Source organism: Streptomyces sp. SD31 (assembly GCF_052068475.1).
Taxonomy (GTDB): Bacteria; Actinomycetota; Actinomycetes; order Streptomycetales; family Streptomycetaceae; genus Streptomyces.
On the sequence record NZ_JBQHCX010000022.1, the window covers coordinates 55,399 to 113,069 of the forward strand.

Genomic DNA, 57,671 nt, shown 5'->3' on the forward strand with positions numbered 1-57,671 from the left:
GATCGACGCCGTCCGCGCGCGCAACGCGACCCCGGTCTCCCCCGAGGACCTCGACGCTCTGCTCGGCATCGTGACCCGGACGCCCGAACAGTGGGCACTGGCCGACGAGGCGGCATCGCGGATACGGGCCGCGGTGGCCGGCCTACCGCGCCAGCAGGCGCGTGCCGTGGTCATGGCCGGGATCTACGGGATGACCGCACGGCAGATCTCCGAGTTCGAAGGGATCCCCCTGGGCACGGCGAAGACACGGATCAGGACGGCGATGGGGAAACTGCGGACGGTTCTGGGACCCGAGCGAGCCGATCATGACTGACAGGGACTGCGAGCGGCTGAGGGCCGTCGCCGACGAGCTGGCGCTGGGTATCCTCCCCGGTCAGGAGCGCGCCGAGGCCATCGCCCACCTGGACCGCTGCCCCACCTGCCGGGAACACGTCGAGCAGCTGACGCTCGTCGCGGACGGGCTGCTCTCTCTCGTCCCGGGCAGCGAGCCGCCCGCCGGCTTCGAGACACGAGTGACGGACGGGCTGCGCCCGAACCGGCCGCCACGGCGACGGCGCCGACCACGGGCCGGCGTAGCAGTCGCGGCCGCCGCCGCGATCGCCCTCGGGTTCGGCTTCGGTGGCTGGGCCGTCGGTACGGCCATCGAGGGGGTGCCGGCTCCCCCCTCGCAGAGTTCGGAGCCCCCCGGCTCGAAGCACAGCCTGCGCGCAGCGTCTTTGCTGGCCCCCGACCACCGTCCGGTGGGCCGGATCTTCGCCTATACCGGATCTCCGGGCTGGCTCTACATGTCGGTCCACCTCGGCCGGGAAGGGTCCGGATCCGATTCCCGGGCCGCAGAGGAGTCCGAGGCCGCAGTCTCGCGCGACGGATACCCGGAAGCCGGAAGGGTCAGCTGCCGACTGGAACGTACGGACGGCACGTCGGTCCACATCGGGGATTTCGCCCTCGACGACGCCGGCCGGGGTTACTGGGGAGCCCCCACGCGGGTCGACCCGGACACGGTGTCCGGTGCCCGGCTGCTGGCCGCGGACGGCTCCGTCCTGGCCACGGCCCACTTCGACGCACGGCAGAACCGGTGACCGCAGTTCACCGCTCGTGTGAATCGATGCGCCCTGGAGCAGGCGAGTGTCTTGCGCCCACTCCCGCCAGTAGCGCCCGGCAATGCGCCTTGCTCCCCAACCGGCCCCTCGACCACGGATTCGCGGCATGGGATCGTGGTCGAACGGGCGTACGCGGAGGTGGGCCGCATGACCGATGCCGATCCGGGACTGTTCGGTCCCTCCTCGGTCACCTGGCAGATGCATGGCGACCCCATGATGTGGGTCGCCGGAGTCCGCGCGCTCTACCTCCAGGCCCTGCATCCGCGCGCCGTGCGCGGCGTCATGCAGAACTCCGACTTCCGGCGCGACGCCTGGGGCCGACTCCTGCGCACGGCCAACTTCGTCGGGACGATCACGTACGGCATTACCGAGGCCGCCGAGAAGGCCGGGGCCCGAGTCCGGAAGATCCACGGCATGCTGAGTGCCACCGACCCGGACACGGGGGAGCGGTACGGCGTCGAGGAACCCGAACTGCTGCTGTGGGTGCACTGCGCGGAGATCGACTCCTATCTGCAGGTCGGCCGCCGCTCCGGCTTTCACCTCACCGACGCGCAGGTCGACCGCTACATCGCCGAACAGCGCGTCAGTGCCCGCCTGGTGGGCCTGGACCCCGACGCCGTACCGGCGAACCAGCAGGAGATGGCGGCGTACTTCGAGAAGGTGCGCCCCGAGCTCGCGTGCGGACCCGAGGCACGCGCCGTGGACGACTTCCTGCTCCGCCCGCCGACGCATCCCCTTCTCATCCCGGCGCGCGAGGTGCTGTGGCGGCGCGTGGCGCAACTGGCGTACGCCGCCCTGCCGCCGTACGCCCACGAGTTGTACGGCAGACCGGCCCCGAAACCCGCCACCGTCACCCGCCAGTTGCGTGCCACGGGCACCCTGCTGCGCTGTATTCCCGCACGTCTGCGCTGGCAACTCCCGCCGAAACACATCCTGCGCGCCATGGCCCGGCTCGGTCCCGACTCGCGCCCGGCACCGTACAAACTCGGACGATAGCTCGCCATACTGGACGAGCCGGGGGAGGGTGGGGCGGACCGTGACGGGGGGCGATCGCGGGAGATGGGGGACAGCAGGCTGATCCAGGGCCGGTACCGGCTGCTCGATCTGATCGGGCGCGGCGGTATGGGCGAGGTGTGGCGTGCGCGCGACGAGTCGCTGGGCCGGCATGTCGCCGTGAAGTGCCTCAAGCCGCTGGGACCGCACCACGACCAGTCCTTCACCCGTGTCCTGCGGGAGCGGTTTCGGCGGGAGGCCCGGGTGGCCGCCGCACTTCAGCACCGCGGGGTGACCGTCGTCCACGACTTCGGCGAGTCCGACGGCATCCTCTTCCTGGTCATGGAGTTGCTTCAGGGCCGCAACCTCAGCCAGCTCCTGGAGGACAACAAGCACCACCCGCTGCCCGTCCCGGACGTCGTCGAGATCGCCGACCAGGTCGCCGCCGCCCTCGCCTACACCCACCAACAGGGCATCGTGCACCGCGACCTGAAGCCCGCGAACATCATGCGGCTCGCCGACGGCACGGTGAAGATCTGCGACTTCGGCATAGCACGTCTCGGCCACGACATCGGCTTCACCTCCCGGCTGACCGGAACCGGCATCGCGATGGGCACCCCGCACTACATGTCGCCGGAGCAGATCAGCGGAAGCGAGGTGGACCAGCGCAGCGACCTGTACTCGCTGGGGTGCGTACTGTACGAAATCGCCACCGGGGTACCGCCGTTCGACCTCGACGACCCGTGGGCGATCCTCGTCGGCCACCGCGACACCCCGCCCCGGCCGCCGCGCGACCACCGCGCCGAGCTGCCCGAGTACCTGGAGAAGGTCATCCTGGACCTGCTCGCCAAACGCCCCGAGGAACGCCCACACGACGGACGCGAGTTGGGGCGGAGGATCGGTCTGGGCCGTACGACGCCGACGTACGTGCCCACCGTGGTGACCCCGCAGCCGGACCACAGGCCCCCGGCGCCCCTGGCCCGCGAACCCCGCCTGCCGTCCTGGACCCGTGGCATGACCACCGGCCACAAGGCCACCGGCGCCGGACTGCGCACCACACCCCCCGATGCCGGGGCCGGCCTCACCGGCGAGTGGGTGCCGCGGCCGGCCACCGGCCGCCCTGAGGAGACCGCCGTGCCGGACGGGCCCGACGCCCCTTCCGCGGCGACGCTCGCGGCGCTGTCCGGACGGCACAACGCCGGGCTCAGCCTGGGCCGGCTCGGCCGCTGGACCGAGGCGGGCGAGGTGCACCGGGCCGTCGCCGCCGAGCGCGAGCACCTCCTCGGCCCGGACCACCCGGACACCCTCGCCAGCCGCTACGAGGTCGCCTTCACGCTCAGCCGCACCGGCCGCGCCGCCGACGCCCTGCGCGAGTACAAGCACGTCGCCCGCGCCCGCAGCCTCGCCCTGGGGCCGGACCACCCGGAGACGCTCGCTGCCCGGCAGGAAATGGCTTACGTGCTCGGCCAGTTGGGCCGTCACTTCGACGCGCACCAGGTCTACGCGTCGGTGCTGACGGCACGGGAACGCGCCATGGGCGCCGATCATCCCGACACCCTGCGCTGCCGCCACAACCTCGCCTTCAACCTCAGCAGGCTGGGCCGTCTGGAGGACTCGTACCGCATGGCCGAGGAGGTCGCCGTGGCCCGCGCCCGCGTCCTCGGCCCGCAGCACCCCGACACCCTGGTCACCCGCTACGAAGTCGCGTATGCGCTGGGCCAGTTGGGACGCTGGCCGGAGGCCCTGCAGACCTATCGCGAGGTCGCCGAGGCGCGCGGGAAGGCACTCGGCCCGGACCACCCCGACACCCTCGCCGCCCGCTACGAGGTCGGCATCAGCCTCGGCCGCCTCGGCCGCAGCGCGGAGGCGCTCCAGCTCTACCGCGACCTGATCGACGACCGCACCCGCGTCCACGGCCCCGCCCACCCCGAGACCCTCCGCGCCCGGCACGGCCTCGGCGTCAACCTCGGCCGGCTCGGCCGCTGGGAGGAGGCCCTCGCCGAATCGCGAGACGTGTGCGCGATCCGCGAGCGCGTGCTGGGCCCGGACCACCCCGACACCTTGGTCAGCCGGCGCGAGGTCGCCGTGAGCCTCGGCTGGCTGGGCCGCTGGCCGGACGCGCTCACGGAGTACCGCAGGGTGGCCGCCGCCCGCGAACGCGTCCTCGGCGCCGGCCACCCCGACACCCTCGCCAGCCGCAACGACGAGGCCCACTGCCTGGAGCAGCTCGGGCGGGGCGCGGAGGCCGTCGAGCTCTACCGGAGGGTGGCGGTGCTGCGGCAACAGCAGGGGTCCGGTGGCTCGTGAGGCCGGAAGTCTCCCTGGCCGGTGACTCCTGCGCGGCCGACCTATGGCCGACCTAGATCATCACGTGTTACGAAGAACCATGCCTGCACACGAGGGACACCCGGGACACCGTACATACGACACGGTCATCGTCGGCGGAGGCCACAACGGCCTGGTCGCCGCCGCCTACCTCGCCCGGGCCGGACGGTCCGTGCTGGTGCTGGAGCGGCTGGAGCAGACGGGGGGCGCCGCCGTGTCCACGCGGCCGTTCGCCGGCGTCGACGCACGGCTGTCGCGCTACTCGTACCTGGTCAGCCTGCTGCCGAAGAAGATCGTGCGGGACCTCGCCCTGGACTTCCGCGTCCGCACGCGCAACGTCTCCTCGTACACGCCCGTGGAACGGGACGGACGGCCGACCGGACTGCTGGTCGGGGGCGGTGAGCGGCGCACCCGGGAGGCGTTCGCCCGGCTGACCGGCGGCGATGCCGAGTACGCGGCCTGGCAGCGGTTCTACGGCATGACCGGCGAGGTCGCCAAGCGGGTGTTCCCCACACTCACCGAACCCCTGCCGAGCCGCGAGGAACTGCGCCGCCGGGTGGACGACGAGGAGGCCTGGCGCATCCTCTTCGAGGAACCGATCGGTGTCACGATCGAGGACCGCTTCACGGACGACCTCGTGCGGGGCGTGGTCCTGACGGACGCGCTGATCGGCACCTTCGCCGACGCCCATGACGCCTCACTGAAGCAGAACCGCTGCTTCCTGTACCACGTGATCGGCGGCGGCACCGGCGCCTGGGACGTCCCCGTCGGCGGCATGGGCGCCCTCACCGACGCCCTGGCCGCGGCGGCTCGTCAGGCGGGCGCGGCCGTCGTCACCGGGCACGAGGCGGTACGGATCGACACGGACGGCCGTACGGCGGAGATCACGTATCGGACGGCGGACGGCGAGGGCGTCGCCGCCGCCCGGCACGTCCTGGTGAACGCCTCCCCGCAGGAGCTGGCCGCCCTCACCGGCGACACGCCCCCGGCCCCCGCCGAGGGTGCCCAGCTCAAGGTGAACATGCTGCTCAAGCGCCTGCCCCGGCTGCGCGACAGCTCCGTCGACCCCCGCGAGGCCTTCGCCGGCACCTTCCACATCGCCGAGAACTACGGCCAACTGGCCACTGCCCACGCACAGGCCGCCGCCGGGGAACTCCCCACCGCGCCGCCGTCCGAGATCTACTGCCACTCCCTGACCGACCCGACGATCCTCGGCCGCGACCTCGTCGAACGGGGCTACCAGACCCTCACCCTGTTCGGACTGCACACGCCGGCCCGGCTCTTCGAACGCGACAACGAGGCCGTACGCGAGGAACTGCTGAAGTCGACGCTCGCCCAGCTCGACGCCCACCTCGCCGAGCCGCTCGCCGACTGTCTGGCGACGGATGCGGACGGACGGCCCTGCATCGAGGCGAAGACCCCGCTGGACCTGGAACGCGACCTGCGCCTGCCCGGCGGCAACATCTTCCACCGCGAGCTGGCCTGGCCGTACACCCAGGAGGGCACGGGCCGCTGGGGCGTGGAGACGCGGCACCCGAACGTGCTGCTGTGCGGGGCGGGCGCCGTGCGTGGGGGCGGGGTGAGCGGGGTGCCGGGGCACAACGCGGCGATGGCGGTCCTGGAGGCCGGCGACGGTTGAAGGCCTAACCGCCTTCCGGTGCGCCGTAGGAGAACTTGTACCCGGTGAAGTCCGCGACGCGGACGTATCCGATGCGCTGATAGAGGGCGTTGCTGGTGGCGTTGGTCGGGTCCGCGAACAGGACGACGTCCGTCGCGCCCGCCGTCAGCGCGGCCCTGGTCACCTCGACCGTCACGGCGCCCGCATAGCCGCGGCCCCGGAGGTGGGCCGGGGTGTAGACGGGGTCCACCCGGATCATGCCGCCGACCATCGACGTCGAGCCCGCCATGGATACGGGAGTGCCGTCCGGGGCCTCCCAGAACGTGAAGTGCTTGTCGGCGAAGCGGGTGTCGGCCCAGGAGCCGGCGTCAATGGCGTCCATGGAGGCGTTCTCTCCCACGTCGACGCAGAACTCATGGCACCAGCGCACGACTTGCTCATGGTCCTTCTCGTCCGCGACGCGGCCCAGGCCCGCCGCGAACGGCTCCGGTGGGCTGAGTGTGCCGAGACGGTACAGATGAGTCCGCCAGAAGGGTACCGGCGCCGCGCCCGTGTGCCGCTGCCATGTTTCGGCGAAAGCGGTGGCGCTGTCGTGGTCCGCGATGACGCCGGAGGGGGAGTGGCCGAGGCCGGCCAGGTGAGCGGCGAGGGCGCCGGCCTGTTCGGCAGACAGGGGGGTGAGGCTCAGGTGGCCGAGCCCCGTGCGATAAAGGACAGCGCGGACCTCGCCTCCTGACTTCAGTCGGCCGAAGACGGTGGCGGCGGGACCGTGTGCGTCCGCCCGGCGTGTGCGCAGTTTCTCGAGGTCCGTCAGCGGTGTGTTGTGCAGGGCGGGGCGCGAGCGCAGGAAGTCTCCGGCTCGGGCGAGAAAGTCGTCGATGTCTTCGGTGAGGTGCCAGTCGTCCGAGCGCATGCCTCATGGTCCCTGGAGTCGTCGCGTGTGTTGCGGCGAAGTGGCTGAGCGGTCAGTCAGTGGCGGCCGACCAGCCCGTCGCCTCGATCCGCGCCGCGTCCGCCGGGCGGGCCTCGTCGAAGAGGACGGTGTCCGCCGCCTCGACCCGCAGGCCGTCGACGTACACGCCGCGGCCAACGTACAGCCGGTCGGTCGCGTACCGCCAGCGGAGCTTCAGCTGCCGGTGCGAGGGGACTTGTGCCGTCAGCCGGTGCCAGACTCGCCCCGACCAGCCGGTGACCGTGCCGGCAGGGTGATCCTGCGGTCGCTCGCCGGGGCGTGTCGTCGTGAAGGGAAGCCGCTGCCAGGTGGTGCCCCCGTCGGTGGTCGCCTCGAGGGCGAGGACGTCCGACTGGGGTTCGGTGTCCCACCACAGGGCGCAGCACAGCCGTGCGTCGCCGGGGAACGTGTCGAGCGCGGGGAGAGCCAGGGTCGCGGTCGTGGCGCTCGCCATTCCCGAGAACCATGCGGTACGACCATGCCGGGGCCGGACCGGCACGGCGCGGGCCAGGTTGTCGGCGGCGGCGACCCGGGGCGCGGAACCGGAACGCCAACTGCGCACCGGATGGACCGAGTTGCCGAGGACGACGAGGAAGGAGTCGGTCGTCGGGTCGAGGACCAGCGAGGTGCCGGTGAAGCCGGTGTGCCCCGCGGTACGCGGCGTGGCCATCGCGCCCATGTACCAGTGCTGGTAGAGCTCGAAGCCCAGGCCGTGCTCGTCGCCGGGAAAGGCGGTGTTGAAGTCGGTGAACATCAGCTCCACCGACTCCGGTTCCAGGATGCGTGACTTGCCGTAGGAGCCGCCGTTGAGCAGCGTCCGGCCGAGCACCGCGAGGTCCCAGGCGTTCGAGAACACGCCCGCGTGGCCCGCGACCCCGCCCAGGCTGAAGGCGTTCTCGTCGTGCACCTCGCCCCACACGAGCCCACGGTCCAGGCCGGACCAGGGCTTGCGGGCGTCCTCGGTGGCCGCGATCTTCGGCTTCCAGGCCGCGGGCGGGTTGTAGCGGGTGCGGCGCATGCCGAGCGGGGCGGTGATCTCATCGTGGAGGAGGGTGTCGAGCGTGCGTCCGGTGATCTTCTCCAGGACCAGTTGGAGGGAGATCAGGTTCAGGTCCGAGTAGAGGTACTTGGTGCCCGGTGGGTTCAGCGGCGCCTCGTTCCAGATGAGTTGGAGCTTCTCCTCGTACGTCGGCACGCTGTACAGCGGTATCCAGGCGCGGAATCCCGAGGTGTGGGTGAGGAGCTGACGGATCGTCATGTCTTGCTTGCCCGCACGGGCGAAGTCGGGGAGGTAGGAGGCGACCGTCGACTCCAGAACGAGGGCACCCCGCTCGACCTGCTGCACGGCGAGGATCGAGGTGAACAGCTTGGACACCGAGGCCAGATCGAAGACGGTGTCCTCGGTCATCGGGATCTGCTGGTCGGCCGGGAACTCGACGCCCCTGTCGGTCTTCTCGTCGTACGCCCGGTAGCGCAGCGCCATGCCGATGGGCTGGTGCAGGGCTACGGTCCCGCCGCGCCCGGCGAGCAGGACGGCGCCCGCGTACCAGGGGTGCTTGGGGGAGGGGTCGAGGAACGCCTCGGCGTCGGTGACGAGCCGGCGGAGGTGGGCGGGGAGGAGACCGGCACGCTCGGGGGAGCCGTGGCGGAGGGTGGGGTGAGCGGACGCGGGGAAAGCTGCGGCCGGGTCGGCGGGTAAGGGGGCGAAGGCCAGGGCACCACCCAAGGCCACAGCGCCCAGTTGGCGGCGGGTAAGTCTGGGGGCCTCATCGGTCATCGTGAAACCTTCCTGTCGGGTGCCGGTCGTGTCAATGAGGCGTGCGCGTTCCACGAGGTGTGCCCAGGAGGCGAAGGGAAAACTGACGGGTCATCAGGAAACCCCTTCCGTCCTCCGGAGGACTCCGGCATCCTGCGCCCATGCAGACGGAGCTGAGCAAGAAACTGGGAGTCGAGCACGCCATCTTCGGCTTCACGCCGTTCCCCGCCGTCGCCGCGGCCATCAGCCGGGCCGGCGGCTTCGGAGTGCTCGGCGCGGTCCGCTACACGGCCCCCGACGACCTCAAACGCGACCTCGACTGGATCGAGGCCCATGTCGACGGCAGGCCCTACGGCCTGGACGTCGTCATGCCCGCGAAGAAGGTGGAAGCCCCGAACGGTCACACGCTGACCGAGGCCGACGTCGAGGCGATGATCCCCGAGGGGCACCGGCAGTTCGTCAAGGACACCCTCGCCAAGTACGGCGTGCCCGAACTGGCCGAGGGGGAGGCGTCCGGCTGGCGTATCACCGGGTGGATGGAGCAGGTCGCCCGCACCCAGCTCGACGTCGCCTTCGACTACCCGATCAAGCTGCTCGCCAACGCCCTGGGCTCACCGCCCGCGGACGTCGTGCAGCGTGCCCATGACCGGGGTGTCCTGGTCGCCGCGCTCGCGGGCAGCGCCCGGCATGCCGTCAAGCACAAGGAGGGCGGCATCGACATCGTGGTCGCCCAGGGCTACGAGGCGGGCGGCCACACCGGCGAGATCGCCTCCATGGTGCTCACGCCGGAAGTGGTGGAAGCGGTCGACCCGCTGCCCGTACTGGCGGCCGGAGGGATCGGCAGCGGCCAACAGGTGGCTGCCGCACTAAGCCTCGGCGCCCAGGGTGTGTGGCTCGGCTCCATATGGCTGACGACCACAGAGGCCGAACTCCCCTCACCCAAGCTCATCGAGAAGTTGCTGGCCGCCGGCTCGGGCGACACCGTGCGCTCCCGCGCCCTGACCGGCAAGCCCGCACGTCAGCTGCGCACCGAGTGGACCGACGCCTGGGACGACACGAACGGGCCCGGCACCCTCCCCATGCCCCTGCAGGGCCTGCTCGTCGCCGAGGCCGTCTCCCGCATCCAGAAGTACGAGGTCGAGCCGCTGCTCGGCACGCCCGTCGGCCAGATCGTGGGCCGGATGAACAGCGAACGCAGCGTCCAGGCCGTCGTCGACGACCTCACCCGCGGCTTCGAGCGAGCCGTCGATCGCATCAACCGCATCGCCGGAAGGAGCGGCCAGTGACGAGCACGAGCACACCCCCGGCAGGCTTCTGGGCCCAGGCAGCGGCCGACCCCGACCGCACGGTCCTCGTCGCCCCCGACGGCGAGGAGTGGACCGCCGGCCGACTGCACGCCGCCGCCAACCGCCTCGTCCACGGCCTGCGCGCGGCCGGCCTGGAACGCGGCGACGCCTTCGCCGTCGTGCTGCCCAACAGCGCCGAGTTCTTCACCGCGTACCTCGCCGCCAGCCAGGCCGGGTTCTACCTGGTCCCCATCAACCACCACTTCGTCGGCCCCGAGATCGCCTGGATCGTCGCCGACTCCGGCGCCAAGGTGCTCCTCGCCCACGAACGCTTCGCCGCCCCCGCGCGCCACGCCGCCGACGAGGCCGGCCTTCCCGGCACCCACCGGTACGCCATCGGCACGGTCGAGGGATTCCGGCCGTACGCCGAACTCCTCGACGGACAGCCGGAGTCGGCGCCGGCGGATCGCGAGCTGGGCTGGGTCATGAACTACACCTCGGGCACCACCGGCCGCCCGCGCGGCATCCGGCGGCCACTGCCGGGCAAGGTCCCCGAGGAGGCGTACCTGGGCGGCTTCCTCGGCATCTTCGGCATCCGCCCGTTCGGTGACAACGTGCACCTGGTCTGCTCGCCGCTCTACCACACGGCCGTCCTCCAGTTCGCGGGCGCGTCCCTGCACATCGGCCACCGCCTCGTGCTGATGGACAAGTGGACGCCCGAGGAGATGCTCCGGCTGATCGACCGTGAGAAGTGCACCCACACCCACATGGTCCCGACCCAGTTCCACCGCCTGCTCGCCCTGCCCGAGGAGGTGCGGGCCCGCTATGACGTCTCCTCCATGCGGCACGCCATCCACGGCGCAGCCCCCTGCCCCGACCACGTGAAGCGGGCGATGCTCGACTGGTGGGGTCCGTGCGTGGAGGAGTACTACGCGGCCAGCGAGGGCGGCGGCGCCTTCGCCACCGCGGAGGACTGGCTGAAGAAGCCCGGCACGGTCGGCAAGGCCTGGCCCATCAGCGAACTGGCCATCTTCGACGACGACGGCAACCGGCTCCCGCCCGGCGAACTCGGCACCGTCTACCTGAAGATGAACACCGGCGGCTTCGCCTACCACAAGGACGAGGCCAAGACCAGGAAGAACCGCATCGGTGACTTCTTCACCGTCGGCGACCTCGGCTGTCTCGACGAGGACGGCTACCTCTTCCTCCGCGACCGCAAGATCGACATGATCATCTCGGGTGGGGTGAACATCTATCCCGCCGAGATCGAGTCCGTGCTGCTCCAACACCCCGCCGTCGCGGACGCCGCCGCCTTCGGCATCCCGCACGACGACTGGGGCGAGGAGGTCAAGGCCGTCGTCGAGCCCGCCCCCGGTCACGAACCGGGCCCTGCCCTCGCCGCGGCGATCCTCGACCACTGTGCCCAGCAACTCGCCGGCTACAAGCGGCCCAAGAGCGTCGACTTCATCACCGAGATGCCGCGCGATCCCAACGGCAAGCTGTACAAGCGGCGGTTGCGGGACCCGTACTGGGAGGGGCGGGCGCGACCCGTATGACCGCAGCCGACAGGGCCCGGGACAGGCGGCTTCAAGGCCGAGGGCGGGGCACGGACTCCAGGCACAGCGGGAGGCCGGTGGCGTCGGTGCCGATCTTGCGGTAGACGGAGGACAGCAAGTGCCGCACGCCCTGCTCGGTGAGGCGCAGTTCCTTGGCGACGACCGCCACCGGCTGGCCCTGGACGGTCAGTTCGGCGGTACGGCGTTCCTGGGAGGTCAAGGTGTCGGCTTGCGCGTACCGCAGTGGCAGCGGGCGCAGGCCGGCTGCGGACAGCTCCTCCCTGGCTCGGGCGGCGAGCGCCTCGGCCCCGCAGTGGACGGCACCTTCCAGACCTTGGTAGAGCCGATCGGCGGCCTCCTGGAGTCGCCCGTTGCGGGACAGCGCGCCGCCGTGGCCGACCAGGGCGCGGGCGAGTTCGTACGCTGACGGTGACTGCTCCAGGTGCTCGACGGCCTCCGCATACAGGTCGAGCGCCGCGGGACCGCCGGTCACCTCGGCGAGAGTGTGGAGGGCCTGGCCGATGGTGGAGGCAGCGCCGAAGTCCCGGGCGCGTTTGACGGCGTCCTGGGCGTGGGCGATCGCCTGGTCCGGTGCGGTCGGGGCCAGCGCGGACGCCAGCCGCAGCTGCCACGGGCACCAGGCGGGGTTGCGCCAGGCTCGCTGGTCCAGCCATTCCCCGACCGAGGACAGCAGCGCCGCTGCTTCGGCGTGCCGCTCCTCCGCCAGGAGCAGTTCCGCGTAGACGGTGCGAGGGTCTGGGTAGATGACGGCGTTCGGAGTCGTCTCACCGAAGTGATGCTCGTCGGCCAGTGCGCGAGCCTCAGTGACGCGCCCACGGGCCAGCAGGGTCTGGATCAGAATGCCGACGGCGAACCACTGGGCGGGCACGGCCCCTTCCACCTTGTCGGCGATGCGCAGACCCTCCCGTACGCGGTCCTCGGCCTCGGCCAGGCAGCCGCGACGGTAGCGGATGTAGCCGGCGAGGGTCTGGCCGAAGGCCAGGTGAGAACCGCGCCAGCCCTTGCGCGCGCACTCCTCGATGCCCTTGTTGAACAACTCCTCGGCCCGCCGGGGCTGGTCGCCGTACATGAACACCAGGGCGACCGAAACGGGCACCTCGAAGCCCCGGTTCTCGTCGGTCCAGCTCATGCCATCGCGCAGGGCCTTGTCGGCAAAGGTGAGGGCCGTCTGCCTGGGTTCGCCTCGCTTCACCGCGTCCCAGGCCCGCAGCCCCAGGATGTAGCGCTCCTCCAGTCTGCGACCGGGCAACTGCTCGGCCAGACGCGTCAGCGTTCGAGAGCGGGCGGGTGAGTCCGGGTCGTCGGTTCGGACCATGCTCCACACGAAGTGATCGGCCTGCATACGTAGTTTGACGCGCGGATTTGTGGCCTTGCGCGCCTCCTGGGCGGCCACGTCCACGGCCTCGGCCAGCTGGTCGGTGTGGGCCAGGGCCTGCGTCAGCCGATAGACGATGGAGGCGCGCAGATCGGGGTCGACGTCGGGTTCCGCCAGCGCCTGGCGCAGATGCCGCACCGTGGCCGTGGGCTCGATCAGGAACGTGGAGCACGCGAGCTCGTGAAGGACCGCGGCACGCTCCTCGGGAAGGGGCGGCTCCTGCAAGGCGCGGGTCAACAGACGCCGAGCGGCCTCGGTGGCCCCGGCGCGAAGGTATTCACGAGCGGCCTCGCGCAGACACGCGACCGCCTCGGGGTTGCCTTCGCATGGGACCTCCAGCAGATGCCGGGCGGCGGCGGTGGGGCCGTACCCCGCGGCCAGGACGGCCTCCGCGGCGGCGTTGTGGAGACCGACCCGGAAGGCTGAGCGGATGGACCGGTAGATCGTGGTGGCGATCAGTGGGTGGACGAACTCGATTTCACCCCCGGGACCGTGACCGCCGGCCAGGATCCGGGCGGCGCGCAACTGCTGGATCGCCTCGGCGACGGCCTCGTCGCCGAGCACCGCGATCGTCGCGGCGAGCTGTGGGGAGAAGGGCGAACCCAGTACGGCCGCGATGTGCGCGAAGCGGATGGTCGTCGTGTCGAGTCCTTCAAGACGCTCGATCAGTCCCGGACCCTTGACAGCCGCAGCGAGTTCACGCATCGCGGGCAGGTCGTCCTCGGTGCCCCTCAGGTTCCGTTCGCCGAGTCCGATGGCGAGCTCCACCGCTTCGAAGGGGCTGCCGCCGGTGGCCGACCAGCACTCCTTGCAGAACCGGTCCACGGCTCCCTCCCCGACTTCCTGCCTGACGATCCGCGCCACGCCGTCGGCGCTGAGCCGGTCCAGGGCGTGGGGGCGGCCCCCGTGGCGTCCGACGAGTGTGCGGAGTTCCTCCGCCTCGGGCGGCAGTTCGTCGGGGCGATAGGCGAGCACGATCAGCAGCGGAAGGTCCTCCACCCGTGGCGCGAAGGAGGAGAGCCAGGTGAGGGACTCGGCGTCCGCCCAGTGCAGGTCGTCCAGGAGCAGGACGACGGGCGGCTTCCTCACCGTGAGGCGCGTCATGACCCAGTCGAGACCTTCGCGGACCCCGGTCGGGTCCGGCGGGGGGACGGGGCCGCGTGCCTCGAGACCGAGCGCGGCGGCGACGATGTCGTACCAACTGCCCATGAAGGTACGGAGTTCCGCCCTGTCCATCGTCGCCAGGGAAGGCTGCATGAGCTGGCGTACCACGCGGAACGCCAGCCCCTGCTCCTTCTCGCCGCCCCGGCCCGAGAGCACGGTGAACCCGTGCTCCGCAGCCCGGGAGCGGGCTGCCCTGACGAGTGCTGTCTTGCCCAGTCCGGCCGACCCTGTGAAGGCGAGCAGCCCCCTGCGCCGTGCTCGCGAAACCCCGTCCGTGGTGCTCCGCAGCTCCTTGAAAGCGGCGTCGAGGGCATGAAGTTCCCCCTGCCGTTCGATCAACATCCGGTGCTCGGCGAGCGGGGGCCGCGGCTCCTTCGCCATGTGCCGTACCGCCTTAAGTAGTTCGGCCTCGGAGCAGCCGAGATTACGCCTCCTGGGGGTGCGGCAGGCCGGATTGTGCACCAACGGATGAATCATCGATCGAGGGGAATGAGAAGGCCCGTTTTACGGGTAGGAAATTCGGATGGGCCTGTTCCGGAGGGTCTCTCACCGAAGCGTGACGGGGCCGTCACGGGAGCGCCGGCACGCACGCCGCGTCCGCGTAGCGCGGCACGGTTCGGGACCAGTAGTAACAGCCCCGGATCCAGCCGATCATGCCCTCCACGTAGCCGACGCCCGCGGGGCTCAACTCCGGTTCGACCTGCGCGTAGAGCATCTGGAACTCCTTGATCGTGGCGTTGATCTGCTGGATGGCCAGCATGACGGCCGCCGGTAGCGAGCAGCGCTGTTCGCGCTGGTACGCGAGGGCCAAGTTGATCATTCCGCCTGTGCGTTGTTCCTTCACCGCGGAGAACAGGTCGGGTATCCACACCGCCGCGTCGGCGGACAACCGGCCCAGCCGGCGTACGACGGGGTCGTGGAGTTCGGCGAGGGTCAGCTCGTGCGGCTGAGCGGCCTCGCACAGCGGATAGAACGGCTCGACGCCCGCGGTCAGCGACCGTATCGACGTGCAGTGCCCGGTCCGCAGGGGGAGGGGGTCGGCCTGCGCGACCGCCTCGTACAACAGGCCGTGCACGTACTCACGGCTCTTCCACGCCCACCGCGCGGCCTGGGCCGGTGTGCACCGCTCCCGGACCTGCCGGTGGAGATCGGCCAGGGCCGCGCCGAGCGGAGTGCTGGGCGGCCGGCCGTCCCGCAGAATCGCGATGCTCTCGAACAGCATGGGCAGCAGCAGCCCCGGAGAGTGCCGACCGATTTCCTCCGCCCGGTCGTCGAAGACGAATTGATAGGCGATCTGATTGGCCACGATCTGCAGGAGACCGGAATCCATGGTGGGGCTGTTGTAGGAGGCGAGCTCGGCGGGGCGCGTGCGAGTGATCATCTCCGCTACCTCCGGTTCGTCGGTCAGTCCCCACGCGGCCAGCCACGCGTCTACGCCGGCCGTGGCTGCGGCTTCGTGGCGGTTCCGCATGAACGGGAAGGGCATGTGGAGGTGAGTGTCGATCAGTTCCTTGAGATTGGGTACCGGAGTTCCGTCCGGTACACCGACCGCGATTTCCTCATGCGTGGTCGACACCGCTGTCACCTGCCGTCCGGGAATCCGATACACGATGTGTGGCCGTGGGTTCGCAGGCCATGACCAGGGAACGCGGTCCCAGAGTGATCGCGGGGCGCGGTTTGGGTTCGACATGCCCGGGCAGATGACGCAGCCGCCAGCGGCCGGCGATGGTCGCGAGCGCCAGCGTGGCCTCCACCATGGAGAACTCGTCCCCGAGGCATTTGCGACTGCCCGCGGAGAACGGCATCATCGCGCGGCGCTGTACGGCGGTGACCTGCCCCGGCAACCAGCGGTCGGGGAGGAAACGGTCGGGGTCGGTGAACGACGAGGGGTCGTGGTGCAGGAGGTAGGGGCTGTACAGGACGGTGGCGCCTCGCGGCAGGCGACACCCTGCGAGTTCCGTCTCCTTGGTGGTGAGGCGGGTGAAGAGCCAGCCGGGCGAGGTGTGGCGCAGCGTCTCGGAGACGACGCACCGGGTGTAGACGAGGTGCTGCAGATCGTCGGGGCCGGGCCGCCGGCCTCCGGGGAGAACGGCGTCGAGCTCGGCGCGCAGACGGCGTTCCGCCACCGGATGGCGGGCCAACAGGCTGAAGGCGTCGGCCAGGCACAACGCGGGGGCCTCGACACCGGTGAGCAGGAGCGTGATGAGGTGATCGTGGACTTCCTGGTCGGTGATCGCCGCGGTTCCGCTCTCGCCCCGCGTGGCCGCGAACAACGTTCCCAGCACATCGTCGTGGCAGGCACCCCGGCGACGGTCCGCGATGGCGGCGTCGATGATCGCGTGCAGCCGATCGACCGCGCGCCGATAGCGGCGGTTGGCGGGGGTGGGGAGGCGGAACAGGGCGTCGATCGGCACGGCCGTGCGGACGAACAGGCCGCGGACGATGACGGTGAGACAGTCCCGCACCTCGGCGGCCGTCGCGTCGTTGAGTGAGTCGGACAGGAGGACGCGGCTGATCACCCGGGTCGTCAGCGCCGTCATCGCGTCACTGACGCCAACCGCCTGCCCGGCGGACCACGCGCGGCACACCGACTCGGCCTCCTCGCCGACCAGGTTCGCGTAGGTGGCGACGTGGGAAGGGCGAAAACCGGGTTGCAGCAGCCTGCGCTTGTCGCGATGCGCGGGTTGGCGGCAGGTGACGAGACCGTCGCCCATCAGCTTCCCGAGCTTGTCGTAGAGCGGGCCCCCTTTGTCGAAGGTGTGCGGGTCCTTGAGCATCTCGTGGACCAGGTTCGGGTGACACACCATCCAGGCGCGCTGAGGGCCCAGTCGTATCTCGACCAGATCCCCGTAGGAGGGCAAAGAATTCAGAAACGCCAGCGGTTGACGGAACAACGCGATACCGTGACCGAAGATGGGGAATATGCCTGGAGCAGTACCTGTCCGCCATACTCGCTCCTGTTCAGGCGCAGCACGGGTCATAGGAATCCTCCTGTTTGACGCGACACGCAAAAATCGGTGAACGTGCCACGGACTTGACGCTTGAGACAAGTCCTGCCCAGTCCAAGCAGCAATCGCTTTCCGGAAGCCTTTCTCCAAAGGGGCGCACAGGAGCACGGAGAAGCAAAGGAAGCATTCACTCAAGGGCAGTTGGTGCATGGTGCGGCTACGGGTGAATTTCACCTGTCACTTCTATGTGGTCCCGCCCCATGTGGTCCCGCCCCATGTGGTCCCGCCCCATGTGGGACGGGACCACAGTCGCTCAGCGTTCGCGCACGTGGATGACCTTCAGGACGGGTGACGACAGGATGTCCTTCTCGCAGAACCGTGCGGTCACCCACTTCTCACCCGAGAACAACCGGGTCTGGTCGCTGAAGTGGGGCGAGTCCGGGTTCGAGGACTGGGAGTACGTCAGCAGCGTACGTACGACCGGGCAGCGGCCGCCGTCCCAGCCCACCGCCTGGATGTGGCTGGAGCCGGTCGTCACCTCCCGATAGCCGCCGCGCACCTGGTCCCACACCGGCTCGATCTTGTTCCACACACCGAGCCCTTCCGTGCCGCCCGGAACGGGGATGCGCTGACCGTTCCGTACGACGAACTGGTGCTCACCGAGGCGGGAGTCGAGCGCGATGCCCGCCGCTCGGAGTTCGGCCACCGTGTCCGCGAGGGCCACGGCGAAGCCGGGGGCGGCGGTGTTGAGGGTGTTCGGTGTACGCACCGGGTCCGCCGCCGAGAAGGGCACCTTCCAGCGCTGGGCGGCCGGCACCTTCGCCGTCAGCTTTCGCCAGAACCGGTCGAAGAGCAGGGCGCCCCGGCTGCCGGTGTCCATGGCGCGATCCCAGGCCGCGAGCGTCGAACACGCCTCGGTGACGTCAACGGCCTTGCCGTCACTGCCTGTTGCCGTCCCGCCCGGCAGCGCGGCACACGCCGTCGCCGTGTCGGCCGCGGCCAGGTCGGCGGTCGGCACCCGGTTCGCGAACTGCTGCCGCTCCAGATCCCGGACGGTCAGCCCGCCGCGCTCGGCCATCGCCGCGACGTCCTCGATCGCTCCCCGCGTGCGCGGCGAGCGCTGGGTGCCGATGGTGCCGAAGACCCGCTCGTATCCGGTGAGCGGCCGGTCGGCGTTGGCCAGCCACGCACTGTCGTTGGAGTTCTCCGCGTATGGCGCGTCCTTCAGCGTCGGCATGCGCGCGGGCCCGAAGGTACCTGACTGGACGGCGTCGGTGTCGCGCCCCAGGGCGCAGTCACCCCGGGAGCCGTCGAGGACGGCGAGGCCCGCAGCCGGGTAGGTGACCTTGCCGAGGTCCGTGGAACAGCGCGCCGCGACGTCGTCGGTGATCCGGGGCAGCACCTGCGACTGGGTGTACAGGGAGTGTCCCGAGGAGTCCGCGGCGATGGTGTTCACCCACGGGACCCCCTGGTGCCGGGCGAGGGACGCGAGGACGTCGGCGGTGCCGCGCGCCTTGCTGAAGCCGAGCGAGGTGTCGGCGAAGCGCAGGTTGGCGGCGTTGGGATCGTTGAGCGCGTAGGCCGTGGTCGCGGTCCAGGGGAGCGGGAGTTCGCCGTCGGAGGAGGCCACGACCGGGCCGTACCGGGTCCACCACTGGGTGCGGGTCACCGGGGCGCCGTCCTTGACCGCGACGGTCACGGTCCGCTTCTTCATCCGCTCGGGTTTGCCGTCCACCCGATAGACGGTGGGGTCGCCCGGATCCAGCGTCAGCCGGTGCAGATTGAATGGGACTCCGGTCGACACAGTGTGGCTCCACGCCACATGTGCGTTGTAGCCGATGGAGATCGTCGGCGAGCCCAGCAGCGAAGCTCCGGCGACGTCGAGCTCGCCGGGAATCGTCTGCTGCGCCTGCCAGAAGCGGCGTCCGCCGTGCCACGGGTAGTGCGGGTTGCCCAGCAACAGACCGCGCCCGTTGGCTGTGGTGTCACCGTGGAAGGCGACCGCGTTCGACCCCAAGTCCGCGTCGGCCGTCCGCTCGCGCACGGCCCGGATCAGCGCCTCGGCGTCCGGGCCGGCCCCGATGTCCTGGCCACGGGCGGTGGATCCGGTGGGTGGCTGGGCGGAGCTGATGTCGTCCACGGCGCCGCCCTGGCCGCCGAGCACGGCGATGGCGTAGAACCGGGCGGCCACGTCCAGCGAGGTGACCGGCCGCACCCAGGCGGCCCCCTTGCACGCGGGGTCGGTGATCCGGCTCTGCTTCAGCCAGGTGTTGTACCCGGCCGCGAAGCCCCGCATGAGGTCCTTGACCTGACGGCTCGGGCCGCGCGGTGCCGGTTCGGCGAGGAGCTTTTCCACTGTGCGTGTCTGGCGTACGCCTCGGAAGTACAGGTCGCTGGAGAGGTTCTTGGTGGCCGAGGACAGTGAGAAGTCGGTCTCCGCGTCCGGTCCGAAGAAGCGCGAGCGCTCGCCGCGCACGGTCACGAACCCGTCGGCGAGCGTGCACACCTGGTCGGCGGCCTGCGCCCAACCGGTGCCGAAACCGAGGGACGCGTAGTCCTTGGCGAGGATGTGCGGAATGCCGTACTCGGTATAGCGGACGGCGGCGGACAGACCGCCGTGCGAGAGGTGTTCGTGCCGATCCTGCCGGTCGTGCCGGTCCTGCCGCTCGGCCGCGGTCGCGGGCAGCCCGGCCGTGGCGGCGAGCAAGGCGACGGCCGCGACGACGAGGCGTCTGGGACGGGTGCGCATCGTGCCTCCCAACGTCATTGAGGGAAGGAACCGTTGAGCGTACCAACGGGTATGTGCCCCCGGTGAGGTGACGTGCCGTCCTGCTTGACCTGTCTGTGCGGCACACCGAGGATCATGTGTCATGACGCCAGGACACGGCAGCACGGTTGACGGAGTACTGAGCCGCAGCGCCCGACGCACCCCCACGCGCGTCGCGGTCGACCACCGCGGCCGCACCTGGACGTACGAGGAACTCGACGAGGCCGTGTCGCGCGCGGCGAGCGTCCTCCTCGGCCAGGGGCTCACCCCCGGCGACCGGGTCGGCGCCTACGGCCACAACTCGGACGCCTATCTGATCGCCTTCCTCGCCTGCGCCCGCGCGGGCCTCGTCCACGTCCCGGTCAACCACAACCTCACCGGCGACGACCTCGCGTACATCGTCGGCCAGTCCGGCAGCTCCCTGGTCCTCACGGACCCGGACCTGGCGGATCGACTCCCGGACGGCGTCCCTACCTTGCCTTTGCGTGACGCCGACGACTCACTGCTGGCGCGGCAGGCCACGGCGCCCGCCCACGACGGCCCGGAGCCGCGCGGTGAGGACCTGGTGCAACTGCTCTACACCTCGGGCACGACCGCCCTGCCGAAGGGCGCGATGATGACCCACCGCGCCCTGGTCCACGAGTACCTGAGCGCGATCGCCGCCCTCGATCTGAGCGCCGGCGACCGCCCCGTCCACTCGCTGCCGCTGTACCACTCGGCGCAGATGCACGTGTTCCTCCTGCCGTACCTGGCGGTCGGCGCCACGAACATCATCCTGGACGGGCCCGACGGCGATCAGCTCTTCGATCTGATCGAAGCGGGCCGCGCGGACAGCCTGTTCGCCCCGCCCACCGTGTGGATCGGCCTGGCGGGCCGCCCCGACTTCGCGACCCGCGACCTGGACGGCCTGCGCAAGGCGTACTACGGCGCCTCGATCATGCCGGTCCCGGTACTGGAGCGGCTGCGTGAGCGGTGGCCCGAGCTCGCCTTCTACAACTGCTTCGGCCAGAGCGAGATCGGCCCGCTGGCCACGGTGCTGGCCCCCGACGAACACAAGGGCCGCATGGACTCCTGCGGCCGTACCGTCCTCTTCGTCGACGCCCGTGTGGTCGACGACAACGGCGAGGACGTGCCCGACGGCACGCCCGGTGAGATCGTCTACCGCTCCCCGCAGCTGTGCGAGGGCTACTGGGACAAGCCCGAGGAGACCGCCGAGGCCTTCAGGGACGGCTGGTTCCACTCCGGTGACCTCGCGGTGCGCGACGCACACGGCTACTTCACCATCGTCGACCGGGTGAAGGACGTCATCAACTCCGGTGGCGTACTGGTCGCTTCACGCCAGGTCGAGGATGCGCTGTACACGCACGAGGGCGTCGCCGAGGTCGCCGTCATCGGCCTGCCCGACGAGCGGTGGATCGAGGCGGTCACCGCGGTCGTCGTCCCACGCGGCGAGGTGACCGAGGCCGAACTTATCGAGCACGCGCGCGAGAAGCTCGCCCACTTCAAGGCGCCCAAGCGGGTGGTGTTCGTGGACGAGCTGCCACGCAACGCGAGCGGGAAGATCCTCAAGCGGGAGCTGCGGGACCGGTTTGCCGAGGGTTAGCGGGGGCGCAGGTCCTGGATCCGCCGGATCTTGCCCACGGACCTCTCCAGCGACTCCGGTTCGACGATCTCCACGGCGACCGACACCCCGATGCCGTCCTTCACGGCCGCCGCGATGGCCTGCGCGGCGGCGTCCCGCGTCTCGGGTGACGCGTCGCGGCGGGCTTCCGCCCGCACCGTGAGGGCGTCGAGACGGCCCTCCCGGGTGAGACGCAGCTGGAAGTGGGGTGCCACGCCCGGCGTCCGGAGCACGATCTCCTCGATCTGCGTGGGGAAGAGGTTGACCCCGCGCAGGATGACCATGTCGTCACTGCGCCCGGTGATCTTCTCCATCCGCCGGAACGCCCGGGCGGTCCCCGGCAGCAGCCGCGTCAGGTCCCGGGTGCGGTAGCGGATGACGGGCATCGCCTCCTTGGTGAGCGAGGTGAAGACCAGTTCGCCCTCCTCACCGTCGGGCAGCACCTCGCCGCTGATCGGGTCGACGATCTCCGGGAAGAAGTGGTCCTCCCACACATGGAGCCCGTCCTTGGTCTCCACACACTCCTGCGCCACCCCCGGCCCGATCACCTCGGACAGCCCGTATATGTCGACGGCGTCGATCGCGAACCGCTCCTCGATCTCCTGACGCATCTGCTCCGTCCAGGGCTCGGCACCGAAGATGCCCACCTGCAGGGAGGTGGCGCGCGGATCGACGCCCTGCCGCTCGAACTCGTCGAGGAGGGTGAGCATGTAGGAGGGCGTCACCATGATGATCTCGGGCCCGAGGTCCTGGATCAGCTGGACCTGACGGGCCGTCATGCCGCCGGACGCCGGGATGACCGTACAGCCGAGCCGCTCGGCACCATAGTGTGCGCCGAGCCCACCGGTGAACAGCCCATAGCCGTACGCCACATGAACCTTGTCCCCGGGCCGCCCGCCCGCCGCCCGGATGGAGCGGGCCACCATGTCGGACCACAGGGAAAGGTCGGCGTCGGTGTAGCCGACGACCGTGGGGCGCCCGGTGGTGCCGCTGGAGGCATGGATGCGGCGAATACGGTCCTGCGGTACGGCGAACATCCCGTACGGGTAGTTCTCGCGCAGGTCGGCCTTGGTCGTGAACGGGAAGCGGGCCAGATCGGCGAGCGAGCGGCAGTCGTCGGGCCGTACGCCTGCTTTGTCGAAGGACTCCCGGTAGAACGGCACGTTGTCGTACGCGTGCCGCAGCGACGTCCGCAACCGCTCCAGCTGCAACGCCCGCAACGCCTCCGGGCCGAGCCGTTCCCCCGAGTCCAGCAGCTCCGTCGCATCCGCCATGGGGAGTTCTCCCTCGCCAACCGCGTCAATCCGGACGACCGATCATTCGGTCAGGGTGTTCGGGATCAGTAATCCAGGCGGCGAATGATCAGGCAAGGGGGCGGGCCGTACTTTCCGGCAACTCCGTTGCGGTGAAAGCACCTCGACGACCAGGATCGGCGCCATGCCGTTCTTCACCGCGACCGACGGGACCGAGATCGCCTACCACCTGCGGGGCGAGGGCGAACCGCTCGTCGTCCTCCCCGGCGGGCCGATGCGGGCCTCCGGCTACCTGGGTGACCTGGGCGGACTCGCCGCGCACCGACAGCTCGTGCTGCTCGACCTGCGGGGCACCGGGGACTCGGCCGTACCGGCGGATCCGGCGACGTACCGCTGCGACCACCTGGTGGACGACGTGGAGGTGTTGCGCGCCCACATGGGGCTGGCCCACATGGATGTGCTCGGGCACTCGGCGGGCGGCAGCCTCGCCATGCTGTACGCCGCCCGGTACCCGGAGCGGGTGTCGCGGCTGGCCCTGGTGACCGCGAATCCGTGGGCGCTGGGGATGCCGGCCACCGTCGAGGACCGGCTGGCCGCCGCTCGGCTGAGGGAGGGCGAGCCGTGGTTCGCGGAAGCCTTCCCGGCGTACCAGGCCTCGCTGGCGGGAGCCGGCGAGTTCTACCCGGTGTTCGCCCCCTTCTTCTACGGGCGCTGGGACGACGCGGCCAAGGAGCACGACGCGCGGGGCGACGACGAGTTCAACGACGAGGCCGCCGGCATCTACGGCTCCGACGGCGCCTACGACCCGCCCGCCACCCGCTCCGCGCTCTCCCGGCTCGCCGCCCCGGTCCTCGTCCTCGCGGGCGAACTCGACGTCGCCCCCGGCCCCGAGCTCGCCCACCGCACCGCCGACGTCTTCCCGAACGCCGAGGTCGCCGTGCAACCCGGCGCCGGGCACCACCCGTGGCTCGACGACGCGGAGTGGTTCGTACGGCGTCTCGTGACCTTCCTGGACGGGGGAGCGCCTGTCGGCCCGGGCCTCGGCAATGGTTAGGGTTTGGTAAAGACCGGACGCCTGAACGACTACAGGGGACCACGTGAGCGCTCCACGTCTGAGCAGTACGCCATTGCCCGGCATCGGGGTCCGCTACGACCTCACCACGCGCGAACAGCGCCGCCTGTCGGTGGTCGCCCACCGGGACGGATCACGGACGCTGAGCGCGTACCGCAAGGACGATCCGGACGCCTGCGCGCTGTCGGTACGGCTCACCTCGGGTGAGGCGGCCACGCTGATCGACGCGCTGATGCCGGCGCACCACAGCCCCAACCTGCTGTCCACCACCGAGCTGGGCCTGGTCGCCGAGCGGATCGAGCTGTCCGCCACGTCGCACTGGAACGGACGGCTGCTCGGCGAGACCCGGATGCGCACCGAGACCGGCGTGTCCATCGTGGCCGTGCTGCGCCGCGCCGAGGCCATCCCCTCGCCGACACCGGACTTCCGGCTGGCCGGCGGCGACACCCTGATCGTGATCGGCACCCGCGAGGGTGTGGAGACCGCCGCCGCGATACTCGGACGGGAGTGAACCGCGATGCACTCCTCCGCGGTCTTCCTCATCGAGTTCGGCGCGATCATCCTCGGCCTGGGCCTGCTGGGCCGGTTCGCCGGGCGTTTCCAGTTCTCGCCGATCCCCCTGTACCTGCTGGCCGGGCTCGCGTTCGGCGAGGGCGGGCTGCTTCCCCTGGGCACCAGCGAGGACTTCGTCGCCATCGGCGCCGAGATCGGCGTGATCCTGCTGCTGCTCATGCTCGGCCTCGAGTACACGGCCAGCGATCTGGTCTCCAACCTCAAGACCCAGTACCCGGCCGGTCTCGTCGATGCCGCGCTCAACGCCCTGCCGGGTGCCGTCATGGCGCTGCTGCTCGGCTGGGGACCGGTCGCCGCCGTCGTACTGGCCGGCGTCACCTGGATCTCCTCCTCCGGTGTCATCGCGAAGGTCCTCGGCGACCTCGGGCGGCTCGGCAATCGCGAGACACCGGTCGTCCTGAGCATCCTGGTCCTGGAAGACCTCTCCATGGCCGTCTATCTGCCGATCGTCACCGCCCTGCTCGCCGGTGCCGGACTCGCCGCGGGCAGCGTCACGCTCGCCATCGCGCTCGGCGTGGCGGGGCTCGTGCTGCTGCTCGCGGTGCGCTACGGCCGTCACATCTCCCGGTTCGTCTCCAGCGACGACCCCGAGAAGCTGCTGCTCGTCGTGCTCGGCCTGACCCTCGTCGTGGCCGGGCTGGCCCAGCAGCTCCAAGTCTCCGCCGCCGTCGGCGCGTTCCTGGTGGGCATCGCGCTGTCCGGCGAGGTGGCCGAGGGGGCGCACAACCTCCTGGCGCCCCTGCGGGACCTGTTCGCCGCCGTGTTCTTCGTCTTCTTCGGACTGCACACCGACCCCGCGAGCATCCCGCCGGTGCTGTTGCCCGCGCTCGCCCTGGCCGTAGTCACCGCGCTGACGAAGATCGCCACCGGCTACTGGGCCGCGAAACGCGCCGGGATCTCCGCGAAGGGTCGCTGGCGGGCGGGCGGAACGCTGGTGGCTCGCGGCGAGTTCTCCATCGTCATCGCCGGGCTCGCCGTCACCGCCGGCATCGAGCCGTCGCTGGGCCCGCTGGCCACCGCCTACGTGCTGATCCTGGTGATCGTGGGCCCGCTCACCGCCCGTTACACGGAACCCCTGGCGACCCGTCTGACGGCGCGTCTGGGCAGGAGTGCGCCGACGCGGCCGGCGGCCGCCGGGGGCGAGCCCGAGCTCGCCCCGACGGTAGAAGCGCCGCACGACGCGGTGGACGGCCAGGACGTGCTGGGTCGGTCATGAGCCGGGGGCCGGCGGCCTCGGCCGCGGGCCCGAGCCGGGCACTCCCAGGCGCTCCGCGTGGCTCAACTCCGGTCGGCTACCGTGCTCGGCCGGACGCGCCGCTGTGGACCCAACGTCCCGCACCGTCAAGGCAAATGGCATCACTTTGGCCTACCGCGCCTGGGCGCAGCGACCTGGCCCGGCACGGATCCGGGCGCGGGGCGGGAGGTGAACCGGTACGAGGTGATGCGCGACGAATACGAGCCTTTCTCGTCGCCCTCGGCCTCGATCGGTGGGATGCCGTGGGCCACTCGCTCGGCGGCGCGGGGCGCCTACCTCTTCGTGCAGCAGTTGCCCGCGATCGTACGTCGGCTGGTCCCGGAGGACGTACCGGCACCGTTCCCGCTCGACCGCCGCGCCCGCCCGTCGAACGGCCGGACGGGGAGGTGTCGTTCGGCTGGGCCATGGTGTGGGCGACCGACGAGCAGCACAGCGCCTCCGATCCTGTGTGGTGGGACCACATGGGTCGGATCACCATGCCGGTGCTGCTGATCGGGGGCGGCCCCACCAGCCTCATCCTTGCGGGAGCAGATCGCCGTACCAGCCGACCTGATCCCCGAGACCCGACTGGTGACCGTCGACACGGGACATCTGGGCTGGGGCGCGAGGGCGCCCCGCTTCAGCGGCTGAATCGACGCCGGTACACGACATATCCGGCGCCCAGAGCCACCGCACCGACGGCCAGGCCGGCTCCCAGTGCCACCTCGAAGTCCGCCGGCCCCGCGCTACCGCCCAGGCCGCCCCTGACGCCTTGGGTGGGGAGCGGCGTGCGTGTGGGGAGCGGTGTCGGGACGGCCGCGTGGCGGCGGGGCAGGACCTCACAGGCGATGCCGTCGTGCCTTCCCCGGTCCTCGTCCAGGCGATCGTGGTCACGCGGGTCGCGGTTGAACTGCGCCTGCGCATCTTCCTGGAAGGCGAAGTCGTTGCAGTCCATGTCGCTGGTGGCGTGGGCCATGTGTGCCGCCGGGCCGGCGGTGACGAGCACGGTGATCGCGGCTGTGCATATCGCGTGGATGCGTCTCTTCACGGGCGCTCCCTCTCGGTCCTTGCGGTCTCGACGACCGTCATTGCGACCGTAGGGACGCCACCCGCTCACCGGCGCGTCCTGCTACGCCATACGACTGCTCCGCACATCGGCGATGCCCGAACGGCCCAACCCCACGTGCTCAACCCCTCCGCGGCCCGTACGCCGTCATGAAACGGTCACGGAACTTGTCCATGCCCCAGGTCGGCGCGTTCTCCGCGGGCTTGAGGCCGTCGGTCCAGTGCCAGTCGGCGATCCTGTCCAGGACCTTCTGGTCGCGGGCGACGATGGTGACGGGGACGTCCTTGTTCGTGTCGCCCGCGGTGACGGTCGGGACGGGCTGGTGGTCGCCGAGGAAGACGAGGACCGTGTCGTCGGTGCCGTAGCGCTCGACCCATTCGGTGAGGCTGTGGAGCGAGTACTCGATGGCACGGCGGTACTCGGTGCGGACACGCTCGGGGTCCTTCCAGACCTCCTTGGGGTCCGTGCCCTCCTTCTTGATCTGGTGGAAGACCGAGCCGTCGCCGAGGTCGTCCCAGTCGACCATGCGGGCGATGGGGGACCAGGGGTTGTGGCTGGAGGCCAGGATGATCTCCGCCATGATCGGCTCGCGGTCCTTCTTGCCGTGCTCCAGACGCTGGAAGGCCTCCAGGCTGAACTGGTCGGGCACCGGCGTCCAGCTGAAGTAGGGGCCCTGGTAGCCCAGGTGCTCCGAGTCGTAGATGTGGTCGAGGGCGAAGTACTTGCCCTCCGGCCAGGCCCGCCGCACCCCGGGCACGACGCCGACCGTGCGCCACGCACCGGTCTTGCGGAAGTAGCTGTTCAGTGTCGCGCGGTCACTTGTGGTCAGACTCCGGTACCGCTGCTGGTTCTTGATCCAGAGACCGGACAGGAACGTGGAGTGGGCGAGCCAGCTGCCCGCTCCCGTCACCGGGGACTTCAGCCAGGCGCTGCGCGACTGGAACCCGGCCGCCTTGAGCGAGCTCGTCCCCTCCTTGAGCACCGCGTCGATCTGCGGCGCCATCGCCGGGTCGTCGATCGCGACCCGGCCGTAGCTCTCGATGAACGTGAACAGCACGTCCTTCCCGCGCAGCCCCGTCAGCAGCTGGTCCGGCGGTGTCTTCGCGAAGGCGTCCACCGCCGCCTGCTTCTCGAAGACCCGTCCGTCCGCGAGGCCCGCGCGCACCTGCTCGATACGGTTGTTGACGAGGTCGGCGTTGCCCTTCGTCGCGAGCGGAACGCTGGTGATCTGGATGCTCAGCGTCATGCAGGTGATCCACGCGGTGCCGAGGATCAGTGTCGTGCGGGCGGCGACGGCGCGATGGCGGACCATCAGGTTCGTCACCCGGACCATCGCGAGCGTCATGAGGACGAGCACCGCGACGATCAGGACGAGCACCCCGACCACCGCGAGTACCTGGCCGGTACGCCCGAAGGACTCCCGCACGAACTCCGTCGCGTCGTCGAGCAGGATCCAGTCCAGGACCAGGTCGAAGGGGCGCGCCAGGACCTGGTAGAAGCCCATGTCCACGAATTTCAGGACGGTGAGCAGGCCGAGGAGTGCGCCCGAGATCACCGCCGTCAGCCGCCGTGACCGCGTCGGCAGCGCCAGCAACAGGCCCGCGAGCAGGATTCCCTCGGCCGGGAGGCGGAAGAACGCCTCGGGGTTGAGTCGTTCGAGGCGGTTCGGCACGAGGAGCGCGAAGAGCAGCAGCACGCCGGCCAGGACCGTCGTCCCCACGGTGACGCCGTGTGCGGTACGGGGGTAGCGGCGACGCCAGCCGAACGAGCCGGGAGACGGGGAGCCGGACGGCTCCGCAGAGGGGCGCGTCGTTGTCTCGTCGGCCGCCTCGGTTGCCTGGGCCGTCTCGGCTGCGTCACGTGCGTGATGCGCGTCGGCTGCGTCGGTGGCCTCGGCCGCCTCGACTTGCTCTGTCGTCCCCGCTTCTTCCGTCTCCCGCGTTACTGCGTCTGTTGCCTCCTGCGACACCCGGAGGTCCTCCCGTGCGGTCTTGCGATGGCATGGCGAACAGCGCCCGGTGTTCGAGCCTGCCCCCACGAGTACGTCCGCACGTCACCTTAGGTTCAATCGGACCTGCCCGGAATTCACTCGTCCGCCGCTGCCACCGCCGCCACCGCCGTCTCCCGCGCCCACCGGTAGTCCGCCTTGCCGCTGGGCGAACGCCGGATCGAGTCCGTGATCACCAGCTGGCGGGGGATCTTGTAGCCCGCGAGGTGGGAGCGGCAGTGGGTCTGGATGTCCGCCAGCGACGGGCGTGCCGCACCCGCCCGCAACTGCACCACGGCCGCCACATGATGGCCCCACCTCGGGTCCGGTACCCCGGCCACCAGTACGTCGTACACATCGGGATGGGACTTGAGCGCCTGCTCGACCTCCTCCGGGTACACCTTCTCGCCCCCGGTGTTGATGCACTGCGAGCCGCGGCCCAGCACGGTGACGACGCCCTCCTCGTCGACCGTGGCCATGTCGCCGAGCAGCACCCACCGCTCGCCGTCCTGCTCGAAGAAGGTCTCGGCGGTTTTCGCCGGGTCGTTGTAGTACCCGAGCGGCACGTGACCGCACTGCGCGATCCGGCCCACCTCGCCCGCGGCGGCCGGCTCGTGCGTGGCCGGATCGACCACCCGCGTACGGGAGTTGACGCGGATACGGAAGCCGCGGTCGGGCCCGGAGTCCTCGGTGGCGGTGCCGTTGAAGCCGGACTCCGAGGAGCCGAAGTTGTTCAGGAGCAGAACGTTCGGGACCAGGGCCTGGAACTGCCGGCGCACAGTGTCGGACATGATGGCGCCGGACGACGACACGCTGAACATCGACGAGCAGTCCGTGCCCTTCATCGGCCCGCTGAGCGCGTCGACCAGCGGCCGCAGCATCGCGTCGCCGACCAGCGACACGCTGGTGACCTTCTCCTGCTCGATCGTGCGCAGGACTTCCTCGGGCACGAACTTGCGGTGGATCACGACGCGTTGGCCGAAGTTGAAGCCGATGAAGGCGGTCAGCGTGGACGTGCCGTGCATCAGCGGCGCGGTGGGGAAGAAGGTGATCCCGTCGCCGCCCGCCGCCACCCGCTCGGCGAGCTCCTGCGGCTTCTTCACCGGCTCACCGGTCGGCGCGCCGCCGCCCAGCCCCGAGAAGAACAGGTCCTCCTGGCGCCACATCACACCCTTGGGCATCCCGGTGGTGCCGCCGGTGTAGATGATGAACTGGTCGTCCCCCGACCGCGCCGGGAACCCCCGCTCGGGGGACCCGGCGGCCTCGGCGTCCGCGAACGCCACAGCGGGCACGACCGGCGCGGCGGCCGCACCCGGCGCCACCTCGCCGACCCGCACCAGATGCCGTAGCCCGTCCACCCGCGGCAGCGCCGCCGCCACCCGGTCCGTGAACTCCGCCTCGAAGACCAGGGCCACCAGATCGGCGTCCTGGTAGAGGTACACCAACTCCTCTTCCACGTAGCGGTAGTTGACGTTGACCGGGACGATCCGCGCCTTCAGGCAGCCCAGTACCGTCTGCAAGTACTCGATGCCGTTGTAGAGATGGAGCCCGAGGTGCTCGCCGGGGCGTATCCCGCTGTCGATCAGATGGTGCGCGATCCGGTTGGCGGCCGCGTCCAGCTCCGCGTACGTCAGACGGCGCTCCGCGCCCGTGCCCGGGTGGTCGATGTACACGAGCGCCTCGCGGCCCGGAACCGCGTCGACGACCGACTCGAACAGGTCGGCAAGGTTGTACTCCACCGCTCCTCCTGACCTCGCTCTCCACCGGCTGCCGGTCATCAGAGCAAAGGGCGGCACAAGTGGGAAGGGCCCGCGCACAAGAAATCTGACTGTCTGTCAGAAAACCCTTGAAGTGCCCCGGCGCCTCCTGCAACCTGTTCTCGTTCTTTCAGAGGGGAGATGGGCGATGGGTGGGACGGAACACCTCACCGTGCAGCGCGAAGGCGCCACACTGGTGCTCACGCTGAACAGGCCGGAGGCCAAGAACGCGCTCTCACTGGCGATGCTCGTCGGCCTGTACGACGGCTGGCTCGAAGCCGACGCCGACGACTCGGTCCGCTCGATCGTGTTCACCGGTGCGGGCGGCTCGTTCTGTGCGGGCATGGACCTCAAGGCCCTGGCCGGCAAGGGCATGGAAGGAGAGCAGTACCGGGACCGGCTGAAGGCCGACCCCGACCTGCACTGGAAGGCGATGCTGCGCCACCACCGGCCCCGCAAGCCGGTGATCGCCGCCATCGAGGGGTACTGCGTCGCGGGCGGCACGGAGATGCTCCAGGGCACCGACATCCGCGTCGCGGGCGAGTCGGCGACCTTCGGGCTCTTCGAGGTGAAGCGCGGCCTGTTCCCCATCGGCGGCTCCACGGTCCGCCTGCAACGCCAGATCCCACGCACCCACGCCCTGGAGATGCTGCTCACCGGACGCCCGTACAGCGCACAGGAGGCCGCCGACATCGGCCTGGTCGGGCACGTCGTCCCGGACGGCACGGCACTGACCAAGGCCCTGGAGATCGCCGAACGGATCAACGCCTGCGGCCCCTTGGCCGTCGAGGCCGTCAAGGCGTCCGTCTACGAGACCGCCGAGATGACCGAGACCGATGGTCTCGCCGCCGAACTCGCCCGCGGATGGCCGGTCTTCGACACCGCAGACGCCAAGGAGGGGGCCCGCGCCTTCGCGGAGAAACGACCGCCCGTCTACAAACGTGCCTAACGAGGGAGCCACCGTGCCCGAAGTGCTGAAAGCCCCCCTGGTCGTCGAGTTCCCCTTCACCCGCTCCCTCGGCCCCGTCCAGAGCGCCTTCCTCACCGGCCTGCGCGAACGCGTCGTGCTCGGGGTGCGCACCAGCGACGGTCGCACCCTCGTCCCACCCGTCGAGTACGACCCCGTCACCGCCGAGGAGATCCGCGACCTGGTCGAGGTCGCCCCCATCGGCACGGTCACCACCTGGGCCTGGAACCACGCTCCACGCCGCGACCAGCCCCTCGACACCCCCTTCGCCTGGGCCCTGGTCCGCTTCGACGGCGCCGACACCGCCCTCCTGCACGCCCTCGACGCCCCCGGCCCCGACGCCGTGCACACCGGCATGCGCGTCCGCGTCCGCTGGGCCGAGGAACGCACCGGCGCCATCACGGACATCGCCTGCTTCGAGCCGTACGACGACAAGGGCGACCGCGACGGCCACGGCGGCGACGACAGCCAGGCCGAACCGACGAGCCACACCGGCGAGTTCGAGGACCCGATCACCGGCATCGTCGCCCGCGCACGCCTCGACTACACCTACTCACCCGGCCGCGCCCAGACCGCCTACATCAACGCCCTGGCCGACCGTCGGAACGTCGGCGAACGGTGCCCCTCCTGCCGCAAGGTGTACGTCCCCCCGAGGGGTGCGTGCCCCACATGTGGGGTCGCCACATCAGAACAGGTCGAGGTAGGCCCCCGCGGCACAGTCACCACCTTCTGCATCGTCAACATCAAGGCGAAGAACCTCGACATCGAAGTGCCGTACGTCTACGCACACATCGCCCTCGACGGCGCCGACCTCGCCCTGCACGGCCGTATCGGCGGCATCCCGTACGACCAGGTGCGCATGGGTCTGCGCGTGGAACCGGTGTGGACCGAGGGCGCCCGCTACCCCGACCACTACCGGCCGACCGGCGAGCCCGACGCGGACTACGACACGTACAAGGAGCTGGTGTAGATGACCAGGGACCTGCCGGTCAGGGACATCGCCGTCGTCGCCTTCGCCCAGACCGACCACCGGCGCACCAGCGAGGAGCTCTCCGAGGTGGAGATGCTCATGCCGGTCCTGCACGACGTGCTCGCACAGCCCGGCCTCAAGACCTCCGACATCGGCTTCACCTGCTCCGGCTCCAGCGACTACCTCGCCGGCCGCGCCTTCTCCTTCACCCTCGCCCTCGACGGCGTCGGCGCCTGGCCGCCGATCTCCGAGTCACACGTCGAGATGGACGGCGCCTGGGCGCTGTACGAGGCATGGACCAAGCTGTTGACGGGGGACGCCGACACCGCGCTCGTCTACTCCTACGGCAAGTCCTCACCCGGTCCGTTGCGCGACGTCCTGACCCGGCAGCTCGACCCCTACTACGTCGCCCCCCTCTGGCCCGACTCCGTCGCCCTGGCCGCCCTCCAGGCCCAGGCCCTCATCGACGCCGGCGCCACGGACGAACCCGCGCTCGCCGCCGTCGCCACCCGCAGCCGCACCGATGCCACCGCCAACTCCCATGCGCAGCTGCGGGGTTCGGTGCCGCAGGGGGAGTACGTCGTGCGACCGCTGCGTACCGGCGACTGCCCGCCCATCGGGGACGGGGCCGCAGCCGTGATCCTCGCGGCGGGGCAGCGGGTCCGTGAGCTGTGCGCACGGCCCGCCTGGATCCGCGGCGTCGACCACCGCATCGAGGCGCACGGCCTGGGCGTGCGCGACCTGACCGACTCGCCCTCGACCCGACGCGCCGCCGAGCGGGCCGGCGCGTTCGAACGGCCCGTCGACACCGCCGAGTTGCACGCGCCCTTCACCTCCCAGGAGGTCGTCCTGCGCAAGGCGCTGAAGCTCGACGACAGCGTGCGCGTGAACCCGTCCGGCGGGGCGCTCGCCGCCAACCCCGTCATGGCCGCCGGCCTCATCCGCATCGGAGAGGCCGCCGCCCGTATCCACCGGGGCGAGTCCGACCGGGCGCTCGCGCACGCCACGTCCGGCGCCTGTCTGCAACAGAACCTGGTCGCCGTACTCGAAGGGGATCCGCGATGAGCAAGGAGCCCGTGGCCGTCGTAGGCGTCGGTCAGACCAAGCACGTCGCGGCGCGCCGGGACGTGTCCATCGCTGGGCTCGTCCGGGAGGCCGCCCAACGCGCCCTCGCCGACGCCGAGTTGAGCTGGGCCGACATCGATGCCGTCGTCATCGGCAAGGCGCCCGACTTCTTCGAGGGCGTGATGATGCCCGAGCTGTACCTCGCCGACGCGCTCGGTGCGGTGGGCAAGCCCATGCTCCGGGTGCACACGGCCGGTTCGGTCGGCGGATCCACGGCCCTGGTCGCCGCCAACCTGGTCGCCGCCCGCGTGCACGGCACCGTGCTGACGCTCGCCTTCGAGAAGCAGTCCGAGTCGAACGCCATGTGGGGCCTGTCCCTGCCGATTCCCTTCCAGCAGCCCCTGCTGGCCGGGGCGGGCGGGTTCTTCGCGCCGCACGTGCGCGCGTACATGCGGCGCAGCGGCGCGCCCGACACCGTCGGCTCGCTGGTGGCGTACAAGGACCGGCGCAACGCGCTGAAGAACCCCTACGCACACCTCCACGAGCACGACATCACCCTGGAGAAGGTGCAGGCCTCGCCCATGCTCTGGGACCCGATCCGCTACTCGGAGACCTGCCCGTCCTCCGACGGCGCCTGCGCGATGATCGTCACCGATCGCGCCGGAGCCACCCGCGCGCCTCGGCCGCCCGCCTGGATGCTCGGCGGCGCGATGCGCAGCGAGCCCACCATGTTCGCGGGGAAGGACTTCGTCTCCCCCCAGGCGGGCAAGGACTGCGCGGCCGACGTGTACCGGCAGGCCGGGATCGCCGATCCGCGCCGGGACATCGACGCGGTCGAGATGTACGTGCCGTTCTCCTGGTACGAGCCCATGTGGCTGGAGAACCTCGGCTTCGCCGCCGAGGGCGAGGGCTGGAAACTCACCGAGTCCGGGGTGACCGAGCTCGACGGGGACCTGCCCGTCAACATGTCGGGCGGCGTCCTGTCCACCAACCCCATCGGCGCCTCCGGCATGATCCGCTTCGCGGAAGCGGCGCTCCAAGTGCGCGGACAGGCCGGGGAACACCAGGTCGATGGGGCCCGCAAGGCGCTCGGGCACGCCTACGGCGGCGGGTCCCAGTTCTTCTCCATGTGGCTCGTGGGCTCCGAGCCCCCGGACGCCTGAGCGGACTCCCCGGACGGCCGTGGAGACGACTGGGCAAAGGTCCCCCTCGCGTGGCCTGTCGACACTCGGAACCGATCGCTAGGCTGACCCGCGGACGACGCGAATCGGGAGGAGCACGGACGTGGCCGAGAGCATCACCATCCAGCAGCCGCCGCTCACGGGCTGGGACAAGCCGGAGCTCGACCTCAGCAACGCCGACTGGCACTCGAGCAGCCGTGGCCTGGGGGATGTCCAGATCGCCTTTGTCGAGGGGTTCATCGCGATGCGCAACAGCGGCCGGCCGGAGAGCCCTTCCCTGATCTTCACACCCGCCGAGTGGGGTGCCTTCGTGTCGGGCGCGAGGGAGGGCGAGTTCGACCTGACCTGACCTGACCGCGGTCTTCGGGCCGATCCGGGTGTGTTCCGCCCGTTTTTCCGGACACGCGACCCTGAGAACCCCCCTGGGGCCGAGGCCTGAGCCAGGCTGACCCCGGGAGGGGGAAGGTCGTGTCCGGAGGTGAGGAACCCATGAGCACCCTGCCGGTCATCGCGGCGGTCGACGGCTCGGACGACAGCCTGGTCGCGCTGGACTGGGCCGTCGAGGCAGCCCTGGTGCGTCAGGCGCCGCTGCGGATGGTCCATGTGCAGCAGTACGCCGCCTGGGCCAAGCCCGACATGCTGCCCGCCGAGCGACCGCGACCGGAGGACGATCCGGTGCTCGACCGCGTACGCGGGTATCTGGCGGGGCGGGTCGAGCGGCCGGAGACCGAGTACCTCGCCCTGGAGGGCGCCCCCGCCGTGGCACTGCCCGAACTGGGCTCCGACGCCCAGTTGCTGGTGCTCGGCTCACGCGGGCGCGGGGGCTTCGCCGGTCTGCTGCTGGGCTCCAACGGCATGGCCGCCGCACGCGATGCCGAGTGCCCGGTCGTCGTCGTGCCCAAGCCGGGACGCCAGGTCCACGAGGACATGCCGATCGAGCCTGGGCCGCGGATCGTCGTCGGCCTGCAGGTCGACAGCCCCGACGAGGCCACGCTGTCCTTCGCCTTCGCCGAGGCCGCCCTGCGCGGCGCCCGACTCCAGGTCGTCGCCGCCTACGCGTGGCCGGCCCACCTCTGGGCGGCCGCCCCCACACAGATCATGCCGCCGCCCGTCGACCAGGACGCCGTCGAGAACGAGACCCGCGCCCTCGCGGAAGGCTTCCTCGCCCCGCACCGCGACCGTCACCCCGACGTCCACGCCGAGCCCTACATCGCCCCGGGCGACGCGGCAGGCCACCTCGTCGCCGCCTCCCGGGACGCGAACCTGGTCGTCGTGGGCCGCCACCGACGCCGCCTACTGGCACCCGCCCGCATGATGGGCTCGGTGACCCAGGCGGTCCTGCTGCACGCCGCGAGCCCGGTGGCCGTGGTGCCGCCTGCGCCGCCGCAGGAGTGAGGGGGGAATGAGGGGGACGCGGGAGCGCGTCACACGGTGCCGAACCAGGCCTCGGCCAGGGACGGCAGCGTACCGTCGGCCGGTGCTCCCAACTCCCTCATGTACCAAGGGAGATTGCTGTACACGTGCAGCAGCGTGTACGCGAGCAGCTCGGCCGGGGCGAAGGCGGTGCCGTACGACTCGGTCAGGCGGGCCAGGAGTCGCGGATCGCCGCGGGTGACGAACAGGCCCACACCGACGAAGTCGTACGCGCGGTCGCCGATCATGGCCGGCTCGAAGTCGAAGAGGCCTGTGAGGCGCCAGCCGTCGGGATCGACGAGGAGGTGCTGCCGCATGACCTCGGTGTGCAGCAGGGAAGGGTGCGGGGTGCGCGGCAGCGGGACCGCGGCGAGGAACTCGGGGATCTGCTCCAGCCAGGCGGCCGGCAGACCGCGCTCGCGCTGCCGCTCCACGGCCCCCTCACGCTGCCGGTCCACGAACCGACCCCAGTCCCCGGGACCGAGGACGTCCTCCAGCGGCGCGGCGTCCAGTGCGTGGAGCACGGCCAGCGCCTCGCCGATCTCGGCGACGAGCCGCTCACGGTCGGCGCGCGGCACGCGGTCCCAGGCGCCGGCCAGGTTCTCGCCGCGCAGCCGAGACATCAGGACGTACCGCCAGCCGTTCTCGTAGGGACCGGCGTCCTGCACGCGCGGCGTCGGGATGGGCAGCAGCCCCTGGACATGGGACAGGACGCGGCCCTCGGCGATGCCGTCCCGGGCGGCGGCTCCGGGAAACAGCTTGAGGACGTGCTCGTCGCCCACGGCGTACACCGGCTGCGACCCGTCCGGGAATCGCCTCAGCGGGAGACCGGCCAGACCCAGGCGGGCGCACAGGTCCTCGGCCCCGGCCCGCATCACCTTCTCGTCGGGGACGACGGCGTCCCATTCCTCGTCTGTTTCCACGGGGGGCAGCATGATCGGGACCGTAGGACGCGCCTCTGTCGGCAGGCAACGGAATTACGCGGCCGGCGACGGTGTCGCGGCGCGCCCGGGAGGTCCCGCCCGCGGGTCAGGGAGGCGGGTCCGAACCCATGCCCGCACGTCACGGAGCAGGCCCGGCCACGTACCATGGCGACATGTCGTTCCTCCGCCGCCGCAGCGCCACGCCCGCCGGGCCCGACTTCGACGTACTGGCCATGGACCCGGGCGACTGGCCCGGCAATCTGGGCGCCGGGCTGCTGCCCGCCCCCGACGGCAGCTGCCAGGGCGTCTTCCTGCGCTACGACCTCTTCGGCGGCCGCGGCCCCGCGATGATCATCGGCAATCTGCCCGAGGGCTCCCCGGCCCGCGAGGTCGACGAGGGCGAGATCCCGTTCGAGGTCGCGCAGCTGCTGCTGGCCCTGGAGAACGACGAGGAGGTCACCGTCGTCGGCAGCGAGGACGTGCCCGTGATGCAGGGCGACAACCTCCTGATCGTGCGCCGTCTGAAGCTCTCCGAGAGCCGAATCTCCTGCGTGCAGTTCGACCGCAGTGACAATGTCCTGGTGACCATCGCAGCGTGGGACCGGCCCATCACCGACGATCTGTACGCCCTGCTGAAGCCGCTGCCCGCGGAGCTCTTCCAGCAGGGCTGAGTCCTCCCACCTCTAGGCTCCGCTCTTCGCGGTCCCGCACATATTTGTCATGACCCTTGCCGCCAAGTCATCGGACCTCTAGCGTCAGGGGTCATGTCGCATGAGCCGCATGAGATCACTCGAAGGACGACGTTAAAGGCTGCGGTGAGCGGGGCCGGCGCACTGGCTCTGGGAGTCGGCGCCATCGAAGCTGCCGCCGCTGATTCCTCCGATGTATCGAGGGAGTTGTCTGTGCTCTGGTACGCCACTCCCGCCGCCGACTGGGAGCGCGAGGCCCTGCCCATCGGCAATGGCGCACTCGGCGCCACGGTGTTCGGCACCCTCTCCTCCGAACGGCTTCAGTTCAACGAGAAGACCCTCTGGACCGGCGGCCCCGGCTCCACCCAGGGCTACGACCACGGCAACTGGCGCGCACCCCGCCCCGACGCGATCACCGCCGTTCAGGACGACCTCGACGCGCGGACCACCCTCGACCCCGAGTCGGTGGCCGACCGGCTCGGCCAGCCACGGACCGGGTACGGCGCCCACCAGACATTCGGCGACCTCCACCTCGACCTGCCCGGCGCGCCGACGACGCCCCCGAAGGACTACCGCCGCCAACTCGACCTCGACAACGCCGTCGCCTCGATCGCCTACACCCACCAAGGTGTCCGTCACCAAAGGGAGTTCTTCGCCTCCCACCCCGACGGCGTGATCGTGGGCCGGCTCGGCGCCGACCGGCCCGGCAGCGTCACCTTCACCCTGCGCTACACCTCGCCACGCGCCGACTTCACGGCCAGCGCGGCCGACGGAACCCTGACCGTGCGGGGTGCGCTCGCCGACAACGGACTGCGCTTCGAGGCGCAGATCCGGGTGCACAGCCTGGGCGGCACCGTCACGTCCCACGCCGACGGCACGATCACCGTGACCGGGGCCGACAGCGCATGGTTCGTGCTGGCCGCGGGCACGGACTACGCCGACACGTACCCCGACTACCGTGGCCCGGACCCGCACGCCGCCGTCGCCCGTGCCGTGGCGCAGGCGGGCGACCGCTACGAGGCACTCCTCGTCCGGCACACCCGCGACTACCGAGCCCTGTTCCGCCGAGTCACCCTCGACCTCGGCCCGTCACTGTCGGCGGACGTTCCCACCGACGCGCTCCTGGCCGCCTACACCGGCGGCACGAGCCCGGCCGACCGCGCCCTGGAAGCCCTCTACTTCCAGTACGGCCGCTACCTGCTCATCGCCTCCTCACGCCCCGGCTCCCTGCCCGCCAATCTCCAGGGCGTCTGGAACAACAGCACCACACCCCCGTGGTCGGCGGACTACCACACCAACATCAACATCCAGATGAACTACTGGCCCGCCGAGGCCGCGAACCTCGCCGAGACGACGGCGCCGTACGACCGTTTCGTCGAGGCCCTGCGCGCGCCCGGACGCCGTACGGCGAAGGAGATGTTCGGCTCGCGAGGCTGGGTCGTGCACAACGAGACCAACCCGTACGGCTTCACCGGCGTGCACGACTGGGCGACCGCGTTCTGGTTCCCCGAGGCGGCGGCCTGGCTCACCCAACAGATGTACGAGCACTACAGGTTCGGCGGCTCCACCGACTACCTGCGCACCACCGCGTACCCCGTGATGAAGGAAGCCACCGAGTTCTGGCTGGACAACCTGCGCACCGATCCCCGCGACGGAACCCTCGTCGTCACGCCCAGCTACTCGCCCGAGCACGGCGACTTCACCGCCGGCGCGGCCATGTCGCAGCAGATCGTCCACGACCTGTTCACCAACACCCTCGAAGCGGCCCGGATCCTGGGCGACACGCCCGACTTCCGCCGCCGCGTCGAAGACGCGCTGAACTGGCTCGACCCCGGCCTGCGCATCGGCTCCTGGGGCCAACTCCAGGAGTGGAAGGAGGACTTGGACGACCCCACCGACACCCACCGGCATGTCTCGCACCTGTTCGCCCTCCACCCCGGACGGCAGATCGAACCCGGCAGCGAGTGGGCCGAGGCCGCCAAGGTCTCCCTGACCGCGCGCGGGGACGGCGGCACCGGCTGGTCCAAGGCGTGGAAGATCAACTTCTGGGCGCGGCTGCGCGACGGCGACCACGCCCACAAGATGCTCGGCGAACAGCTCAAGTCCTCGACCCTGCCCAACCTCTGGGACACCCACCCGCCGTTCCAGATCGACGGCAACTTCGGCGCCACCTCCGGCATCGTGGAGATGCTCCTGCAGAGCCAGTACGACGCCATCGAAGTACTGCCCGCCCTGCCCTCCTCCTGGCCGACCGGCTCGGTGCACGGCCTGCGGGCCCGCAGCGGCGCCACCCTCGACATTGAGTGGGCGGCCGGCCGAGCGACCCGCATCGCCCTGAAGGCGTCCCGGACCCGTGAACTCACCGTACGCAGCGACCTGTTCAAGGACGGGGAACTGACCTTCAAGGCGGTCGCCGGACGACGGTACACCTGGAAGAAGGCGGACTGACCCCGGCTAGGAACCCGACGCCACCACCCGCACATCCGCCGCCCGCACGAACCCCACCCGATGGCCGAACTGGATCTCGTAGTAGAGGTCCTTGCCCACCACGAGCCGGCGGGGCCCGTCGAAGGTCACGGCGTAGTAGTACTCGCCCGGCACTCTGTCACCCACCGCGTACCTCTGGCCCGCGGGCAAGGTGTACGGCAGCGGCGACACCGCCTGGGCGGGTACGTCCGCCGGATAGGCGGAGGCCTCGGGGTAGGCGCGCCCGTACACCGGGACGCTCTTGCGGCCCTCCTTGGGCGTCACCACGAGGCCGGTCGCGTGCACCGCGGTCGGGTTCTGCTTCGGGTTCTTGAACCACGCCTTCTGGCCCAGGTACCAGATCGCCGTCCAGTCGCCCTCCCGGCCGGCGACCGCGTACTGCTGACCGGTCGAGACCCGCGAGGACAGGTCGTTCACCCCGGTGGTCGGAGCCGACCCCAGGCCGGCGTCCTTGATCAGCGGATACGACTCGCCGGGCCCGGAGTACAGTCGCACCGCGCTCGAACCGTGGTCCGCGCAGGGCACGCCCGCGGTGACGCAGCCGGTGTACCGGGGCCGGTTGGTGGCGTAGTCGGGGCGGATCGTCACCAGGCCGCCGTTCGGGCCCGCGGTGGCCGCGAAGGGACGGCCGAGCAGTTCGAAGTAGTGCCGCCAGTCCCAGTACGGGCCCGGGTCGGTGTGCATGCCGCTGACCGTCGACGCGGTCGGCCCCGGCACGTTGTCGTGGCCGAGGATGTGCTGCCGGTCCAGCGGGATGCCGTACTTCTTCGCCAGGTACGTCACCAGGCGTGCCGAGGACCGGTACATCGCCTCCGTGTACCAGGCGTCCGGCCGCGCCAGGAAACCCTCGTGCTCCAGGCCGATCGACTTGGCGTTGACGTACCAGTTGCCCGCGTGCCAGGCGATGTCCTTGGCCTTCACATGCTGGGCGATGTGACCGTCCGTGGAGCGCAGTGTGTATTGCCACGACACATAGGTCGGGTCCTGCACCATGGTGAGGACTCCCTCCCAGGCGCCCTCCGTGTCGTGGATGACGATGTAGTCGATGCCCGGGGAGGCCGGACGATCGGCCAGGTCGTGGTTGCCGTAGTCGCCGTCCCCGAACTGCTTGTACGGCGCCGGGATCCACTCGCAGGACACCGTCGCCGGGCATTCCGTCCCCGCGGAATCGAGCGTCCGCAACCCCGCCCGCCTCAGCTGCCCGGTGTCGGGGGAGAGGCGCGGCTGAGGGGCCAGGGCGACCACCTGGCCCGCGTCCGTGGCGCGCTTGTGCCCGGTACGCAGCAGGTCGTAGACGTCGTCGGCGTACGCCCTCGCCGTCGCGGTGTCCTCGGCGCCGGAGAAGCGGGCCACCGCGCCGTACCAGTCCGCCGGGTCGGAACTCAGCGGTGCGCCCAGTTCCTTCTGCGCGGCGGCGAGCAGGGCGGCACCGCCGGCCACATTGGCGGCCGGGTCCGTACGCAGCTGCTGGGCGCTCAGTCCGGTCAGCTCGGCCGCCTTCGGCAATGTCCTGAGGCGGGCCGGGATCTGCGAGGTCTTCGGCGGCTTCGCCTTGGGGAGCAGGGGCGCGCGGGCGCTGTCGCCGCGCGCGTCCTCCGAGCCGTCGCTGTGGTGCGGCGGCCCCCCGGCGAGCGCGGTGCGGGCGTCGGTGAGGTGCATCGGGCCGTAACCGCCGGTCACACTGGGCGCCCCGGCATGCGCGTCCCAGCGGGACTGCAGATAGGAGACGCCGAGCAGGACGCTCTGCGGCACGTGGTACTCGGCGGCCGCGGCGGCGAAGGCCGACTGCAGGCGGTCCTCCGAGCTCCGGGCATCGGACGGGGCCGCGCCCAGCAGCGGAAAAAGCAGTGCCGCAGCGGCCATGGCGGTGACGGATCCTCGCAATGCAGCCTCCAGGGACGGTCGGGCGCGATGAGCCGTGCGGGGCCGGAAGTGTGTTTGGGGTACCGGCTGTCCGACGATCCGTCAATCATGCCGACCGGCAGGTGAGTAGCCCTGCAAATCGAGGGTCCCGGGAGTTTCGCGGCGCGGCCTGCGGGAGGAAGACTTCATGGCCGTACACACGACGGTCCGCGGTGCGCCGCTGTCCAGCGCGCACCGCGGACCGCCGTCCCCGTCAGCGAGTGCCGACCGCCGCGCGCACGGCCCGCCGGGCCAGCTGGCAGTCGTCGTGCAGCCGCCTCAGCAGCAGCCGCTGTTCCTCGCCGGACGGCGCAGCACCCGGGTGGGCCACTCCCGGTGCCGCCGGGGTCGGAGCGTCGTGCATCGAACGCTGCACGGCCGTCTCATAGGTACGGATCTCCCGGGTCAGCACGAGCATCAGGTTCACCAGGAATGCGTCCCGCGAAGCCGGGCCCGCCGACTGCGCGATCTGGCTGATCTGCCGACGAGCCGCCGGTGCGTCCCCGAGCACCGACCACAGCGTCGCCAGGTCGTAGCCCGGCAGGTACCAGCCCGCGTGCTCCCAGTCCACCAGCACTGGACCGGCCGGTGAGAGCAGGATGTTCGAGAGCAGTGCGTCGCCGTGGCAGAACTGGCCCATGCCCTGCCGGCCCGCGGTCGCCGCGATGCCGTGCAGCAGCTTCTGCAGATCGCCCATGTCCCGGTCGGTGAGCAGCCCCAGCTCGTGGTACCGGGAGATCCGGGTCGCGTAGTCCAGCGGTGCGTCGAACGTACCCGCCGGTGGCCGCCACGCGTTGAGCCGGCAGATCGCTCCGAGTGCCGCCCTGATGTCCGCACGCGGCGGCGCCTCCAACGGGTGCCGCTGCAGTGCCGCCACCCGGCCCGGCATCCGCTCGATGACGAGGGTGCAGTTGTCCGGATCCGCTGCGATCAGTCTCGGCACGCGCACCGGTGGGCGGTGCCGGACGAACGAGCGGTATGCCGCTATTTCGTGCCGGATCCGCTCGGCCCACGCCGGCGAGTGGTCGAGTAAACACTTGGCGACGGCCGTGCTGCGTCCGGTCGTGCCGACCAGGAGCACGGACCGCCCATTGCGGCGCAGCACCTGCACCGGAGCGAACTCCGGGCAGATCCGGTGCACCGACGCGATCGCCGTGCGCAGCTGGGCGCCCTGGGGGCCGGACAAGTCGAGTCTCCCGCTGAGCGGTTGGGTGCCGATCCCCGCGGGACGCCGCGGCCGGCCCGCACCCAGTACGGGGGGGACCGCCGGCCGCGCGGGGTCGAGGTAGGGGCCGCCGCCCGCCGGGCGGGGGCGCAGCGGCCTGGGCGGGGCGGACACGGAGGACGATGCTGCGTACATGGGAGAAACAGATCCCTTCGTGTGCCTGCGAAGTCAAAGCGCCGCCCGATCCGGCCGCCCGGGTACACCCTGGGGAATGCACCAGCCGTAGCTGGAGGGCGACCGGGTCGGGGTGGCGCGTTCCTACCTGACACCCGATGCCCAGTGGCACACCATCTGGCGCACCCTGGCGAACCCTGGCGAATAGTCCCGGGGCAACTCTCACCGGGCTACTGTCAACTCAGCCGAGAACCTGGGGGCTTGACGTGAGCGGAGAACCCAACACCCGCCTGGCGGACCTGTTCGGCCTGGCCGGCTGGTCCAAGGGCGAACTCGCGAGGCTGGTCAACCGGCAGGCGGCGGCCATGGGCCACCCCCAGCTGGCGACCGACACCTCGCGGGTGCGGCGGTGGATCGACATGGGAGAGATCCCGCGCGATCCCGTGCCGCGGGTGCTGGCGGCCCTGTTCACCGAGCGTCTCGGCCGTGTCGTGACCATCGAGGACCTCGGTCTGGTCCGGCACGGGCGTGCGGGGAAACGGCAGGACGGCGGGAGTGTGGAGCATCCCGACGGTGTGCCGTGGGCGCCCGAGCGGACGGCTGCGGTCCTCACCGAATTCACGGGAATGGACCTCATGCTCAACCGACGCGGCTTGGTGGGCGCGGGTGCCGCGCTCGCCGCGGGATCCGCACTCAGCAGCGCCATGCACGACTGGCTGCACACCGACCCGGCCCTCAAGGCCGACGCTCCCCAGTTCGACGACCCGTTGCACGTCGACCCCGCCGGGTTCGACCGCTACGAGGCCGCCCCCATCGGATCGCAGGAGATCGAGGAGCTGGAACGCTCGGTCGAGGTGTTCCGGGCCTGGGACGCGGCCCGCGGTGGCGGGCTCCAGCGCAAGGCGGTCGTAGGCCAACTCAACGAGGTGGGCGGCATGCTCGCCTACCGACACCCCGAACATCTGCAGCGGCGCCTGTGGGGCGTCGCCGCCAACCTCGCCGTCCTCGCGGGCTGGATGTCGCACGACGTCGGCCTGGAGCCCACGGCCCAGAAGTACTTCGTCATCGCCGCCCACGCGGCCAGAGAAGGCGGCGACCGGCCCCGCGCCGGGGAGGCACTCTCCCGAGCGGCTCGCCAGATGGTGCACCTCGGCCGGCCCGACGACGCACTCGACCTCATGAAACTCGCCCAGTCCGGCTCCGGCGACGAGGTGCTGCCGCGCACCAGGGCCATGTTCCACACCATCGAGGCCTGGGCACAGGCGTCCATGGGCAAGGGCCAGGCCATGCGCCGCACCCTGGGACAGGCGGAGGACCTCTTCGTCTCCGACAAGAGCGATGTGCCGCCGCCGAGCTGGATGCAGACCTTCAAGGACGAGGACCTGTACGGCATGCAGGCTCTGGCCTACCGCACGCTGGCCGAGTTCGAGCCCGGCGCGGCCGCGCATGCCCAGCACTACGCGGAGAAGGCCCTGGCCCTGCGCGTCGACGGTCGCGAGCGGTCGAAGATCTTCGACCATCTGTCCATGGCGTCCGCCTGCTTCATCGCGGACGACCCCGAACAGGCCGACCGGTACGCGCGGCTGGCCCTGATGTCGATGGGCTCGAACTCGTCCGGCCGCACCTGGGACCGGCTGCGCCAGATGTACCGGCTCACCGCCGAGTACTCCAGCTACCCGAGGATCCACGAACTGCGGGAGGAGATCCGGTTGGCGCTGCCCAAGGCGAAGAAGCCGGGCGGCGGCCACAGCGCACAAGCATAGGGACGGGCACCGACTAGGACGTCACCCTGGCCACGAGCACGCAGGCATGGTCGGCGCGCTCACTCTCACCGAACTCCTCGACGACCAGCCGTACGAAGTCCTGTGCGGTGCGTGCCTCGCCGATGCGGGGACCGAGGTCGAGGAGTCGCTGCACGGAGTCCGCTTCCCTGTGCCCCGGCACCAGTCCGTCCGTGTGCAGCAGCAGCAGGTCGCCCACCTCGAGGGTCTCTTCGGCCTGTGCGTAGACGGCACCCGCGGTGGCGCCGAGCAGGACGCCGTCCGGCGCGTGCAGCCTGTGCCCCGTCCCGTCGCGGAACAGCAGCGGGGCGGGGTGTCCGGCCTGCGCCCAGGTCAGGGTGCGGGTCTCGGGCCGGTAGCGGCAGCAGACGGCGCTGCCGAGGGCCGGCTGGACGGTGGCGTCGAGTAACTGGTTCAGAAGGGACATCAGTTGTCCCGGCTGAGTGCCCGCCATGGCCATGCCGCGTACGGCGCCCAGCAGGGTCGCCATGCCCGAGGCCACGGCGACGCCGTGCCCGGTGAGGTCGCCGATGCTCAACAGCGTTTCGCCGTCGGCCAGTTCGAGCGCGTCGTACCAGTCGCCGCCGATCATCGCGCTCGCCGACGACGGCAGACGGTGAGCCGCGAGGTCGAGGGTCTCCGGGCCCCGGTGCGGGAGCCGCAGGGAGCCGCGCCACGGCGGCAGCACGGCCTCCTGCAGCTCGACCGCGAGCCGGTGCTCCGTCTGCGCCTGGTGCTGCCGGCGCTGGAGCGAGTCACGGGTCTCGCTCACCGCCCGCTGGCTCAGGCGCAGTTCGCTGACGTCCCGCAGTACGGCCCACATGGAGGCGGTGCTGCCGTCGGCGTCGAGCACGGGCTCGCCCATCATGTGCAGGGTGCGGACCTCGCCGTCCGGCCGTACGACGCGGAACTCGCCGTCGATGGGCTTGGCGTCGACGAGGCAGTTCGTGACCATCGCCGTCAGTTTCGGACGGTCCTCGTCGAGCACCAGGGACGGCAGCTCGTCGAGGGTGAGCGGTGGAGCGGCGGGGTCTCGACCCAGGATCTGGTAGAGCTCGCCGGACCAACTGGCCTCGTCCGTCAGCAGGTTCCACTCCGCGCTGCCGACCCGGCTGAGCAGCGAGTCGCGCGGGGGAGCGGGCGGCGCGGCCCCGGTGGCCGCGGGAGCCGCGGCCACCGGGGCCGGGCCGTCCCGCAGTTGCGCCAGGTGCTCGTCGAGGTCGTTGAGCTGGTGCAGGGCGAGGTCGTACAGCGCCCGCTGCCACCGCTCCTGCGGGTCCGAACCGTCGTCGCTGCGCGTGTCCCGGCGGACGGCGTCGACGTCGCCCTTGAGTCGCCGCGTCTGCGATATGAGCGCTTCGACCGAGCCGTGTCCGGGCGGCTGAGCGGCGGGGCGGTCCGCAGAGAGATGGGGCGGCATGACGCACTCCGATGCGAGGACGGTACGACCAAGGCTGACGGAAGGACCATTACGACTGTTGCACAGCCCGCGACGCCCTGTAAGGGATTTGGCAACACCCGATACGGTGGTGCGTCTGGCATATGCCAGAGTCTTCACGGCGGGCTCGCGCCATGCGATTGCCGTAGGTCGCCGAAAGGGCCAAGTCGTAGGCGGTGTACGTGATTTGACGTCCTGTCGAGGCGATTGTACGTCGCTCAATCGGGTGTTCGACGGTCGCATGTTCTAGGGGTGGGGCGGCAGTGGTCGCCGGTCGGGGTGATGCACTCCTCGGGGGTGATGCAGGTCACATAAATGATGTGCCCTCCGGCGTAATGCAAACGGCATCTGTGGGCTCGTAAAAGCACAGCGGCAAAAAAACGACCTACCACCGACCCGCAGGGGAGACCGCCCATGGACATCGCCATCGAGCAGCCCGCCCGCGCCCGCCTCATCACCGGCGAGGAGCGCGAACTCCCCGTTCCCGCCAAGCTGCGGTACGCCTCCACGGATCCGCTGGCGGTGCACATGGACTTCCCGGGCGAGGCCTCCCTCGATGGCCATGGGGCCACCTGGACCTTCGCCCGGAGTCTGCTGGAGGCAGGCCTGCGCGGGCCGGCCGGGGACGGTGACGTGCACATCTGGCCGTGCGGCCAGGAGCGTACGGTCGTGGAGTTGCACTCGCCGTACGGCATGGCGCTGCTCCAGTTCGACACCTCCGCCCTGAACCGCTTCCTGCTGCGGACGTACGCGGTGGTCGCGACCGGTGAGGAGGACCTCGGGGCGGTCGTGGAGCGCGGCCTGAGCTCGCTCTTCGGCGGCGTGTGAGGAAGGCGGGCGGATGAGGAGGTCATCGGGCCGCCGCCGCTGTGCCTCCTCATCGCTCCGGCGTCAGTACCGCAGCACCCCGGCGATCCCCTGGGCGTCGCTCAGCGTGCCGTCCGGTACGAAACGGACCTCGGCGCCGGTCTCCAGGCACTGCTCGACGATCTCGTCCACGATGTCCTCGCGGGCGTCGAGGTCGCCGCTCTCGGCCGGGATGAGATGGTCGCCGTCCTCGCCGCGCACCGTCACCCGGTAGTTCTCCTCGACGGCGAGCAGCCGGATCCGGCCTTCGCGAGCACTGCGCCAGACCTCGTCGACGCCGGCCGCGAACGCCTTGCGGCCACGGGCGGATTCGAGTTCCCGCGCCACGGCGGCGGCGTTCCTGCGCTCCTCGGCGGTGACCAGCGGACGGATCGCCTGCCACACCGCCTCGTGCGTGCCGTGCGCGAGCCCGCCGTGCGGGACGTGCACCGCGTCCTTGGCGACGCCGCCGATCTCGTCCAGCAGGGACAGCGCCGCCTGCTCACCGGTGACGTACAGCGGTCGCGGGTTGTCCCGGAGGATCGCGCTCATGGCGGAGTCCGCGTCCTTGAGGAAGTGGCGGGTGCCCTCGTCGCGGAACGTGCTCGGCATGTCGCCGATCCGCTCCTGGCGCTCGGCGTCGAAGTTGTCGAAACGCCTGGTCAGCGGGAAGCCGCCGATGCGGGCCTCGGTGACGCGGTCCGGGCTGCCGGTCCACAGCGTGACACGGTCGGGGGAGACCGAGAGCACCCAGAACGGCCGCTCGGCGGCCTCCGCGGAGACGAGGTTGCGGGTCAGGAAGGTGTCCGAGAGCACCACGCGCTCGGGCACCGTGCGGGCGAGCGACCACACCTGGTGCTCGCCCGGGGCGGCGAAGATCACCAGGCCGTCCTCGGCGTAGGTGAGATCGACCTCGGCGAGGGCCTGGTCGAGCTGTCGCTCGACATCCGCCCGTCGCTCGCGGGTGACCGAGGGATCGGCCTCCAGCTGTTTCTTGGCCTCGGCCACGACATTGCGCAGCCGGACCTGGTCCTGGGCCCGATAGGGCTCTCGGGGATGCGTGGGCGTCAGCACGGACACGGCCGGATAGGGGCGCGGGCGCCGCAGCTCGATGAGGGTCGTGGGACTGAGTGCGTGCTCCATAACAGCACGATAGGACCGATTCACCGATCGGGCATTAGGGGCAATCCCCTCGCCCTCGCATGCCTACTCTGTGTCGTCCTCCGGCCCGCAGGAGCTGCCGTCGGCCGGCAGCGTGCCGTACAGCAGGAAGGTGTCGACCTTGCGGTGCACGCACTTGGAGGAGGCGTACCCGGTGTGACCGCTGCCCTTGTTGTCCAGGACCACGGCCGAGGGACCGAGTCGCTTCGCCGTCTCCACGGTCCAGCGGTACGGCGTCGCCGGGTCGCCGCGGGTGCCCACGAGCAGCATCTTCGGCGTGTGCACGTCCTTCACGTCGTCGCGGATGAAGTCCGTGCCCTTGGGGCGGCCGTAGCACATCAGCACCCCGGTGAGCCGGTACGGGCCGAAGACCGGTGACGCCTGCTCGTACTCGGCGCGCAGCCGGTCGAGCTTGCCGATGATCTGCTCGTCCGTCGGGCGGTCCGGATCGTCCGCGCAGTTGATCGCCATCAGTGCCGCGGGGAGATTGTCGAGCGGGACCTCCTCCTCGTCGACGAGACCGCCGTCGGGGTCCTGGGTCTTCTCGGTCTCCTCCCGGCCCGTGGGTGCGGCCCCACCGGAGGCGAAGGTCTCGATGGCGTGCGTGTCGCCGTCCTCGACCAGCGAGGCGAGGGCCCGCTCCAGAGAGGGCCACAACTCCTCGCTGTAGAGCGCCTGCCCGATGGCGCCGACCAGGTCCTGCCCGGTGAACGGCTCACCGAACGCCGACGGCACCGGGTCCTCGTCCAGCGAGTCGACCAGTCGTACGACCTGCTTGCGGGCCTCGCGAGGGTCCTGCCCGAACGGACAGGCGATGTCCTTCACACACCAGTTGATGAACTCCTCCAGCGCCTCCTGCTGCCCCTTGGCGCCTGCCACCCCCTGCTCGGTCAGCGGTTCGGTCAGCGTGTCCACGCCGTCGAGCACCAACCGGCCGACTTTCTTCGGGAATTGGGCGGCGTACACCGCGCCGAGCCGGGTTCCGTAGGAGAAGCCCAGGTAGTTGAGCTTCTTGTCGCCGAGGGCCTGGCGCATCACGTCCATGTCGCGCGAGGCGTTGACCGTGCCGATGTGGGGGAGGACGGGCCCGGAGTGCCGGGCGCACGCGTCGGCCGCCTTCCTCAACTGCTTGAGGACGGACTGCGGATCGCGGCCGATTTCCGTGCTGTCGTCCGCCACGGAGATGTCCTCCGCGCCGTCCCCGCAGCTGACCGGCGAGGACCTGCCGACGCCACGCGGATCGAAGGTCACGATGTCGTAGCCGTCCGTCAGCTCCATGAAGTCCTTGCCGCCGGCGGCGAACTCGGGGATACCGGCGCCGCCCGGCCCGCCGAAGTTGAGCAGCACCGATCCCTGCTTCTTGCCCGTGGCCCGGTAACGGGCGAGCGCCAGATCCAGCGTCCCCGCCCTGGGGCGGGCGTAGTCGAGGGGGACGGTGACCTTGCCGCACTGCAGATCCTTCGGCAGGCCCTCGCCCGGGCACTTGGCCCAGGTGACCTTCTGCCGGTAGAAGCGGGTGAGGTCGGGCTCGGCACCGTCCGTGGCCGTCGGCAGCCCCGTGCCGAGCAGGACCAGTCCGACCGCGCCGGTGACCGCGCAGCGCCGCAGCGAGGGCCGCGTTGACAGCTTGGCCAGCATGAATGCCTCCAGGGACGCCCGTCGCGGACCGGGATACGGCGTCCTCGATCACGATAAGGGGGCCCCGGAACGCACGCCTCCGGACGAGCGGGGCGGCCTGGGCTGCCGTGCGCGGCGATGTCCGGACCTGATCCGGACCTGATCCGGACCTGTTCCGGGCAGAGGGTGAGATCGACCGGCCGGTGAACGCACGTGCGGGACACCCTGGACCGACGGCACTGGCACCGGCACCGGCTTCGGGCGGACCGGATCGGGCCCCCGGAACGCCGGCCCCAGGCGGCGCAGCAGCCCCGCATGCGAGCGGCCGACGCAGGCCGCACCCTGGTGCCATGGACGGGGAGCAGCCCATCGCGATCTACCCGCCCGCCGAGGACGGCGGCCGGCGGGTCCGTGCCGGTGACCATTTCCTGGGCATGGCGTACGGGCTGCTGGACGTTGCCGAGTTCCTGCGTAGGGCGGGGATCGAGGACGCCGACGAGGAGTACGTACGGCGCTCCAGGCTGATCGAGTGGCGCGGCGGCGGCCCCGAGGCGTGGATGCGGTGACTTCGGCCTAGGGCTGTCTGACGATTCCCGCCTGCCCCGTGACGCCTGGCACGCACTCCCCCAGAGGGGGCCCCGCCGCGTTGCCGAGCCGCCCACACGTGGCCGCCACGACGGCGCTGCGGCGCCTTGCGATCGCACGCTCCCCGACGCTCGAACAACCTCGCGCGGGGGACCCCCATGACGCAGCGCGCTCCACCTTCGGTGGCGCCCTCGGCGGGGCGGCTTGCCGGGGTGCATGCCCGGCGCCACAAGTCGGATGAACGGGGAGTCATCACTCAGTTCGACAACCATGCCGCTCGATGGGGTGAAAGACCGATAAGCCATAACTCGAATGGTTCATCGGCGTTTTATCCGGTGCGGGCGAGTGCTCGCGACCATGTCTGGAAGGCAGGGAACCTATGAGACGGGTTACCCGAAACGGTGTGATCGCCTTCGCCGCCACCGGCGCGATGGCTGTGACGATGCCGGCGTATGCCGACTCCGCGGCGGACGGTGCCGCGGCCGACTCACCCGGGCTGATCTCCGGCAACACCATCCAGCTCCCGGTGCACGTCCCGGTGAACGTGTGCGGGAACACCGTGAACGTGGTGGGGCTGCTCAACCCCGCCGTGGGCAACAGCTGTGCCAATGAGGGCGGTGGGAGCAAGACGGGCGCCGCGTCGAACGGCGGGGCCTCGGCCGAGGGGCGCGGAAAGGATTCGCCGGGCGTCGCCTCCGGCAACACCATCGAACTGCCGGTCCACCTCCCGGTGAACGTCAGCGGCAACACGGTGAACGTGGTCGGCGTCGGCAACCCGGCGACCGGCAACGAGTCCGTGAACACCCCCGGCAACCAGCCTCCGCGCACCACGAAGCCGACGCCGAAGCCGTCCGTACCGCCGAAGAGGCACCAGCCGCGGCCGGTGCCGTCCGCGTTCGTTCCGCACGGGCCCGAGGCCGCCCTCGCCGACACGGGAGCGGACCAGACCCTCGCCGCCGTGGCGGGCGGCACGGTTCTCGTCCTGGGCGGGGCCATCCTGTACCGGCGTTTCCGTCCCCAGGCGGTGCGCTGACCCCGCGTTTCGCGCGCGGCACGGAAGGCCCCACCGGCCTGGCGAGCGGTGGGGCCTTCGTCGTACCGAAGCTCCGAACGTACGGACGGTCGTGGCCCTTTGGAACGCGTCAACGGCTTGATCACGCCGTGGCGCCCTGCCGGACGATCCGCAAGGATGCTGCGTGCACGGTCGATCACCGTGCGCATGCGAAGCCCCCAAGGATTGGAGCGCACCCATGGCCTCTTCGGCCCCCGAAGACCTCGTCGTCACCCGTGCCGGCCTCGACGACTGGCCGGTCATCAGCGGATGGGCCGCCGCCGAGGGCTGGAACCCGGGGCTCGCCGACGGACCGGCCTTCTTCGCTCAGGACCCCGACGGCTTCTTCCTCGGCCGGATCGACGGCGAGCCCGTCTCGGCGATCTCGGTCGTCAACTACGGCACGGACTACGCCTTCCTCGGCTGCTACCTGGTCCGCCCCGACCTGCGCGGCCGCGGCCACGGCCTCACCACCTGGAAGACCGCGCTGGCGCACGCGGGAAGCCGCACGATCGGACTCGACGGCGTCGTCGCCCAGCAGGACAACTACCGCCGTTCCGGCTTCGAACTCGCCCACCGCACCGTCCGGTTCACCGGAACCGCGCCGGCCTGCGAGGTGCCGGCGGATGTGCGGGGCGTACGGTCCGAGGACATCGCGGACATCACCGCGTACGACGGCACCTGCACCCCCGCCGACCGCCCCCGCTTCCTCGCCCACTGGCTCACCGGCACCGGACACCACGCCGTGGTCCGCCGCAGCGGCGACCGTGTCACCGGCTACGGCGTGATCCGCCCCGGCCACGACTGCCCGCGCATCGGGCCGCTCTTCGCCGACACCGCCGAGGACGCGCGAGCCCTGTTCGCCGCCCTGACCGCCGACGCGGCCGGCCGCGAGGTCGCCATCGACGTGCCCGAGCCCAACGCGGCGGGCGTGGCTCTCGCCGAGGAGGCCGGATTCACCCCCTCTTTCGAGACGGCCCGCATGTACACGGGCCCGGTGCGGCCGTACGCCGAGGAACGCGTCTTCGGCGTCACCACCCTGGAACTCGGCTAGCGCCTGCACCGCTTCGGCATCCCACTCTCGTGACGCCGGCGCGTCAGTCCGTTCGCCGGTGGAAGCGGAAGTGCAGTGCGCGGATGTCGTCCGTCAGCTCGGGCACCGGGCCGTCCACGACCACGCCGGGCGCGACCTCCTGGACCGCAAGGGTCCGCACGGGCGGGGCGGGTACCCCCAACTCGCCCAGCCACCCGGCCAGTTGCTCCGACGAGGCGACGTACACGATGCGCCCCAGGCCCACCCACGCATGGGCGGCCGCGCACATCGGGCAGTGCTCGCCGGAGGTGTACACCGTGGCGGCCGCCCGCTCCTCGGGCGTCATGTGGGCGGCGGACCAGCGTGCCAGCTCGAACTCGGGGTGCCGGGTGCGGTCGCCCGAGGCCACCCGGTTGTGGTCCTCGGCGAGCATGACGCCGTCCGCCCCCACCAGAACCGAACCGAACGGCTCGTCCCCGGCCTCCAGTGCCTGCGCCGCGAGTGCGACGCAGCGGCGCAGGTACGGCAGTTCGTCGTCCTTCACGACCATGACTTCACGACCATGACTTACGGTCCTCCTCGCGATGAGGCTTGCCTTGCGCACCCTATAGCCGCCCGGCCTGGGTGCGGTCGGGTCGAAAAGGCGGTTGCCGTGGCAGCGGTCGGGTGCTGGAGTGATCCCATGGATCATGCTGCGGTGCTCGCCCTCTTCGACCGGGACATGCGTGAAGGTGCGCGGCCGGACGGTCCCGACGCGCTGGTCGAGAGGGTCGGCGGGGTGATCCGCCAGGTGTCGTCCGCACTCGGCTGGAACGGCGTCGTGTGGTCCGACCTCGACGAGGCGAGTGCCGACGAGGCGATCGCCGCACAGATCGCCCACTTCTCCGGGCTCGGGATCGGGCACGAGTTCGAGTGGAAGGTCTACGGTCATGACCGCCCGGCCGACCTCGGTCAGCGGCTCAGGGCCGCCGGGTTCACGTCCGGGCCCGAGGAGACGCTGATGATCGGCGAGGCAGCCGATCTGGACCTGGACGCGGAGCCGCCGGAAGGCATCCGCATGCTCACCGTGACCGACCGGGCGGGCGTCGACCTCGTCGCGGAGGTGCACGCGAAGGCCTTCGGCACCGACGGCTCCCGGCTCCGCCACCAGCTGCTCGCCCAGCTCACGGCCGACCCGGACACCGTCGTCGCGGTGGTCGCGCTGGCCGGTGACACTCCGGTGAGCGCGGCCCGGATGGAACTCGTGCCGGGGGCGCGGTTCGCCGGGCTGTGGGGCGGCGGGACCGTCGAGGCCTGGCGGGGCCGGGGCATCTACCGCGCGCTGGTCGCACACCGGGCACGGGCCGCCGTGGACCGCGGCTACCGTTACCTCCAGGTCGACGCCATGAGCACGAGCCGGCCCATCCTGGAACGGCTCGGCTTCGAACCGCTGACCACGACGACGCCGTACGTGTACACGCCGTAGGGACACGCAGGGCCGATCACGCAGCGTGCTCACCTCGGGCGGAGTGTCACATCCGGCATGTCACATCCACCGGCATGTCACATCCGTCGGCATGTCACACCCACTGATGTCACATCCGCGCCCGTTCAACCCGTCGCAACGTTATGACGACGAACCAGAGCAACGACAGCGGCCACAGCCGGAGCATCCTCCTCGCGGGCGCCGGCGGCGTCCTGGGCAGGCACATCACCCGCGCCCTGACGCAGGCGGGCCACAAGGTCACCGGCCTCGGCCGGGGCGGACGCAACGATCTCCAGGCCGACCTGACGGACCGCGACGCCCTGCTGCGCGCCGTCGACGGCCACCACTTCGACACCGTGATCCACGCCGCGACCGCGCTGCGCAAGCCGCCCATGCGCCACCGTGACATGCACGCCACCAACGCGCTGCGCACCGACGGAACCGCCCATCTGATCGAGGCCGCGCAGGCCACCGGCGCTCGACGCTTCGTGACGGAGTCCATGGTCTTCGGATACGGCTACGGCGACCACGGCGACCGTGTGCTCGTCGAGGACGACATCTTCGGTCCGCGCGGCCGCTCCCCGGAGCTGGAAGGGCATATCGCGGCGATGCGTATCAAGGAACAACTCACCTTCGGCACCGCCGGGTTGGACGGCATCGCGCTGCGCTTCGGCCTGTTCTACGGCCCCGGCGGCACCGACGCCCTGCTGCCCATGCTCCGCAAGCGGCAACTTCCCGTCCCCGCCGATCACGGGCGGGTCCTGCCCTGGATCGACCTCACCGACGCGGCCCGAGCGGTGGTCGCCGCCGTCGAGCGCGGGCGCCCCGGCCAGGCGTACAACATCGCCGACCGCACCCCGATGGGTTTCGGGACCCATGTCCGGTGCGTGGCCGAGGAGTTCGGGCTGCCGCAACCGCTGACCGTACCGCTGTGGCTGATGCGGCCCATGTCGTACGCGCACACGGTGATGTCGACGGCGCTGCGGGTGTCCACGGCGAAGGCGGAGCGGGAACTGGGCTGGACGCCCGCCCACCCGGGGACCCGTGACGGCCTCGCCGCGATGCGGGCCGCGTCACTCACGTGAACGGCGCGCCGCATGCCCTCGGCGCGCCGTCCCTTCGCGGCTGCGTGTCTCAAAGATTCCTTGCGCCTCGATGCATCCGGCTGTCCGCGCGCCTCGTTGCGTCCGGCTGTCCGCGTACTGCGTCAGCGGCGCGCCTTCGTCCGGTCCAGTGCGGCGACGCCCAGTGCGGCGAGGCCGATCTGGATGAGCCACTGGATCCAGTCGACGCCGTCGGTGTCGGCCACGTCGAGGCCGGCCGCGAGCGCGGAGCCGAGCAGCGCGGCCACGATGCCGACGAGGATGGTCCACAGGACCCCGATGCGCTGACGGCCCGGCACCACGAGCCGCCCCAGCACTCCAATGATGATGCCGATCACGATGGCACTGATGATGCCCGAGATCTCCATTTCGCCCCTCTTCCTCCTGTCCCCCGCGGTAAGGCGAGTTCCCCGTGGACGGAGGGACAGTCCGTTCCGCTTCAACCGGTGGTGCCCCACCCGGTGGCGGCCACCACCTCCGCGGCGATGTCGATCACCGAACGGCCGTCGGTCACCACGCGCACCACGTCCGCGGCTGCCTGCTCGTCCAGGAGTCGTGCCTTGCGGGCGCTGCCCCTCAGCTCGTGCTCCAGCTCGGAGCCCAGCTCGCGCCCGGCCAGCCGCTGTTCGGCCGTCTCGTCGGTGGCGGTGAGCAGAACCCGTACGAGCCGTGCGCCATCACCCATGGCCCGGCGGAACATGGGCGCCGCCTCGTCGAGCACGCTGACGGTGTTCGTGTAGACGAGGCGCCGGCATCCGAGCTCGGCGTAGTTCGCCCACACGGCGGCCAGGTTCCGCTCCGTGATGCCGGCCCGGCGCGCGTCCCCGGCCGGCGCCGGATGGACGGAGCCCATGAAGTCGCCGTCGATCACGGCATGCGCGACCTGCGCGGCCCGCAGCCGAGCCGACACCTCCCAGCCCACTGTGGTCTTGCCGACCCCGGCCCGTCCTCCGATGAGCAGTACTTCCGCGTGATCCATGCGGGCAGGGTGCCCGGGCGCGGGCATCCTTTGCCAGTGGTTATGGCTCGGGCCGGTGCTGACGGGTGGAGGCGTGGATGGCGGAGTGGGTGCTCGGTGGCGGGGCCGTCAACGAGGTCGTGAGGGTGGGGGCGACCGTACGGCGTACCTCGCACGAACGGTCCGGGTATGTGCGTGAGTTGCTTGCCCTCTTCGAGAGCCGTGGCTGGGAGGGGGCGCCGCGCCACCTCGGGACGGACGGGCGGGGCCGGGAGGTGTTCGGATATCTCGAGGGTCGCGCGGCCGTCACTTCCCGGGAGCGGGCGGCGGCGTGCACCGACGCGGCGCTCGTGCGCGTTGCTCAACTCGTCCGCCGTCTCCATGACTTGACGCACGGAACGCCCTTGGCGGGCGGCCGGGACGTCGTATGCCACAACGACCTCGCCCCGAAGAACACGGTGTACGCGGTGGACGGTGCCGAGTGGTGGCCCACCGCCTTCATCGACTGGGACCTCGCCGCGCCCGGCGAGCGCGTCCATGACCTCGCCCATGTGTGCTGGCAGTACCTGGATCTCGGACCGCGCATCACCGATGTGTCCGAGGCGGCCCGGCGTATCGCCCTCGTCTGCGACGCGTACGGGCCGGGTGGCGGCGGTGCGGGCATCGTCGACGTGATCCTTTGGTGGCAGGACCGCTGCTGGAGGGGTATCGAGGCCGGCGCGGAGCGTGGTGAACCGGCCATGGTGACGCTGCGGGAGCGCGGGGTCGTGGACGACGTGCGGAACGCGTACGCCTGGGTGGCGAGGCACCGGCGCGGGCTGGGGGCGTTCCTGCCCTGACGCCGGCCGCACGTGAGCCCGCGGGGCGCCTGTGCCGGTCCGATTGACGTGCAGGTAATCGCCTGCATAACGTTGAGTGTGCGATCAGAGAGCGACCCCGGGATGGACAAGGTCTTCAAGGCGTTGGCCGACGACACGCGCAGACGGCTCCTGGACCGGCTGCACGAGGGCAACGGGCAGACCTTGGGGGAGCTGTGCGCGCGAATCGACATGACGCGCCAGTCGGTGACCCAGCATCTGGCCGTCCTGGAGGCCGCCAACCTGCTCACTACGGTGCGGCGGGGGCGGGAGAAGCTGCACTACCTCAATCCGGTCCCGCTCCACGAGATCCAGGAGCGGTGGATCGACAAGTTCGAGCGCCCACGCCTGCGCGTGCTCGGCGCCGTGAAGCGACGAGCCGAGGAAGCCATGACCGACAAGCCCACCTTCGTGTA

47 protein-coding genes (2 of these 47 only partly in view) are annotated in these 57,671 nt (G+C 70.9%); 28 read left to right on the forward strand and 19 right to left on the reverse strand.

Annotation, left to right across the window (positions count from 1 at the left end; genetic code table 11):
* The 5 genes from ACTMVF_RS36960 to ACTMVF_RS36980 form a co-directional block, all read left to right on the forward strand.
* Positions 1-313, forward strand: the 3' portion of a protein-coding gene (locus ACTMVF_RS36960) for an RNA polymerase sigma factor (protein ID WP_441275449.1). It extends 269 nt beyond the left edge of the window; the window shows 313 of its 582 coding nt (coding positions 270-582); its start codon lies beyond the left edge, outside the window; its stop codon occupies positions 311-313.
* Positions 306-1,079: a hypothetical protein gene (locus ACTMVF_RS36965; protein ID WP_441275450.1), complete on the forward strand. Its 774-nt coding sequence runs from the start codon at positions 306-308 to the stop codon at positions 1,077-1,079. The genes ACTMVF_RS36960 and ACTMVF_RS36965 overlap by 8 nt, the downstream gene beginning before the upstream one ends.
* Before the next feature lie 168 nt (positions 1,080-1,247).
* Positions 1,248-2,096 carry an oxygenase MpaB family protein gene (locus tag ACTMVF_RS36970; RefSeq protein ID WP_441275451.1) on the forward strand — a complete coding sequence of 283 codons (849 nt, stop codon included), beginning with the start codon at positions 1,248-1,250 and terminating at the stop codon, positions 2,094-2,096.
* A 63-nt stretch (positions 2,097-2,159) separates the two neighbouring features.
* Entirely contained in the window at positions 2,160-4,400 is a 2,241-nt protein-coding gene (locus ACTMVF_RS36975) for a tetratricopeptide repeat protein (RefSeq protein WP_441275452.1), read from the forward strand.
* A 79-nt stretch (positions 4,401-4,479) separates the two neighbouring features.
* Positions 4,480-6,057, forward strand: coding sequence for a phytoene desaturase family protein (locus tag ACTMVF_RS36980; protein ID WP_441275453.1), 1,578 nt, complete (start codon positions 4,480-4,482; stop codon positions 6,055-6,057).
* A 4-nt stretch (positions 6,058-6,061) separates the two neighbouring features.
* Here ACTMVF_RS36980 and ACTMVF_RS36985 read toward each other — a convergent pair whose 3' ends face one another.
* The gene (locus tag ACTMVF_RS36985; protein ID WP_441275454.1) at positions 6,062-6,949 is read right to left on the reverse strand and encodes a GNAT family N-acetyltransferase; all 888 of its coding nucleotides are present in this window, start codon (positions 6,947-6,949) and stop codon (positions 6,062-6,064) included.
* 52 nt (positions 6,950-7,001) lie between these two features.
* Complete coding sequence (locus tag ACTMVF_RS36990) at positions 7,002-8,765, reverse strand: serine hydrolase (protein ID WP_441275455.1); 1,764 nt, start codon at positions 8,763-8,765, stop codon at positions 7,002-7,004.
* Positions 8,766-8,905: 140 nt separating this feature from the next.
* Here ACTMVF_RS36990 and ACTMVF_RS36995 point away from each other — a divergent pair, with 140 nt between their 5' ends.
* Together ACTMVF_RS36995 and ACTMVF_RS37000 are read left to right on the forward strand one after the other, a co-directional pair.
* A complete protein-coding gene (locus tag ACTMVF_RS36995) occupies positions 8,906-10,030 on the forward strand; it encodes an NAD(P)H-dependent flavin oxidoreductase (protein WP_441275456.1) in 1,125 nt (374 codons plus the stop codon).
* Positions 10,027-11,586, forward strand: coding sequence for an acyl-CoA synthetase (locus ACTMVF_RS37000; RefSeq protein ID WP_441275457.1), 1,560 nt, complete (start codon positions 10,027-10,029; stop codon positions 11,584-11,586). The genes ACTMVF_RS36995 and ACTMVF_RS37000 overlap by 4 nt, the downstream gene beginning before the upstream one ends.
* 31 nt (positions 11,587-11,617) lie before the next feature.
* Here ACTMVF_RS37000 and ACTMVF_RS37005 read toward each other — a convergent pair whose 3' ends face one another.
* The 4 genes from ACTMVF_RS37005 to ACTMVF_RS37020 all read right to left on the reverse strand — a co-directional run bounded on the left by ACTMVF_RS37005 (position 11,618) and on the right by ACTMVF_RS37020 (position 19,843).
* A complete protein-coding gene (locus ACTMVF_RS37005) occupies positions 11,618-14,527 on the reverse strand; it encodes an ATP-binding protein (RefSeq protein WP_441275458.1) in 2,910 nt (969 codons plus the stop codon).
* Positions 14,528-14,714: 187 nt separating this feature from the next.
* A complete protein-coding gene (locus ACTMVF_RS37010) occupies positions 14,715-15,722 on the reverse strand; it encodes a (-)-alpha-amorphene synthase (protein WP_441275459.1) in 1,008 nt (335 codons plus the stop codon).
* Positions 15,706-17,304: a cytochrome P450 gene (locus ACTMVF_RS37015; RefSeq protein WP_441275572.1), complete on the reverse strand. Its 1,599-nt coding sequence runs from the start codon at positions 17,302-17,304 to the stop codon at positions 15,706-15,708. Before ACTMVF_RS37015 ends, ACTMVF_RS37010 begins: the two co-directional genes overlap by 17 nt.
* Before the next feature lie 103 nt (positions 17,305-17,407).
* On the reverse strand, positions 17,408-19,843 hold the full coding sequence (locus ACTMVF_RS37020; protein ID WP_441275460.1) for a penicillin acylase family protein: 2,436 nt from the start codon (positions 19,841-19,843) through the stop codon (positions 17,408-17,410).
* A gap of 121 nt (positions 19,844-19,964) precedes the next feature.
* Between ACTMVF_RS37020 and ACTMVF_RS37025 the strand changes: the two genes are divergently transcribed.
* A complete protein-coding gene (locus ACTMVF_RS37025; protein WP_441275461.1) occupies positions 19,965-21,464 on the forward strand; it encodes an acyl-CoA synthetase in 1,500 nt (499 codons plus the stop codon).
* On the opposite strand, the gene paaK is transcribed toward ACTMVF_RS37025, so the two are convergent.
* Positions 21,461-22,756 carry a phenylacetate--CoA ligase PaaK gene (gene paaK, locus ACTMVF_RS37030; protein ID WP_441275462.1) on the reverse strand — a complete coding sequence of 432 codons (1,296 nt, stop codon included), beginning with the start codon at positions 22,754-22,756 and terminating at the stop codon, positions 21,461-21,463. The two genes, ACTMVF_RS37025 and paaK, sit on opposite strands and share 4 nt — an antisense overlap.
* A gap of 163 nt (positions 22,757-22,919) precedes the next feature.
* Between paaK and ACTMVF_RS37035 the strand changes: the two genes are divergently transcribed.
* The 3 genes from ACTMVF_RS37035 to ACTMVF_RS37045 are packed head-to-tail and all read left to right on the forward strand — an operon-like array spanning position 22,920 to position 25,596.
* Positions 22,920-23,789 (forward strand): alpha/beta fold hydrolase, encoded by an 870-nt coding sequence (locus tag ACTMVF_RS37035; protein ID WP_441275463.1) that lies wholly within the window; start codon positions 22,920-22,922, stop codon positions 23,787-23,789.
* Positions 23,790-23,832: 43 nt separating this feature from the next.
* Complete coding sequence (locus ACTMVF_RS37040; protein WP_302003215.1) at positions 23,833-24,318, forward strand: cation:proton antiporter regulatory subunit; 486 nt, start codon at positions 23,833-23,835, stop codon at positions 24,316-24,318.
* A 6-nt stretch (positions 24,319-24,324) separates the two neighbouring features.
* Positions 24,325-25,596 (forward strand): cation:proton antiporter, encoded by a 1,272-nt coding sequence (locus ACTMVF_RS37045; RefSeq protein WP_441275464.1) that lies wholly within the window; start codon positions 24,325-24,327, stop codon positions 25,594-25,596.
* A gap of 658 nt (positions 25,597-26,254) precedes the next feature.
* On the opposite strand, the gene ACTMVF_RS37050 is transcribed toward ACTMVF_RS37045, so the two are convergent.
* The 3 genes from ACTMVF_RS37050 to ACTMVF_RS37060 form a co-directional block, all read right to left on the reverse strand.
* Positions 26,255-26,662, reverse strand: a complete 408-nt coding sequence (locus ACTMVF_RS37050; protein WP_441275465.1) for a hypothetical protein — start codon at positions 26,660-26,662, stop codon at positions 26,255-26,257.
* 139 nt (positions 26,663-26,801) lie between these two features.
* Positions 26,802-28,649: a sulfatase gene (locus ACTMVF_RS37055; protein WP_441275466.1), complete on the reverse strand. Its 1,848-nt coding sequence runs from the start codon at positions 28,647-28,649 to the stop codon at positions 26,802-26,804.
* Between the two features lie 116 nt (positions 28,650-28,765).
* Entirely contained in the window at positions 28,766-30,406 is a 1,641-nt protein-coding gene (locus ACTMVF_RS37060; RefSeq protein WP_441275467.1) for an acyl-CoA synthetase, read from the reverse strand.
* Between the two features lie 166 nt (positions 30,407-30,572).
* Between ACTMVF_RS37060 and ACTMVF_RS37065 the strand changes: the two genes are divergently transcribed.
* The 6 genes from ACTMVF_RS37065 (at position 30,573) to ACTMVF_RS37090 (ending at position 36,002) form a co-directional block, all read left to right on the forward strand.
* Complete coding sequence (locus ACTMVF_RS37065; RefSeq protein WP_441275468.1) at positions 30,573-31,373, forward strand: crotonase/enoyl-CoA hydratase family protein; 801 nt, start codon at positions 30,573-30,575, stop codon at positions 31,371-31,373.
* A 13-nt stretch (positions 31,374-31,386) separates the two neighbouring features.
* Positions 31,387-32,361: a Zn-ribbon domain-containing OB-fold protein gene (locus ACTMVF_RS37070; protein WP_441275469.1), complete on the forward strand. Its 975-nt coding sequence runs from the start codon at positions 31,387-31,389 to the stop codon at positions 32,359-32,361.
* Positions 32,362-33,426 carry a thiolase domain-containing protein gene (locus tag ACTMVF_RS37075; protein ID WP_441275470.1) on the forward strand — a complete coding sequence of 355 codons (1,065 nt, stop codon included), beginning with the start codon at positions 32,362-32,364 and terminating at the stop codon, positions 33,424-33,426.
* A complete protein-coding gene (locus tag ACTMVF_RS37080; RefSeq protein ID WP_441275471.1) occupies positions 33,423-34,589 on the forward strand; it encodes a thiolase domain-containing protein in 1,167 nt (388 codons plus the stop codon). The genes ACTMVF_RS37075 and ACTMVF_RS37080 overlap by 4 nt, the downstream gene beginning before the upstream one ends.
* Before the next feature lie 121 nt (positions 34,590-34,710).
* Entirely contained in the window at positions 34,711-34,956 is a 246-nt protein-coding gene (locus tag ACTMVF_RS37085) for a DUF397 domain-containing protein (RefSeq protein WP_441275472.1), read from the forward strand.
* Between the two features lie 140 nt (positions 34,957-35,096).
* Positions 35,097-36,002 (forward strand): universal stress protein, encoded by a 906-nt coding sequence (locus tag ACTMVF_RS37090; protein WP_441275473.1) that lies wholly within the window; start codon positions 35,097-35,099, stop codon positions 36,000-36,002.
* Between the two features lie 29 nt (positions 36,003-36,031).
* Here the strand turns inward: ACTMVF_RS37090 and ACTMVF_RS37095 are convergent, their stop codons facing one another.
* A complete protein-coding gene (locus ACTMVF_RS37095; RefSeq protein WP_441275474.1) occupies positions 36,032-36,955 on the reverse strand; it encodes a phosphotransferase family protein in 924 nt (307 codons plus the stop codon).
* 161 nt (positions 36,956-37,116) lie between these two features.
* Here ACTMVF_RS37095 and ACTMVF_RS37100 point away from each other — a divergent pair, with 161 nt between their 5' ends.
* On the forward strand, positions 37,117-37,614 hold the full coding sequence (locus tag ACTMVF_RS37100) for a hypothetical protein (protein WP_234767165.1): 498 nt from the start codon (positions 37,117-37,119) through the stop codon (positions 37,612-37,614).
* Between the two features lie 231 nt (positions 37,615-37,845).
* On the forward strand, positions 37,846-40,080 hold the full coding sequence (locus ACTMVF_RS37105) for a glycoside hydrolase family 95 protein (RefSeq protein WP_441275475.1): 2,235 nt from the start codon (positions 37,846-37,848) through the stop codon (positions 40,078-40,080).
* A 6-nt stretch (positions 40,081-40,086) separates the two neighbouring features.
* Here the strand turns inward: ACTMVF_RS37105 and ACTMVF_RS37110 are convergent, their stop codons facing one another.
* Complete coding sequence (locus tag ACTMVF_RS37110) at positions 40,087-41,982, reverse strand: N-acetylmuramoyl-L-alanine amidase (protein WP_441275476.1); 1,896 nt, start codon at positions 41,980-41,982, stop codon at positions 40,087-40,089.
* A gap of 253 nt (positions 41,983-42,235) precedes the next feature.
* On the reverse strand, positions 42,236-43,381 hold the full coding sequence (locus ACTMVF_RS37115; protein WP_441275477.1) for an aminoglycoside phosphotransferase family protein: 1,146 nt from the start codon (positions 43,379-43,381) through the stop codon (positions 42,236-42,238).
* 245 nt (positions 43,382-43,626) lie between these two features.
* On the opposite strand from ACTMVF_RS37115, the gene ACTMVF_RS37120 reads away from it, so the two are divergent.
* Complete coding sequence (locus ACTMVF_RS37120) at positions 43,627-45,123, forward strand: DNA-binding protein NsdB (protein ID WP_441275478.1); 1,497 nt, start codon at positions 43,627-43,629, stop codon at positions 45,121-45,123.
* A gap of 13 nt (positions 45,124-45,136) precedes the next feature.
* Here the strand turns inward: ACTMVF_RS37120 and ACTMVF_RS37125 are convergent, their stop codons facing one another.
* Positions 45,137-46,561, reverse strand: a complete 1,425-nt coding sequence (locus tag ACTMVF_RS37125) for a PP2C family protein-serine/threonine phosphatase (protein ID WP_441275479.1) — start codon at positions 46,559-46,561, stop codon at positions 45,137-45,139.
* Positions 46,562-46,993: 432 nt separating this feature from the next.
* Between ACTMVF_RS37125 and ACTMVF_RS37130 the strand changes: the two genes are divergently transcribed.
* On the forward strand, positions 46,994-47,407 hold the full coding sequence (locus tag ACTMVF_RS37130) for an SsgA family sporulation/cell division regulator (protein WP_441275480.1): 414 nt from the start codon (positions 46,994-46,996) through the stop codon (positions 47,405-47,407).
* Positions 47,408-47,470: 63 nt separating this feature from the next.
* On the opposite strand, the gene ACTMVF_RS37135 is transcribed toward ACTMVF_RS37130, so the two are convergent.
* Entirely contained in the window at positions 47,471-48,568 is a 1,098-nt protein-coding gene (locus ACTMVF_RS37135; RefSeq protein WP_441275481.1) for a baeRF3 domain-containing protein, read from the reverse strand.
* A gap of 63 nt (positions 48,569-48,631) precedes the next feature.
* A complete protein-coding gene (locus ACTMVF_RS37140; protein ID WP_441275482.1) occupies positions 48,632-50,224 on the reverse strand; it encodes an alpha/beta hydrolase in 1,593 nt (530 codons plus the stop codon).
* A gap of 329 nt (positions 50,225-50,553) precedes the next feature.
* On the opposite strand from ACTMVF_RS37140, the gene ACTMVF_RS37145 reads away from it, so the two are divergent.
* From ACTMVF_RS37145 to ACTMVF_RS37155, 3 genes are all read left to right on the forward strand, one after another.
* Positions 50,554-50,769: a hypothetical protein gene (locus ACTMVF_RS37145; protein ID WP_441275483.1), complete on the forward strand. Its 216-nt coding sequence runs from the start codon at positions 50,554-50,556 to the stop codon at positions 50,767-50,769.
* A 398-nt stretch (positions 50,770-51,167) separates the two neighbouring features.
* Entirely contained in the window at positions 51,168-51,821 is a 654-nt protein-coding gene (locus ACTMVF_RS37150; RefSeq protein ID WP_441275484.1) for a chaplin family protein, read from the forward strand.
* Positions 51,822-52,038: 217 nt separating this feature from the next.
* Positions 52,039-52,893: a GNAT family N-acetyltransferase gene (locus ACTMVF_RS37155; protein ID WP_441275485.1), complete on the forward strand. Its 855-nt coding sequence runs from the start codon at positions 52,039-52,041 to the stop codon at positions 52,891-52,893.
* 43 nt (positions 52,894-52,936) lie between these two features.
* On the opposite strand, the gene ACTMVF_RS37160 is transcribed toward ACTMVF_RS37155, so the two are convergent.
* The gene (locus tag ACTMVF_RS37160) at positions 52,937-53,422 is read right to left on the reverse strand and encodes a nucleoside deaminase (RefSeq protein ID WP_441275486.1); all 486 of its coding nucleotides are present in this window, start codon (positions 53,420-53,422) and stop codon (positions 52,937-52,939) included.
* A gap of 132 nt (positions 53,423-53,554) precedes the next feature.
* On the opposite strand from ACTMVF_RS37160, the gene ACTMVF_RS37165 reads away from it, so the two are divergent.
* Positions 53,555-54,337, forward strand: coding sequence for a GNAT family N-acetyltransferase (locus ACTMVF_RS37165; protein ID WP_441275487.1), 783 nt, complete (start codon positions 53,555-53,557; stop codon positions 54,335-54,337).
* A 143-nt stretch (positions 54,338-54,480) separates the two neighbouring features.
* Positions 54,481-55,422, forward strand: a complete 942-nt coding sequence (locus ACTMVF_RS37170; RefSeq protein ID WP_441275488.1) for an NAD-dependent epimerase/dehydratase family protein — start codon at positions 54,481-54,483, stop codon at positions 55,420-55,422.
* A 122-nt stretch (positions 55,423-55,544) separates the two neighbouring features.
* Here ACTMVF_RS37170 and ACTMVF_RS37175 read toward each other — a convergent pair whose 3' ends face one another.
* Together ACTMVF_RS37175 and ACTMVF_RS37180 are read right to left on the reverse strand one after the other, a co-directional pair.
* The gene (locus ACTMVF_RS37175) at positions 55,545-55,808 is read right to left on the reverse strand and encodes a GlsB/YeaQ/YmgE family stress response membrane protein (RefSeq protein WP_441275489.1); all 264 of its coding nucleotides are present in this window, start codon (positions 55,806-55,808) and stop codon (positions 55,545-55,547) included.
* Positions 55,809-55,879: 71 nt separating this feature from the next.
* A complete protein-coding gene (locus tag ACTMVF_RS37180; protein ID WP_441275490.1) occupies positions 55,880-56,419 on the reverse strand; it encodes a hypothetical protein in 540 nt (179 codons plus the stop codon).
* A 77-nt stretch (positions 56,420-56,496) separates the two neighbouring features.
* On the opposite strand from ACTMVF_RS37180, the gene ACTMVF_RS37185 reads away from it, so the two are divergent.
* Complete coding sequence (locus tag ACTMVF_RS37185) at positions 56,497-57,237, forward strand: phosphotransferase family protein (RefSeq protein WP_441275491.1); 741 nt, start codon at positions 56,497-56,499, stop codon at positions 57,235-57,237.
* 102 nt (positions 57,238-57,339) lie between these two features.
* Positions 57,340-57,671, forward strand: partial view of an ArsR/SmtB family transcription factor gene (locus ACTMVF_RS37190; protein ID WP_441275573.1) — the 5' portion only. It continues 436 nt past the right edge of the window; the window shows 332 of its 768 coding nt (coding positions 1-332); its start codon is at positions 57,340-57,342; the stop codon falls past the right edge of the window.

Bases quoted from the DNA above. Each gene is read 5' to 3' on its own strand.
- ACTMVF_RS36965 (WP_441275450.1), top strand. From the start codon at position 306: ATGACTGACAGGGACTGCGAGCGGCTGAGGGCCGTCGCCGACGAGCTG.
- ACTMVF_RS36970 (WP_441275451.1), top strand. From the start codon at position 1,248: ATGACCGATGCCGATCCGGGACTGTTCGGTCCCTCCTCGGTCACCTGG.
- ACTMVF_RS36975 (WP_441275452.1), top strand. From the start codon at position 2,160: ATGGGGGACAGCAGGCTGATCCAGGGCCGGTACCGGCTGCTCGATCTG.
- ACTMVF_RS36980 (WP_441275453.1), top strand. From the start codon at position 4,480: ATGCCTGCACACGAGGGACACCCGGGACACCGTACATACGACACGGTC.
- ACTMVF_RS36985 (WP_441275454.1), bottom strand. From the start codon at position 6,949: ATGCGCTCGGACGACTGGCACCTCACCGAAGACATCGACGACTTTCTC.
- ACTMVF_RS36990 (WP_441275455.1), bottom strand. From the start codon at position 8,765: ATGACCGATGAGGCCCCCAGACTTACCCGCCGCCAACTGGGCGCTGTG.
- ACTMVF_RS36995 (WP_441275456.1), top strand. From the start codon at position 8,906: ATGCAGACGGAGCTGAGCAAGAAACTGGGAGTCGAGCACGCCATCTTC.
- ACTMVF_RS37005 (WP_441275458.1), bottom strand. From the start codon at position 14,527: ATGGCGAAGGAGCCGCGGCCCCCGCTCGCCGAGCACCGGATGTTGATC.
- ACTMVF_RS37015 (WP_441275572.1), bottom strand. From the start codon at position 17,304: ATGCACCAACTGCCCTTGAGTGAATGCTTCCTTTGCTTCTCCGTGCTC.
- ACTMVF_RS37020 (WP_441275460.1), bottom strand. From the start codon at position 19,843: ATGCGCACCCGTCCCAGACGCCTCGTCGTCGCGGCCGTCGCCTTGCTC.
- ACTMVF_RS37025 (WP_441275461.1), top strand. From the start codon at position 19,965: ATGACGCCAGGACACGGCAGCACGGTTGACGGAGTACTGAGCCGCAGC.
- paaK (WP_441275462.1), bottom strand. From the start codon at position 22,756: ATGGCGGATGCGACGGAGCTGCTGGACTCGGGGGAACGGCTCGGCCCG.
- ACTMVF_RS37035 (WP_441275463.1), top strand. From the start codon at position 22,920: ATGCCGTTCTTCACCGCGACCGACGGGACCGAGATCGCCTACCACCTG.
- ACTMVF_RS37045 (WP_441275464.1), top strand. From the start codon at position 24,325: ATGCACTCCTCCGCGGTCTTCCTCATCGAGTTCGGCGCGATCATCCTC.
- ACTMVF_RS37065 (WP_441275468.1), top strand. From the start codon at position 30,573: ATGGGTGGGACGGAACACCTCACCGTGCAGCGCGAAGGCGCCACACTG.
- ACTMVF_RS37075 (WP_441275470.1), top strand. From the start codon at position 32,362: ATGACCAGGGACCTGCCGGTCAGGGACATCGCCGTCGTCGCCTTCGCC.
- ACTMVF_RS37080 (WP_441275471.1), top strand. From the start codon at position 33,423: ATGAGCAAGGAGCCCGTGGCCGTCGTAGGCGTCGGTCAGACCAAGCAC.
- ACTMVF_RS37090 (WP_441275473.1), top strand. From the start codon at position 35,097: ATGAGCACCCTGCCGGTCATCGCGGCGGTCGACGGCTCGGACGACAGC.
- ACTMVF_RS37095 (WP_441275474.1), bottom strand. From the start codon at position 36,955: ATGCTGCCCCCCGTGGAAACAGACGAGGAATGGGACGCCGTCGTCCCC.
- ACTMVF_RS37100 (WP_234767165.1), top strand. From the start codon at position 37,117: ATGTCGTTCCTCCGCCGCCGCAGCGCCACGCCCGCCGGGCCCGACTTC.
- ACTMVF_RS37110 (WP_441275476.1), bottom strand. From the start codon at position 41,982: ATGGCCGCTGCGGCACTGCTTTTTCCGCTGCTGGGCGCGGCCCCGTCC.
- ACTMVF_RS37115 (WP_441275477.1), bottom strand. From the start codon at position 43,381: ATGTACGCAGCATCGTCCTCCGTGTCCGCCCCGCCCAGGCCGCTGCGC.
- ACTMVF_RS37125 (WP_441275479.1), bottom strand. From the start codon at position 46,561: ATGCCGCCCCATCTCTCTGCGGACCGCCCCGCCGCTCAGCCGCCCGGA.
- ACTMVF_RS37130 (WP_441275480.1), top strand. From the start codon at position 46,994: ATGGACATCGCCATCGAGCAGCCCGCCCGCGCCCGCCTCATCACCGGC.
- ACTMVF_RS37135 (WP_441275481.1), bottom strand. From the start codon at position 48,568: ATGGAGCACGCACTCAGTCCCACGACCCTCATCGAGCTGCGGCGCCCG.
- ACTMVF_RS37140 (WP_441275482.1), bottom strand. From the start codon at position 50,224: ATGCTGGCCAAGCTGTCAACGCGGCCCTCGCTGCGGCGCTGCGCGGTC.
- ACTMVF_RS37145 (WP_441275483.1), top strand. From the start codon at position 50,554: ATGGACGGGGAGCAGCCCATCGCGATCTACCCGCCCGCCGAGGACGGC.
- ACTMVF_RS37150 (WP_441275484.1), top strand. From the start codon at position 51,168: ATGAGACGGGTTACCCGAAACGGTGTGATCGCCTTCGCCGCCACCGGC.
- ACTMVF_RS37155 (WP_441275485.1), top strand. From the start codon at position 52,039: ATGGCCTCTTCGGCCCCCGAAGACCTCGTCGTCACCCGTGCCGGCCTC.
- ACTMVF_RS37160 (WP_441275486.1), bottom strand. From the start codon at position 53,422: ATGGTCGTGAAGGACGACGAACTGCCGTACCTGCGCCGCTGCGTCGCA.
- ACTMVF_RS37165 (WP_441275487.1), top strand. From the start codon at position 53,555: ATGGATCATGCTGCGGTGCTCGCCCTCTTCGACCGGGACATGCGTGAA.
- ACTMVF_RS37170 (WP_441275488.1), top strand. From the start codon at position 54,481: ATGACGACGAACCAGAGCAACGACAGCGGCCACAGCCGGAGCATCCTC.
- ACTMVF_RS37175 (WP_441275489.1), bottom strand. From the start codon at position 55,808: ATGGAGATCTCGGGCATCATCAGTGCCATCGTGATCGGCATCATCATT.
- ACTMVF_RS37180 (WP_441275490.1), bottom strand. From the start codon at position 56,419: ATGGATCACGCGGAAGTACTGCTCATCGGAGGACGGGCCGGGGTCGGC.
- ACTMVF_RS37185 (WP_441275491.1), top strand. From the start codon at position 56,497: ATGGCGGAGTGGGTGCTCGGTGGCGGGGCCGTCAACGAGGTCGTGAGG.